Source organism: Leptospiraceae bacterium (assembly GCA_025059995.1).
Lineage (GTDB): Bacteria > Spirochaetota > Leptospiria > Leptospirales > Leptonemataceae > SKYB61.
Window position 1 is genome coordinate 57,672 of sequence record JANXCF010000002.1, and the last position, 56,360, is coordinate 114,031.

Below are 56,360 nucleotides of genomic sequence, written 5' to 3' on the forward strand. Positions count from 1 at the left end.
TAAATCCTCCATCATATCTTTTAAAGTATGAGTGGATGACCTGGGAGAGTTTCCATGATTTCTTGCATCAATAGCAAAAACCTCAAATTCTTGAGAAAGTTCTTTCGAAATACTCATCCAGTTTTTGGACGAACCAAATAAACCATGTAGAATAACTATCGGCACCGTATGTTTTGAACTCGAAGTCGTTGGATAATGCAAAAAGTGGAGTTCCATGAAAGCAAAGAAAGCAAAAATGAAACAAAGTTCAAATTGGCAACGCCTTATTTAAAAAAGTTTTGCTCTTAATTGAAATTAAGTCTCAATATCATTGAAATAAAAAAGAAATCAGTTTTTTTCATACATTACATCTTGGATGAAAAGAAAAGTTGGTATGAAGAAATCCTAAAGTTTTTTTATTTGATCCGAAATCACTACATCGAGGAAGAATTTGAAGTCGATTATCAAGCCAAAAAAGAAAGAGGAAAAATTCAGTTTTATTGGGTGAATAAAAATTTTTATACTTACCAAATCCTATTTGTTTTTTTTACTTTGGTTTTTGCAAGCTTTTATTTTTACCAACAATCCCACAAACACAAAAAAGAAATCATCAAGAACTTAAATGAAATCCAGCGACTAAAACTACAACAAGATGGAGATTATTTTTTGACTTCACTACTTACACGTTCAATTCAAGTGATCGAAATCAATTCAGAGCTCTATGATATTAAGTATTACGTAAAACAAAAGAAGTCTTTTTTCTACAAGAAAAGACATTACGAAATAGGTGGTGATTATGTTCTGATTAAACCTCTTGTTATTCAACAGAAAAGTTTCATTGCTATTTGAAGCGAGATAAAAAATCCGAAGCCTTACAACTTTTAGAACTTTACGAAAAAAAGAAGCAGAATTTGACTCCCCCCGTTTAGAAAAAATAAAAAATAAAATCACTAATTGAGATTGATTAAGGCAGATTGAGTAGGATGATCCTACTCAACCTATTTTAAAGTAAAAAAGAACCAATTTGATAAACAACCAAAGAGACAAGATAAGCCAGAGCTGTCATATACAAGAAAGTAAAAACAGAATACTTCCAAGCTCCTAATTCTTTTTTGATGATGGCTAAGGTGCTCATGCATTGAGCACATAAGGCAAAAAAGATCATCAAGCTAATGGCAGTGAGGGGCGTATACACAGGAGTTCCATCAGGATGTTTTTCATCAGAGAGTTTAAAACGAAGTGTTTCGGATTCCTCATCAGCATCGCCCCCCACGTTGTAAATAATTCCCAGCGTTGCGATGATGACTTCTCGTGCAGGAAAAGAAGCAAGCACACCCACACTTAATTTCCAATCAAACCCCAAAGGACGGAAAATGGGTTCCACAAACTTCCCCAACCTTCCAATGTAGCTATTACTTAGATGGAAACTTTCTATTTGGTTTTCGATTTCTTGTTCGAGTTCTGCGATTTTTGCCTGTAACTCTTCATCGTCAGGATTTACTTCACTTTGTTTTTTTAGTTGATTTAGCTCTTGGACCAAGGGTTGGACTTGTTTTTGTGCTGCTTCTTCATCTCGGGGGAAATACGTCAAAGCCCAAATCACAACAGAAACGTAAAAAATAATGGTTCCTGCTCGAATCAAGAAAGCTTTTACGGCATCATACACCCGAAAGAAAACATTTCTGAATGATGGGAAGTGATATTCAGGCAATTCCATGATAAAAGGAATAGAAGGGGTTTTTAGAATGCCTCGACTCAAAATTAAAGAAACTAAGATTGCTAAAATAGGTCCGATACTATACATAATAAATAATGTCAAACCAGCCATCAGAGGACCGTAGTAAGGTTCAATAAAAACTCCAATGAAAAGAACATAAACGGGAAGTCGTGCAGAACACGGCATTAGGGGAGAAACTAAAATCGTAGCTGTGCGAACTTTATCATCACTGATTACCCTTGTTGCCATGATGCCAGGAATAGAACAAGCAAAACTTGAAATCAAAGGGATAAAAGAACGACCATTCAAACCGGTCCACGAGAGAATCTTATCCATTAAAAACGAAGCTCTCGCCAGGTAGCCTGTGTCTTCCAAGATAGCAATGAAGAAAAACAAAATGGCTATTTGAGGTATAAATACAACGACAGAACCAATGCCAGCGATCACGCCATCATTGATGAAAGACTCCAACATGGGGGGTAAAATTCCCAACTCTGATACTTTCTCCGACAAGAATGCAAAGAATTCTTCGATGTAGCCCATTAAAGGTTCAGCCCATGCATAGATGGATTGGAACATGATAGCCATGATGATTACAAAAATTAGCAGACCGAAGATTTTGTGGGTAAAAATCGAATCCAAAAACTCTGTTAGAGTTTGTTTTTCGTAGACTTCTCTTTGTAATACGTCCTTTAACAAAAAATCAATGACTTTGTATCTTGTTTGAACCAATTGCGAGTTCGAAAAAATATGATAATTTTTTGCTTCTTGTTTGATTTGAGTTATCAATTCTTGAAGTTCCTTTATGAACTGATTTTGTTTTTCTTCTTTGAGGGAGTTTGAGATTGAGCTTTTCATGTAGCGTAAGAACTCATCAGAATTGTAATAACTCATCGAAACATCGGCAAAGGAAACACTATACGGAATCCCATGACTTTGAAAGAATTCTTCTATTTGGTTTTTGGAACGTTCAAAATATTGAGAAAAATTTGTAGGATAAAGTTTTCTTATGTCTATTGAGGGATGTTCTAATGCCGATTGGATTGCTTTGGGAAGTTCTCTTTTGAGTTTTTGGATATCTTTTCTTTCTTTTGCGTTGATTCCAATAATGGGGATGGATAGCTTTTTTTGGAGGAGATCTACATCAATTTTATAACCTTTTTTTTGTGCTACATCCATCATTGTCAGAATTCCCACAACGGGGATTTGTAATTCAAGGACCTGCAAGAGCAAATATAGATTTCGTCTTAAGTTCGAAGCATCAATGATATACAATACAACATCGGGTTTTTTGTTGTCTTCCAATGCCTTACCTGATAATACCTCGAAGGCAATTCGTTCATCCATCGAAGTAACATGAAGACTATACAACCCAGGTAAATCATAGATTTCTAATGACATTTCTTGAAGTGTTAAAAATCCGACTCGCTTTTCTACTGTTACGCCTGGGTAGTTTCCCGTTCGTTGTCTTGTACCACACAAAGCATTAAAAACCGTTGTTTTTCCTGTATTTGGATTACCAACTAAAGCGGCTGTGATCATCTTAGTCATTGTGATTTGCATATTCTACCTCAAAATAAGAAACCTCTTTTTTTCTTACACAAAGTTTATATCCCATTACTTCAATTTCGATGGGATCTCCTAAAGGAGCTTCTTGAAGGATTTTTACGATTTCGTCTTGAATGAGTCCCATTTCCATTAGTCTGTTGACAATGGGATTTTCTTCTTTGACAGAAAGTAAGATTAATTCCTCGTGTTTGGGAGCTTTGCTTAACGTGTTTCTAACTTTGTAAATTTTATCGTTTTGATTTTGATTACTCATAATGACTCCTACTTAGAATTGTAATTTGTAAGTTACACATTGATCAATTTTTTTGATTTCTTTTTCGTTGAATCACATTTTTCACAACCCGTCTCATTTTTGAAGAAAATCTTATAAAATCTACAAAAGAGAAGGAAAACAGCAGCTACAATAAAAAAAGAAACTATGATCATTTCTACAACTGCAGTTTCCATAGGGTGCATACTTTAGTAAAATATATTTATTTTCATACTCAATCTCGATCAGAAAGCAAAAGTAGTTATAATATTTCCTAAAAATTCTTTATTGACGTTGCTTCCGGCTATGGTCTCTCCTATAAGAAACGAAATCGAAGCCGTAGGAGCAAAGTTATAAATGATTCCATAATACAAGGTATTAGAGATTTCATAGTAATTATTTTTTATATTCGCAAAATGAATATGTTCATCAATTACAGTGTCAAGTTTCAAATGGATATGAGGAAGTCCGAGTAATTCGTCGATGTGGGGATTTTGAAACTCAAAATCGGGGTTTTCTAATTTTTGTAAAAAAGTGAGGGGTCGGATTCTTTCTTCATCCTCTCTGTTGAAAAGGACGCTTCTTATTGTTTTTGTTTGTGCTTGTTCAAAATGGTATTCTACGGACAATTGAACTTTCCCAATCGTATAACCTAAACCGATTCCAACGTGGGGTCCGTGATACCAACTTGCTTGTTCGAGATATTCTTCTTCATAAACTATGATTCTTGATGTTGTAAAGTAATGAAGATCCAAGTCGATAGAAAAATTTTCCCAATCTTTTGTAAAGATCAAGCCGACTTCATACAAAGGCACATATTTTTGAACATCAAAAGAAAGCCCAACTTGTGTAGAAGCTTTGAAAGGTCCATCTAAAAAAAGATATTTATACCCTAATTTTATATCATCAACGTATGAGTAAAAAAAGTCTTGGGTTCTTTTTTCTGTTTGATTCCCAAAACCAGTTTCGAAGCCAAGCTCAGACTGATTCCCTAAACCATAAGTCAATCTAAAAGTGAAGTTATTATCGAAAACGGGGTTGTTTACACAAACGAGTCCTGTTTCTCCACATTCTTGTAGTTTTTTCGCTTTCCCATTGCTTTGGAAAATTTCGTTAGAGCGAAGCCAGTAAAAATTAACGTCAAACTCATATTTTTCAGGCGATAAAACATTAGCTGTTGGAAGAATGAGTTTTGTAGAGGAAATACCACTAACACCCCAAAGCTGTGATGCAATTAGAAAAAAATTTAAAACTAAAATTTTTTGTTTTTTCATTTTTTCCTCCAAACTTGATTTCATAGTTTTAAAAATTCATTAATAATGAGACACAATATCAATAACTAAATTTATGTCAATCCAAAAAAAGAATTTTAAACAAAAAGCTGGTGGTTATTATCATCAAACTTTTGTATAGAGAAATGGATTATCGTAATGTGTGATTGATCGTTTTTGGGAACTCAAAGAATTATTTTGATGTATGGGTGATTGTTTCAAAATACATTCATTATCAAATGAGTTTCGATGTTTTTGTGAGTTCATTATAAGCAATACCTAAAGTCATCATGTTGACTCAAGTTCATCATAAAAATCAATACCTACGAATCATCAAGCAACCCGCAAATACCCACTCATCATAATTATGACGAATGAGATTTTCGGCGTGGGAGTTTGCTTCCCGTGTTCCCGTTCTCTCCGGTATTCACTTTGATTCTAATGATAGCTCACAGAGTACTCTAAAAACGTAAATGAAAAGTTTATCTCACATCAGCAAGAAAAACCCAAATTATTCGTTTTGAGTTGGTATTTTGTTGTGGGGTTCTTTTTTGGGTGATTTATGATTTCAATCGAGTTTGTTTTGATATTTTTGGTTTTTAATTGTTCGTGGTTTGTGAAATTGTTTTTAATAGCAGATATAATGAATGATTGGTCCTTGGGTTTCTACATCATGATTAAAATGAAGAACTAGATCAGATTTAGTTCATCGTGAACTTATCTTTGAGTTCAATCATGATTACAAAGTTTTGGGATTTTGTAGGTGCGATCAAACCAAACTAAAAGAAAAAAAATACCACGAAATTTGTGAGGGAATGCGACAAAATCGGTAGCAAAAGGTTTTCTGTGTAGAGCTTCAAAAAAGAAAAAAACATCCCACTGAAAAAATATAAAATCCCCTGTTCCCATTGAGCTGGAAGGTGTAAAATCGAAAAAATAAAATTCGAAATCATGTGCCCCATTATGTTTCTAAAGAAGTCTGAGCCAAAGGCTTCTGGGATTTTGTGTCGAAAAAGAATTTCTTCTGTAATGGGAGCTGAAATAACTCCAATACCTAAAATCCACTTTTCGAATTCAGAAAGAAACGTTGGTTGGATGCCTTCAAACTGATTAATGAGTATCAAAATGAAGATTTGGAGATAAACATTCAAAAGAAAAAAAAGAAAGTATGTGATTTTCTTGGGAAAAGAAAAAAGCCTATAAATTTCAAATGAAGTCAAACTACTAAGAAAAACAAACGAGAATATCCCCATCAATGCGGGCCAAAAGAGGGAAAAGATAAAAAACGGTGAAGCATTAGGATAACGAAGAATATAAAAAAAAAGCCCAAAAACAAACAAAACAAGCAAAACAAGAAACACAAGGTAAAACACATTCTTGTAGGGATAACAAAAGATAAAATGGAGTTTGTACTCGAGAGATTTTTTTTCTTCGTAGGGTAGAGTCTGAATTTCTTTGTAGAGATTTCTTAAAAGATCCTTTTCTGATTCTGATAAAAGGGGTTCTATGGTTTTTTGAATACTTCTTGGAAGTAGAAACCACAAAATAGCAGCGATTTTTTTGTTTGAATTCATAAATGTTTTTTTAAAATTTACCATAGGAGTGGGTATGTCAAAAACAATTGCGATAGTGGGTGCCACTGGGGCAGTAGGGATGGAGTTCTTGAAGGTTCTTGAGAAAAGAAACTTCCCTATCAAAGAATTGAAGCTCTATGCGTCAAAACGCAGTGCTGGGAAGAAATTGACATTCAAAGGAGAGGAAATTCCAGTTGAAGTATTGAGTGAAAATTCTTTTCATAACGTTGAGATTGCCCTTTTTAGTGCAGGAGCTTCGGTAAGCAAACAATTTGCTCCAGCGGCAGTGGCTTTGGGCACCGTAGTTGTCGATAATTCCAGTGCTTTTCGTATGGATCCCGAAGTTCCGTTGGTGGTGCCAGAAATTAATGCAGAGGAAATCAAAAATCACAAAGGTATCATAGCCAATCCGAATTGCAGCACCATCATCATGCTGATTGCCATCTATCCTATTCATAAACTATATAACGTAAAAAAAATCATCGTTTCTACTTATCAGGCGGCATCAGGAGCTGGAGCTTCAGCAATGTATGAGTTAGAAGAGCAAGCAAAAGCATTTCTTGAGAAAAAAGAAGTTCCTATAAAAGTTTTACCATATCAGTTAGCGTTTAATTTGTTTAGCCATAACTCAGCTGTGGATTTGGAAAGTGGATACAATCAAGAAGAAATCAAAATGATCAAAGAAACCAAAAAGATTCTCAATCAACCTGATATACAAGTCAGTCCTACATGCATTAGGGTTTCTACCTTTCGTGCACATGCAGAATCCATCACACTTGAGCTCGAGAAACCAGCAGACTTAGAAGAAATCAAAGAAGCATATAGAAACTTCCCAAGTGTTCGACTTGTAGATGATCGACAAAGGAATTATTTTCCCATGCCCCTTGATGCAACAGGAATTGATGAAGTTTTAGTGGGTCGTCTTCGTTATGACTTCGAAGACAAAGAACGAAAGCGTATTCATTTGTTTGCCGTCGGCGATCAGTTATTAAAAGGAGCAGCTCTGAATGCCGTCCAAATCGCAGAATATCTAAAATGAAAAATCAAAAACTTCAAGAAAACGAGCTCGATGTCAAACAATACGAAAGAAAAGGGCAAAGGGCAAGGAAGGCCACTGAAGAAATTTTCTTTCTTAGCAAATTAGCAAAAAGGACTTATATTGCGAAATTATATTGCATGAAAAATACAATTTTTTGAGAGATACAAAACTCAAAAGAAACACATTAGTTAATTTGTTTTGAGAAAAATTTTTTAAAGCATGGCATATGAAAATCAGAACGTTGATTGTTTTGTTTTTTGCGTGGTTTTGGGTATCATGTAAGATCTTTGATGTTCGTAGTAGTTTTGAACCTCCGACAGGTTGGCTTTACCAAGAAACCGTATTCAATCATTCTTACTCACCAAAATCAGAATTAGGAAGTCGGCAAGGAAAAGCTTGTGTGGTATCTTACTTGAGTCTATATACCGTAGGTGATGCCAGTATTCGGACTGCGGCATCAATTGCGGGAATAAAAGAAATTCGTGCGATCGATTATGAAGTTTATCGATTTTTGGGTTTTGTGTATGAAGAATTTTGTTTGATCGTGCATGGAGAATAGAGAACAGCTGGAGTGCATAAGCCGGATTCTGTTTTCTGCTATCATTTCTCTTGACTTATGGATTACTCCATAAGTTCTTTGCTTCCCACCCGCAGCCTCGACCGGGACAGTCTCAATCGGCTGCTTACTCGGAATTGCACCGGATAGGGTTTGCCGTGCCTCCTCGGTTACCCTCGGAGCGGTGAGCTCTTACCTCACCTTTTCACCCTTGCCTGAGCTCTTTCGAGCCATCGGCGGTCTGTTTTCTGTGGCACTTTCCGTCATACCCTGATTGGGTATGCCCGGGATTTCCCCGGTATCCTTCCCTGCGGTGTCCGGACTTTCCTCACCCCTCATCGGAGCGCGATAGCATACACTCCAGCCGATAATTATCGTAATCCAATCTTGATTTTTGTCAATTTCTTTTTAGTATGTGGTTTTCGATAAACTCAGCGGCATCTTTGAGGTTTCTTGCAACATGGATTAAGTTTTTTGGTGAGGTTCCATCAGGCTGCAAAGACGAGTCAATCAAAATCCCTTTGATGGAAAGACTTTCTCCTGTTTTGATGTCTGATATTCTATCTCCTATGATCCAACTTTGCTGCAAATCAATCTCCGGATATAAACTCAAAGCCTGGTGGATGAGCCCGGGTTTGGGTTTTCTACAAGAACAATTGTCTTTCTCAGTATGTGGACAATAAAAAATATTTAAAAAATCAATTCCTTCTTTTGATAATAGGGATAAAAGTTTTTGATTGATTTTGAAGAGAGTTTCTTCAGTGAAATAACCTCTCCCAATCCCCGACTGATTAGTAATGATAATGAATTGAAAATTTAGCTTTTGTAAGATCTTTAAACCTTCTACTACGTAGGGAAGAAGATATACTCCATCAGGATCAGATAAATACCCAGGATCATAATTCAAAGTGTTGTCTCGATCAAAAAAAATCACTTTCATTTAGTTTTCTACCCGTAGAGAAAATCGAAAAACTTTTTGATTTCCTTTTGGAACTATTCCATATCCACCATCAAGAAAGGAATTCGTAATGGCAATCATGGGTTCCATACAAAAGAAGTTTTTCCCTTCTTCTATGAGGGGACTATACAATTGAAGGACTCTATAGTTGGAATCTAAAAGTAGTTGTAGCTTGTACTTTTCTTGAATAAGCTGAATCGAGATTCCTTCGTTTAGTTGTGAGATGCCATCAGAAATCAAAAATCCATGATCAAAAGAAAAGTTTAATGAAAAAATATAGTAATACTCTGTCTTTTGAAATGGGATTTGATGTTGAATCAAGAAATCCTCAAGAGGGATCAACTTTCCCGTAGGTAGGAGTCGAGGATTGAGCTCTATGACCTTGCTTGTGGGTAGGGCAATCTGAAGGTTTTGTTTTTCCTGCCACAAACGAAAATAGGGATGAAAACCAAAAGAAACAGGTGTATCCTCAATCCCAATCACAATCAAGATAAAGCGAACTTCTTTTTCAAAAAGTTGGATAAGATACTTTAAGCAATGAGAAAAAGGGAAAACTTCTTTCCATTTTCCGACAAAACAAAACTCTGCTTCAACTCCACTTGGACCTTGATAAATTATTTTCCATTCATTGGATTTTAAAATCAATCCGTGGATCGGAAGGTTGTTGGAGTCTGAAAGAACTTGGTTTTTCGATAAATGGACTGATTGATTTAACAAAGAAAAACTCCAAGAAGAAAGTCGGTTTGCAAAAGGATACATCAACGGAATCCCCGCCAAACTTTGGTTGATAGAATATTCTTTTTCTGAGAAAGGAAAATAAAGTAAGGGTATTCCTTGATAGTAAATCTGAGACACGGTCATCCCTATGTTTTCTAAAATTTCTACACGCCACAGAGAATTTTGAAGGACGATCATTCTAAATCTTTGCTTTGAATAAACTTTACGTTATGCTTTTGGAGTTCTTCTTTGATGTTTTGGAATTGTTTTTCATCAATGGCACGTGTAGCATCTTCAATCAAAACACAGTCAAACCCCAATTGAACCGCATCCTTTATGCTATAGTAAACACAATAATCTGCTGCAAGTCCTGCGAAGTAAAGTTCTTTGGCTTCTTTTTCTCTTAGAAATCCTGCAAGTCCAGTGGATTTTTTATGAAGATTATCAAAAAAGCCACTATAACTATCGATATTCGGATTGGTTCCTTTTCGAAAGATGGTTTCTATGGGTTTGGTATTTAGTGCTGGATGGAAATCAGCTCCTTTGGTTTCTTGAACGCAGTGATCGGGCCACAAGGTCTGTGGATATCCATCAAGATCAATTACATCGAAAGGTTTTTTCCCAGCGTGATTGCTTGCAAAGCTAATGTGATTTTTGGGATGCCAATCTTGGGTAGCCACTACCAACGAAAATTTTTCAATAATACGATTGATGACGGGAACAATTTCATCACCTTTTGGAACAGGTAAAGCTCCATAGGGCATAAAATCATTTTGAACATCAATCAAAATCAACGCTTTCATGAGAATAAGAATTGTGTTTTTCTTTAGTAATCAAGAATTTTTGTATTTACGGATGAGTTCTTCTCGTAGTTGATATAGTTTTGAGCTGAGTCCCACTTTGTAGATATGAGGATTGATAAAGCGTTTGTATTCTTCTGGCAGGGATTTTAGCTTCGCTTTCACTGAGTTCGAGATTTCTTTGATTTCTCTTTTGGGATTGACTCGCTTTCCGTTTTCCATGACTTTTTTCATTAAAGATTGTTTTTGGTATTCTTTGATGGACATTTTTTTTAGGGGTTCAAAAGGATGGCGCATTTCTTCTATTTCTGAAGGGTTTTCTTCTCGAAGACAAACCACATCTCCAATCCAGACTTGATTTTGATCCAACAAGCGATAGATTTGTTTCTTCCCCGGAATGGTGATTTTGCTTAGCGAGTCAGAAACTTTGATTTTGGGTTTTCCATCAAAAACAGTAAGCTTATAAACTCCATCTAATGCGGCATCTGGTTTTCCAACTATTAGTTTAGTTCCTACTCCGAAAACATCAATAGGAGCATTTTGTTCCAAAAGACTTTTGATGATCCATTCGTCTAACTGATTGGATACAATGATTTTAACGTAATCCAACTTTTCTTGATCCAAAATCCTTCTGCATTCCTTCGCTAAATAGGCCAGATCTCCACTATCAATTCGAATCCCTTTGAGTTGATAACCCTGTTGTTCGAGTTCTTTTGCTACAATAATAGCATTACGCAATCCACTGTTCAAAGTATCATAGGTATCAATAAGTAAGACACAATTCTGGGGATTATACTTAGCAAACGTTCGAAAAGCCGTCAATTCATCTTCAAACGCTTGGATAAAAGAATGAGCCATGGTTCCCACAACGGGGATTTTAAAGTCTTTTCCAGCTTGGACGTTACTTGTAGAGTCAAAACCTCCAATCATGATTGCCCTTGTAGCAAAATAACCTCCGGTTCCTTGGGCTCTTCTCAAACCAAAATCCGAAAGGATTCTATCACCTGCTACTAATCGAATTCTACTTGCTTTGGTAGCAATCAAAGACTCAAAGTTTAAAATATTCAAAAGTAAGGTTTCGATGATTTGTAGTTCTGCAAAATTCCCTTCGACTTGTAGGATCGTTTCATAGGGGAAAACTACTTCTCCCTCATCAAAAGAATAAATGCTTCCTTGAAACCGAAAGTCTTTTAAATATGCTAAGAATTCTTTTCGAAATCCAATCGAAGCTAAGTACTCGATATCATCTTCACGAAATCTTAAAGTTTCTAAAATATCTAAAACATCTTCTAAACCAGCGAAGATTGCATATCCACCTTCGTAAGGAAGATGCCGAAAAAAATAGTCAAAGCAAACTTGTTTTTGGTGAAGGTTTTCATAAAACAAAACTTGTGCCATCGAAAGTTGATAAAGATCAGTATAGATGCCAGAGAAAGAGATCACACTTTCGAAATAGTTTATCATAAACACAGAGTCAATCGTAATTATAATCAAGCAAATTTAGTTTTTCGAAGGACTTTCTAAAAAATCTTGGATTCTATGAATCTTCCGTTTTCGATCGTTATTCTTGGACTTGTGTTTTTTTTCATTATGTTTCGTAGATTTGGGAACATTCGCTTTCAAATTTGGCAAATCATGACCATCGGTGCTATTTTAAACCTTGCTACATTTCAGATTTCTCTTTTGGAAGCGATAAAAGCCATCAATTATGAAATCATTTTCTTTTTGATTGGAATGTTTATTGTTGGGGAAGCCCTCCATCGTAGTGGGTATATACATGTGATTTCTTATCATTTTTTCTCGAGAGCTGATACTTTTGATAAACTTCTTCTTTATGTGATTTTCATCATGGGGTTTTTGTCGGCTATTTTGATGAATGACACCATAGCCATCATTGGGACTGCCATAGTTTTACATTTTGCTAAAACCCATAACATTTCATCGAAGATTTTACTTTTGGCTCTCGCTTTTTCTATTACAGTAGGAAGTGTGATGAGTCCTATTGGAAATCCTCAAAATCTCCTTATTGCAAGTAGCAAATCCTTTCCTGAACCTTTTGTGAATTTTTTTAAGTATTTATTTCTTCCTACTATTGTGAATTTGTTTCTTATTTATTTTGTTTTAAAGATATTTTACCGAAAGCAGTTTCCGAGAATTGTTTTGGTTCATGAAGAACCCACTATTCAAAACGAAAAGCTTGCTCGTTTAAGCAAAATGGCACTTGTTTTTATCGTGATTTCAATTGGGGTGAAGGTTGTTTTTTATTTACTGAAGATACCGCTGGAGTTTCCTTTGGTGTTGATTGCTTTGATAAGTGGAGTTCTGATTCTTTTCTTTTCTTCGGATCGGTGGGTGATTTTTCGCTCAATTGACTGGGAAACAATTCTCTTTTTTGTTGCGATGTTTGTTGTAATGCAGAGTGCTTGGAATGCTCAGTTTTTTCAAAAATACATCCATCAATTCAATATTCATGATTTGTTTATAATTTTTAGCTTGAGCATTGTGTTGAGTCAATTCATATCGAATGTTCCTTTGGTGATGTTGTTTTTGGGGTTTTTAGAAATCCAACCGAATGTGAAGGAAATGATTTCCTTAGCTGCAGCAAGCACCATTGCAGGAAACCTAACCGTCTTAGGAGCGGCAAGCAATGTGATTATCATTCAAAATGCCGAAAAACAAAATCAGCACATTTCTTCGTGGGAGTTTAGTCGTGTGGGGTTAGTATTAACCCTTCTCAACGGGATTGTTTATTATTTCTTTCTTTTGCTATTTTGAGTTGTTTTTCCAAAATTCAAAGAGGGTTCTTTTAAGTTGCTTCAGTTGTTCCGTTGGTGTAGCATGAAACTTAGAACTCACAGTATGCAAAGACAAAACTTTTTGAACCCCCAGAAGGGAAGTAAGCGGATTTTCCTTAGGTGTTTTAGAAAAATAAGATAGCAAAATCCCCACTAATAAATCGCCACTGCCAGCAACTGCCAAATTCGGATTCGGATGATTCCAAATGAACACCAATGACTCTTCATTGGTCCAATGCACTGAAACAAGAAAAAACGAAATACCTCCTTTGATGAGAATAGAAACTTTCAACTTCTTGTGGAATTCTATGATCCTTTTCCAGTTTCCCACTAAATAAGGAAAAGCCCCTCCCATGGCTCGCCATTCTCCCAAATGAGGAGTAATTATCGTAAAGGGTCGGAGTTCCTCAGGATAATCATTCTCCAAGACAAGCTGGGTAGCAAAAGCATCGAGGATGATAAACGGAAATGGAGGATTTTGAGAGAAATATTTAAGAAAATTTATAAAATTTTTCTTATTTTCTAAAAGGTCATTTTTTGAAACTCCAGGTCCTATGGCGATGGCAGAAGGACGCTTGGATGTTGGAAGGTGTTTTTCCCACTCAAAAAAATGAGTATAAATGATGGCAGGTTCTTTATGTAATAGTAATTCTCTTTGATTCGTAAGATGTAGCCAATGTAAAATTCCCCCTCCTGAGGAAAAAAAAGCCTTTGCAGAGAGGATGCCTGCTCCTTCCATATTTTGAGAACCAGCAATCAACCACCCATACCCTGCAGTGTATTTGTGATCCTCAGGCTTTTTTAGAAAAAAAGAAAAATCACTTTGAATCTCCCATTCGGTAAAACGAGGAGACTCAAGTAGAACATTTTTTTGAGCTTGGGGAGAAAATCCAATCGGAAGGGAAAACACTTGAGAACGAGAAACCAACAGGGGATGAATTGCTAAGCATAGTTTTTTAGGACCGAAATTCAAAACCACATCAGGGACAGGATAACCAAAAAGACTCAAAAAGGCATCTTCATGAAAATCTTTATATTCCTCTGAAAGACCGGCAGGCACGTCTAATGCAACACATTTCGTTTCTATCTGTTTTTGTAAAGAGTTGATCATCTGATTGAGATGAGATAAGATTCTATCATAAGGTTGTTTTGGTTGATCCTTTTGTCCAGTTCCCAAAAGAGCTTCAATAAAAAGAACCCTTTTGACTTGAGGAAAAGAAAGTAGTTTAGAGACAATCTCAGAAAAAGTTAAACTCAAAAAAGAATCCAGAGGAAAAATGTTTGGTAGTTGTTTTTTTAAATGTTGATAATAAAATAAAGCAGTTTCACTTTTTATGGGTTCATTGAGGTAAACCCAGATTTGTTCGTTAGAGAGAGAGTTGCTACTCAAAAGTAAATACGCAAGGGCTATTCCATCTCCCCCATTGTTCCCACTTCCGCACAAAAAAACGTAGAAGCTCTGGGAATTGACAAGCCCCAAGTGTTGTAAAGTAGTGAAAGCAGATTGAGCCGCCTGCCCCATAAGAATCCTTTCTGGGATTCCTTCTTCGATGGTGAAAGCATCGATTCTTTTGGCTTGGTCAAAGGTGATGGCTTTCATTTCCACTCGATGATGGAATATTGATGCTCTTCAAGTTTGGAAGAGAAGAACCTTCCTTCTTGGTTAATGAAAAAATCACGCCAATAGTTTTCTTCGAATTGGAATTCAATTTTGTTGTTTTTGATATAGGAATTTTGAGCATCAAAAATTTCAATCAGTAAACTATCTTCTTCGTTCAAACCCAAATAATAACTTTTATCAGGAAAGATATGCAACAAAGATAACTGAGGATTTTCTATTTTTCGAATTAGCTTTTGGTCCAAAACAGAGTAAATTTCCTTGTGTTTTGGGCTCAAGTCTTTCGCATCTCGGATAGAAACTTCTCCCATCACTTCTCTTGATTCTGTTAGAAAAACGTTTTCCCACCAAAGGACCTTATCTTTGTGTTGGTTTTTTAGAAAATCCAGTGTGAGGATGATTTCATTTAAAGTTTTTGTTGTTATGTCATAAATTAACAGATAAAATTCTTTTTCTGATTTTTGTAGAAGAGCTCCAATAAAATCAGAATAACAAAAAAGCTTTAATGGATCCGGCAAGGTTTTTTCTGTAATCGAGACAAAAACCCAGTCTTTGTTTTTTTTCAGCTCATCTTTTGAAAAGAAAAAAAGTTTATAGGGATTGACTTCTTTGGTTTCGGGATATAAAACAGCAGGAAGGCGATTTTCAGGTTCTTCGGGTTCAAGACTTTTGGATGTGTCTTTTGTTTGAAATACTTGAAACACCAAATATTGATTACCAATGCAACTATTTCCAATGATTCCTTCAGGCAGGACATAAACTGGTTGCTTGGGAAATAGTTTTTTTACTTCGTTTACGGATGTTTTCGTTGTAAATATTCCTTCGGGTTCAGACGTGATTTTGGGGAAATACGCAATCAAATTATTCTCAGGCAAAGGTAGTAAAATTTCACTTCCCATGATGGTAGGAGTTTGAGGAAGAAAATAAACTAAATTTTCTTTCACACTAATGGGAATGACAAAAGAATCACCTTCTATTTTTTCTTTTAAGGAGAAGCTTATTAACTCCACCGGAGTCAAATCAAAAACCTGAAACCTTCCGCAATAACTCAAATAACTCAAGACTAAAAACACAAAAGTCAAAAGCCTTTTCATCACTTTAACGATTTCTTTTCAGGTAATGATACGTCAAAAACATTCTGGATTGATGGAATTGATGTATTCAGCTGCATATTTTGGGAAATACTCACTACCTGAGAAATCCAAGTGTTTTTGCATGGCACCTTTTTGGAAATATTCATTCCATTTTTTTTGATAGTTTTTTGCAAGGGGGAAGTAGCTCCAATGCCATTTTTCTACCTCATGTCCTTGATTTCGATTTTCTGAGTAGGGCATGCAAAATCCAAATCTTTTCGCGTTCTGTTTTAACCAATCGAAAAGAATCTTTCCTTCTTGGGTTTCGTAGTATGAGTTTTCTAAAACATTTACATCCACGTCAGTGCCCCAGTGATGACGAGAAGCTCCAGGCATGGACGAAAACCTCAGAATTTCTTTCACTTTTTCTTCCTCAGAACGATTTTGGTTTTTTTGCCATTTTGATTCCCAGATGGTTTTTTGGTGCCAATAACTTCTTGTAGCACTTGTAATCCAAAACGGAATATGTGGGTGTTCTTTTCGGAATGCAAGATACATCTTTTGGAGCTGAAGGGCTGCATCTTTTTGTAAGAAAAGTTCTTTTTGTTTTGTAGGGATGCCTAAACTTTTGAGGCTTACAAATTCTGGGTGTTTTTGTGGTTCAAACTTCCCCATTAGAAAAAATAGTTCTTCTGTCTCGTTAGAATACAAAAAAAAAGAGTAAAAAAGTAAAATCAAAGTCAACATTTGCTTTGGCATTAGGGAGAGAAGATTTTGTTGTCATGTACTCTACAATCAAAAAATGTTTCTATGTTTTTTTATCTTTCGAAAATCTTTGCTACTTTCTTATTTCCTCTGCCCTTAATGTTTTTTTTGGTCTTGATTTTTTTGGTTTTTAAAAGAAGCCGATTTTTACTTTTTTTGTGGATACTTTTTGGAGTATTTTCAACAGAAGCGGGAGCAAGCTTTTTGATGAAAAAGCTCGAGGATCTTTATCCACACATCGAACTCCAAAAAGCAGAATCAGTCGATGCTGTGATTGTATTGGGAGGTTTGAGTAACCCCCTTCGCAAGGTCAGTTCATGGCCTGAGTTTACGGATGGTGTGGATCGCATTATCGTAGCAGAACGATTGTGGGAGATGAAAAAAGCCCAATTCGTGATTGTCAATGGAGCTACCGGATACCTTCGACAAACGATACAACCAGAAGCAGAATCTCTAAAAGAGTATCTACGTTTTCGTATCCCTCCTAAACATCTGATTTTAGAATCAGAATCCCGAAATACGTATGAAAATGCATTATATACCCTAAAAATATGCAAAGAAAAAAACATCAAAAAAGCGTATTTAGTCACCTCTGCTTTTCACATGTATCGAGCATATCAAACTTTTAAAGACGTTCAAAAGATCCATTTTCCAAACTTACAAATAGAAATCATACCTTATCCGACTGATTATCGAAGTTTGAGGGAGCTATCTGGCTTAGAAAGCTACTTCCCAAGTGATACTGGCTTGATGAAGTTTACGATCTTCTATAAAGAAATGATTGGGATTATATCTTACAAAGTAAAGTCTTACTTAGAAAAAAGAAACTCAAAAAGTTCAAACTAATGTTTTTTAAATTTAACTTGGCTTTTTGGGTGAATTTTTTTATTTAATTAGTAGTAATATTTTATCTAATACCGAAAGAACTTGATTTTGTGATTTCGATAAGAATTAATGTAATTATGAGTACAATTAGAGAAAAAAGACAAAAAAAGTTAGTCAACCAAGAAGAGATAAAAGAAAAAGAAAAAGAGATAGAAGATTTTGAACAAGACAGTGATCAAATGAATCTGATCAAAAGAATGAACCGAATTATAGGTCAAGTTCAAGGAGTAAAAAAAATGATCGAAAATGAAAGAGCTTGTGTGGATATTTTAAGCCAAATCACTGCCATCAAATCAGCTCTCGATGGAGTTGCTATGGCAGTTTTAGAAAAAGAAGCAGAACAGTGTTTTCAGAATGTAGTTGAAAAAAATCCCCAAAGCAAAGAGCAAGCCTTGAAGGATTTCATTAGCCTAATACGAAAATACGGGAAATAATCCGTCCCAGAAGTTTCTTGTAAAAATTCTTGACATCAAAAGGAGAAACAATTTCAACGTTATAAACAACTTTTTATATGGACTGGAAACCTCTAAAAGACCATCTTCAAAAAGAGTTAGATCGATTTCATGAATTAGAGTATTTGCTTTCTCAGCCTGAAGTTTTGAATGATGGAGAAAAATTCAAAGAGCTATCTAAAGAACATCGAAGGCTATCATCCTATAAAGATACTATCCAGAATTTCCTTCAAAAGCTCAAGGCTTACGAAGAAGCAAAGCAAATCTTAGAAGACGAAAATTCAGACAAAGAATTAAAAGAATTAGCAAAAATGGAATTGGAGGAAATCGAAAACTACTTAAATGAACATCACTTGGAGATAGAGTCTTTGCTTTTAGAGCCTGATCCCAATGAAGGGAAAAACATTATTATGGAAATACGAGCAGGAACGGGAGGAGAAGAAGCAGCCCTATTTGCCGCTGATTTGTTTCGAATGTATAGCAAGTTTTGTGACAAGCAGGGTTGGAAAATGGAGATCCTTTCTACCTCAGAAACAGGGTTAGGTGGTTATAAAGAAATCGTCTTTAGTGTGCAAGGCGATAAGGCTTATGAACTTTTGCATCAAGAAGCGGGAGCACATCGGGTACAGAGGATTCCCATCACAGAAGCCAATGGTAGAATCCACACCAGTGCTGTGACAGTTGCCGTCATTCCCGAAGTAGAAGAAACTGAATTCGAAATCGATGAAAAAGAACTTCGTATTGATGTGTTTCGTGCGAGTGGGGCTGGCGGACAACATGTCAACAAAACTGAATCTGCTGTGAGGATAACTCACATCCCAACGGGGATTGTCGTGAGTTGTCAAGATGAACGTTCGCAGCATAAGAACAAAGCAAAAGCCATGAAAATCTTAAGAGCTCGTCTCAAACAACTCCATGATGAACAACAACACAAAGAGATTGCAGATCTCAAGAAAAGCCAAGTCAAAACAGGAGACCGCTCCGAACGAATACGCACCTACAATTTCCCTCAAGGAAGAGTTACTGACCATCGTATCAACTTCACCATGTATAATTTAGAAGAATTCATGAATGGCGAAATGCTCGAATTACTAAAAGAACTCGTAAAGCATGAAAAATTACAAAAATTAGAAGAACTCCGAAAAAACCAAACCATCCAAGCAAAGACTTAGATTTTTTCGTATTAGAAAATTTGCCGACTTAAAAAAATCACAAATCAGTTTTTAGGGGTGGGATTTTGTATTTCCAAGGTAGTTCAAAGGGATTTCCGATTTGCTTTAAAAATCCCTGAAATTCTTTATGAAGGAAATGCACACCACTTTTTGGGGGGATCACGTATTCGTAGTTTTTATCTTCGAAAGTGAACTTCATACCATATGAGTGTAAATAGGTTCGATCTTCCCGTCGAGCTAAACTGGGTTTCCCATATAGAGGATCTCCCACGATAGGAGAACCCAAACTCTTCAGCACAACACGAACCTGATGGGTTTTTCCTGTGATTGGCATTACAAGAAAAATGCGAAAGTATTTTGCATCTTCTCGAATAAAGGGAAACGATTTAAAAAAAGTATAAGTTGGATTTTCCCTTGTGCGAAGAAGTTTCCATCGACTACGTCGATCTTTTTGGATATCCCCTACAATCGCGCCTTGTTTTTTTTTGGGAATTCGATAAGACAATGCCAGATAAATTTTTTTGATTCGGTGAAAGCGAAAATGATTTCCTAGAATGTTCGAGGCTTTCCTCCCTCTTGCGAAAATGATCACTCCTGACGTAATTTTATCCAATCGATGGACCGGGAAAAGACGTTCTCCTTCTGGTATTATTTTTTCTTGTTCCATGACTCGAACAATACGAAGAAGGCTAGGAGCTGGGCTTTCTTCATAAAAAGCTAAACCTTCTGGCTTGTATAGAACCAAAAAATTAGGATTGTGATCGATAATTTCGATCTTGGAAATCCATTCTTCTATGGCTTTGGAATTCATATCTTTCCTTCTTTTAGTCTGTCTTTGTGGATCTTTACGCTATACTTTTGGAATAAAGTTTGTTTGATTTCTTGAATCTTTTTTTGTCGTTTTTCAGTCAGAAGATTTTGTTTGATTCTTTCTTTTACTGCATTTAGGGGTAAAATCATCTCTTGATTGTTATTTATGACCTTGAATTCGTTGTTTTTTCTCAGATTATAGTATTGTATGATTTCTTCTTGAGAAACTTGAAGGTTGGCATACTCACTCTGGATCAAAAAGTTCGTATAGGTTTGTTTTAGCATCAAATCTTTGAAGTTTTGCTTAAATGTTTCGGATTCGTTTTTATAAGGAGATGCCTGCAAAACAACAAAAGACGAATAGACTTGATTCAACAAATTCGCAACTTCAGTAGGAGATAATGCTTCAATCGAAACCTCATATTTTCGAATCAGATCAAAAAAATCTTTGATTTTATAAGGCTTTTTTTGGTATTCGAAAAGGATTAAATTTTCATCCCAATTTTGAATAGGTGTGGTATTAAGGTGTTGGATTGTATTTTCGTTCAATCGAAATTCATTTTGTTTTTGGAGCTCAACAAGGTGATTGGTGTAGCTATTTTGTTTTAATAACTTTGCTTGGTGTTTTGCTTGTTGTTCTGAAATTTCTTCGATCTTTTTTTCGTCGAAAAGTAGTTGCTGTTTTAGATTATTGATTTCTTGTTCTTTGAATTCTTTGGTATAGTTAGGGTTGTTGAAGAACTTTCTTGCTACGAATTGGCTTTTGCGATGATAATCCTCGTAAAGGTTTTTCAAGGATATTTCTTTTACTTCTTTGATTTGGATCTTTCGAATAAGCCAATAGCCATTACTATCTTCAATCAGATGGAATTTTTTTTCATCTTCTTTTTCTTTTAAAAGTGGATCGATGAAATGGGATATAGGAGAATCACCACAATTCACACAAATGGGATCAACGAGACCTCCTAAGATTTTATAGCGTAGGTTCTCGTTTTTTTCAAAAATGAGTTTTTCAATCTCGTCATCATTTTGTGTTTTGTTGAGGGTTTCTAAAAGATCTTTTGCTTCCTGCGAGCGATCAAGATTGGGAAGTTTTTTCAAAAACAATAGTTGGATTGTGATCATTTTATATGGATGTTCTGATGCTTTTTCTTGTAAAAGAAAATTCATGGCGTTCAAAAATGCTTTTTCTTCTAAGAAAATCAGTGAACGTTTGAGGGAGTTTTCCCATTTTTGTTTTTCTTCTGAGGGTAAATTCTCAAAAGCAAGTTTGCCTACACTCAAGAAAGCGAGTTCTTCTAAAATCTGGTTTTGTGTTGCCACGGAAACTTCATTTTTGCGAAAACCATTCAGTTCCACGATGAATTGTAAATCTTTTCGTTTGATGGTTTCTATCTGATTTTGATTTTGGTATTCCACTAAAACTTCGTTCCGATTAGAACAAAAAGAGAGAAGAAAAGCTATGACAAACAACCAAGTTCGAAAACTTTTTACTTTCATTGTATTTCTCCTGTTAGTCTAATTTAAAAATAAAGTTTGAACGTTTGATGGTTTTATCATCTTTTCGAGCTTTTTTCTCTTTGATTTCTTTGTCATCTTTATTTTTTGTGTTTTCTTTTGGCTCTTGCAGCTCTTGGTTTTGAGCTTGTTTTGCTTGATGGTCGGGTTGTGGATGTGTTTTTGGTGTTTCTTGTTGGTTCTGAGATGTTGAAACTTCAAATGTAATCTCGATACTTTGTTGAGGTTGTTTTTCTTCTTCTGGGAATAAATTTACAAGGAATTCTCTGTGGGTTTCGGGAATATACACTGTTTGTTTGTAAATTTCCTTTTTAAGTTGATTTAAGCGATGGTATTCATCTAAAAGGGAGTCTTTGAGTTTTGGGAAATATTCTCTATCAGATGGTAGGGTGTTTAACATATTTTGAATTTCTTCTATATCTCGTTCGATTCTTTCTAGTTTTCTTATGAGATGTATGACCTTTAGATTCAAGATGGGCTCCTTATGGATTTTTTTTTCATACAAAAAATCGAAAAAATGAGAATGCAATACTTTTTTAAGAAATAGAAAATTTGTTTTAATTCAGATAGAAATTCGACTAATCGTGTAATGAAATATAAATTGTTTTAAAATTTTATAAAAAGTTTTATAAATTTTTTTACATAAAAAACTATTATAATTTTGGATTTTGTTCTTTAAATAGGAGAATAACATTTTTGTTTTAGTTATTAGTTATTAGAAAAAAATTTTACGATTTTCTTAGAAAAAAGTAAAAAAGTGATTGCAAAAAAGATAAAGCCGACTTATTTTTCCTCTAAAATAAATTTAGAAAAAAATAGAAAACAACCATAAATTGAGTGAAACTTAAGTAAAGGTAGGAAGAGTTTTTGATAAGTGTTATTGAATTTTTTCTGTTGTCCTTATTTAATTCATATGGCTAAAGGAGAGAGAGTATGAAGCTGAAACTCAAAAAATTGTTAGGATTAGCATTCGCTATCGCGGCTATCCCTTTGTATTCCCAAGAAGAGGGGATTAAGTGGGGTGGATACGTCAAGGTTGATTGGTTTCAGGATTCACGAGCTGTAGTGGCTTCACGTGACGATATGTATATTTTCTATCCAGCGCCAAGAAGGCAAGTAACGGAAGCGCCTGCAGTGATAACAGATCCACAAGCTAAAGAACTCTACATTCTAAGTAACAATCAGGATCTTAATGCGGTTCCTCAAGCCCATATCACAACAGTTCAATCTCGTGTGAATTTAACGGCCACAGGACCTACAGCATTTGGAGCGAAAACATCTGGTTTTATCGAAATAGACTTCTTCGGAACGGCAAACCATGAAGCATGGATGACACGTCTACGTCATGCACATATAACTCTAGACTGGGGTGCTACCAAACTAAATGCAGGTATGAACTGGCATCCTTTGTTCGTAGCTGGGTATAATCCAGATACTGTACAATTTTCACCATCACCATTTCACGTTTTGAACCGATCTCCATTAGTGCGTTTGACTCAAGATTTAGGAGGTGGACTAAACTTACATCTATTTGCTGTATATCGAGCTTATCATAGTGAATTCGCCGCACCGGCTACAAGTATTCCAGGAGCCGATGGAACCATTACACAAACATGTACTGTCACGGGAGCACCAGGAGCGACTTGTTCTGTTTCACCAATACCTGTTTATTTAACCAGACCCAAACGTTTTGCAAGCCGACCTGATATTGATATTCAGTTAGAATACAAATCTGACCTTTTCTCAGGGGGTATCACATTAGATTTCAACGAAATCAGACTTTATCCAACTGTAGTTTCATATGATGGCGTAACGAGAGATGTTCAAATTGGTAATAACAAAAACAAAGTAAACGGTTTTACATGGCAAATCTTTGGACGTATCAACTTCGATAAAGAAAACAATGGTCAAATTCGTTTTGCTTATTTAAACGGAGAAAATACTTCACACCTTCTCATGATTGGTGGATATGCAGAAAAAAGAAATTTTCTTTTAGATAATTTGGGAGCATTAGGAGTATCACCTAGTGATGCAGCATTGTTAAGAGCATTTACCCTAAAAGAATACACACCTGTTAAAATTGATGCTTATTGGATACAACCCATTTGGGGGAAAAGTATCGAATACAGTATTATCCTAGGAAAAACTGACAACAAAGGAACAAAGGATGACTCAGTAGGGGTAACAATAACGACTACGGGAACTCCGCCAACACTAACAGCTAGTTTAGCAACTCCTTATTTCGCGAGAGGAACACCCACTCTAAAATCTGCAACATCTATCATACCACAAGTTCGATTCCGTTCAGGAAAAACATGGATTGGAGTTATGTATGGTATCTTTGAAGCAGAATACTTAGAAGATGACAAAGGATTTAGAACTATATATCAGCAAATCAAGAGAGATGCTGGTATTGCGACAGGTGATTATAGAGTGTTGAAATTAGATCAATTCTTTATCCCTGATCCTACAATCATTTCTACCAAAGGAGTTCCTCAAAGAACATACAAAGTGACAGATCGTAGAATCCAGGTATCGATACAGCATAATATTTAAAGTTAACGGGGGGGATCATCCCCCGCTTTTACTATGTACTAATTTAACTCAAGCTTTATCAATAGGAGGATCCAAAAATGGCAGTAAGTAAGGAAACAATTGATCAATATTGGAAAGAAAATGTGGTCCAGATGTGGATAGTGATGATCATCTGGTTTTTGGTTTCTTATGGCGCAGCGTTTTTTGCACCATCTTTGAATAAAATAACGTTTTTGGGCTTTCCATTGGGATATTATATGGGAGCTCAAGGTGCAATCACGACTTTTGTGATCTTAAATTGGTATTACGCAACTAAAATGAGTAAGATTGAAGAAAAGTATGGATTAAGTGAGGAGGGCTAAGATGACAGTAAAAGATCCATTTTATGAAAAACTGAAAAAAGTTTATGGAATATTTACGTTAGGCTTTCTAGGATTCATTATAGTCCTAGGAATAGCCGAATATTTTGGGTTAAAGAAAGAGTATATTGGTTACACTTACTTGTTCGGAACAATTTTGTTGTATGCCGTGATTGGAGTCATCTCTCGAACTAAAAAAGTAACTGAGTATTATGTAGCAGGACGAAGGGTTCCCGGAATTTTCAATGGAATGGCTACTGCGTCTGACTGGATGTCCGCTGCTTCTTTTATTGGGATGGCAGGGACTGTTTATGCTATGGGATATGATGGTTTAGCCTTCATCATGGGTTGGACTGGTGGGTATGTTCTATTAGCTGTAATGATAGCACCATATTTGAGAAAATTCGGTGCTTATACCATTCCAGATTTCTTGGATAGCCGATATGGGGGAAAAATTCCAAGACTCATAGGTATCATTTCCGCATTGATTGTATCTTTTACTTATTTAGTAGCACAAGTAACTGGAGTAGGAATCATTACATCTCGTTTCTTGGGATTCCCATTTGAGATTGGAGTATTTTTAGGTTTAGTAGGAATTTTAGTATGTTCTTTCTTGGGTGGAATGAGGGCTGTAACATGGACCCAAGTTGCCCAATATATCATTTTGATCATCGCTTATTTGATACCTGCGATCTTCATGTCCTATAAACAAACAGGCATACCTATACCACAATTAACATATGGTCAAGCTCTACAAAATATTGAACAAGCTCGTGCAAAATACCGTGAAGATGAAACTGAAAAACAGGTTCGAGAAATCCTCAAGCAAAGAGCCGCTGACTTAGAAGCGAAAATCAAAGCATTACCAACTTCTTGGGAAGAAGGGAAAAAAGAACTCGAAGCTAAGTTGGCTGCTGCAACCGACGAACAAGAAAAAGCGAAAATCCAAGAACAATTAAATAAATACCCCAAATCACCTGAGGAAGCAAAGACCAAGTGGGAAGAAGCAATGAAAGACGCTCGTGCGAGATCTGCACCGCCCAAATCTTACGTATCTCCACCTGCAAAAACAGTGGATTATGCTAACTTTATCATATTGACATTTGTATTGATGGTAGGAACAGCAGGATTACCTCATATCTTGATGAGATTTTATACAACTCCCACAGTTAGAGAAGCAAGATCCTCAGCAGGATGGGCATTGTTCTTCATATTCTTGCTTTACTTTACAGCTCCAGCGTACGCAGCATTCTATGGAAGTGAGTTGGTTTTGAGTATCGTTGGACAAGCAGTTAATGCTTTACCTGGTTGGGTACAAAGCTGGGGTAAAGTAGGATTGATCACTATTGCAGACGTAAATGGTGATGGAATCGTTCAATTTGCCGAAATACGAGTGCACCCTGACGCTATTGTATTAGCTACACCAGAGATTGCCGGTTTGCCTTATGTAATCGCAGGTTTAGTAGCAGCTGGTGGATTGGCAGCAGCGTTATCAACAGCTGATGGATTGTTGATCACAATGTCTAATGCGATAGCACATGACCTATACTACAAAATTATCAATCCAAATGTTTCTCCAGATACAAGGGTAAAAATCGGAAAATCCTTGCTATTAGTGATAGCTGTTATTGGTGCTTATGTGGCAAGCTTCCGATTAGCAATTATCGTTGAGTTGGTTGCATGGGCATTCTCCTTGGCAGCTTCAACGTTCTTCCCACAAGTTCTACTGGGTGTCTGGGATAGAAGAAATAACAAACAAGGTGCTATTGCCGGTATGATCGTTGGATTGTTAGTTTGTGGTTTCTACTTGATAGGAAGTAGGTTCTACGGATTAGATTGGTTTGGTATAAGAACCATTAACTCTGGTATTTTTGGAATGATTGCTAACTTTGTGGTTTCCATTGTAGTATCTCGTTTAACACCACCACCACCACAAGAAATCCAAGATTTCATCTATCATATCCGACATCCAAAAGGTGAAATTGCTTACAAAGACGTTGAAAATTAATTAATTCATGGAATATATAAAACTATTACTTAATTACACCCTATCTTTTTATATGTGGCTCGTGGTAGCACGAGCCATTATTTCTTTATTTACTGAAAATCCTCAAAACGTGCTACTCAAAATGTTTTTTACAGTAACAGAACCTGTTTATAAACTATTTCAATTCTTACCATGCTGTAGAACATTCGTTATCATCATCACAATTTTGATGTTAAGGCTAATTGTTATACTTTTTTTATAAATAAAATTATATAACATACTTTGGTTCGAACTATGGAGACGAAGCAAAATGTTTTTTTGAACATGAATTGGTTTTATAAGTTCATTGCTATTCTACATGATATAATTTTTATCTCTGTGGTATATATTTTTTATAGAAAAAATCCTGATTTGTCATTAATAAATCTGTCGATAATCTTTTTTTCAGTAATTATAATGCTAATACTGAATTTATTCTTATGGGAGAAAACAAATTTCTTTCAAAAAGCGAAATACTTTGTATCTCCTATTTTTGCTGTCTTTTTGTATTATTATGCAAATCCATTAGTATTGTATGGTTATATTTTTTTGAGCTTTTTTTTCTTAATTACTTTTGTAAAATCTAAGCTATTTTTTTTAAATGTTTTTTTAAGTTTATCAATATTTGTGTTTAGTGCGTATACAACTGGAGAAGTTTATGCTAAGGATTTTGTCTTTTTTTGGGACATTGCAATATTACTCTTAGCAGCTGTGATAGGATACTTTTTGAATAACTTTTTTCAAAACTTAACATCGCAAAATAAAAAAAATGAAGAACTAATCGAAATCTTAAAGCAGGATTACAACAAATCACTTTTAGAATATAAAAATCTGAGTTCTGCTTCCGAACAGAATATGTTATACTATCAAAACGTCTCGAAGGATATTTCAAAAAATACGGATGACATATATAAAAATATCACTGAAATAAAAGACCGTTTGTTAGATCAATCGAAGAACATACAAAATCTAAATCAAACTATCAAAGAATTATCAACTAGTATTAACAATACAACATATGAGATCTCAAAGATAGTTGAGTTCTCTGAAAAGTCAACAATAGCAGCTGAGAAAGGAAAAGAAGAAATAAAAAAGACAGCAAATTATTTAAGGAACTTATCCGAAATTGTCACGAAGACTTTAGATGCGACAAACCGATTAGTTCAGTCCATTCAGAAAATAAATAAAATATTACGAACCATAGAGGAAATTGCAGACAAAACAAACTTATTATCATTGAATGCAGCAATCGAAGCGGCACGTTCAGGGGAAGCAGGGAAGGGTTTTGCTGTAGTTGCTGATGAAGTATCAAAACTAGCGGATAAAACACGAAGTGCAGTAAAAGAGATAAGTAATATGATCTATGAATTACATGAATTAAGTGATGAAACACTTAAGATAATATCAAGTGGTGGAAAGTTAGCAAACGAAGGAATCTTTATATCCATTAATTCTGAAAAACAAATAAACTTTATCATTGAACAAATACGTTTGGTAAATGAAAAAATACAAGGTATATCTGCAATTACAGAAGAACAAGCACAAAATATAGAAACTTTTGCAGTAAATCTAAACTATATTAGTAACTATATTCAAGGTAATGAACAGAATGTAGAAGACATCTTGAAGACTTTAAAATATCTAAGGCAAGATGCGAAAGGGTTAAAAAAGACAGCTTCTGAATTTGAATTAACAGATGAAACTAAGCATGAAATTGAAAAGATTGGAGAAATTGTCAAGGAGTTCGCACAAGCATGTGCTAAAGTATTAGAAGACGGTGTGAACAAAAAACTGATTTCTTTAGAAGACTTATTTGATCGAACTTATATTCCAATCCCTAATACGAACCCTCAGAAATTTCATACTAAATTTGATGCTTTCACAGATAAATATATTCAACCTGTGCAAGAAGAATTCTTACAGAGGCATCCTGCTTTTGTGTTTGCGATTCTCAATGATGATCATGGTTACGTTCCTACCCATAATTTAAAATACTCAAAACCATTAACAGGTAATTATGAAATTGATTTAGTTAACAATCGAACCAAAAGGATTTTTGATGACACGACGGGACTCAAAGCAGTGACGAACAAATCCAATCAATATCTTTTGCAATCCTATAGACGAGATACTGGAGAAATCATGCATGATATATCTTACCCAGTATATGTCTTTGGAAAACATTGGGGAGCTGTTCGAATAGGTTTTAAAATAGATTTGTTGAGAAAATAGTATAAAACTCTTTTAATCAATATTCGTTTTTAGGTGCAAAAAAGGATTGAGATTTTTCGAAAAAAGCAAAAATTAGAAACATGAATATTAAAAACTTTGGTATCATTACATCTGGTGGTGATGCAGGTGGTTTAAATGCTGTCATCAAAGGTGCAGCTCTGACCGCGTTGAAGTACGGTATCAAAACTTTTATCATCCCTAATGGATATGCGGGTTTGTATAATTTGGATAAATTCAATGAATTAGTAGAACTCACACCCGAACGATTGGAATTAGTGGATATAACTCTTGCGGGAAGTGAAGCTGGGAACTCTCGAGTCCAGATCAAAAAAATCAAAGATGATCAAAAATACGAAAAAATCAAAGAAAACTTAAGGCGTTTTAATATCGATGCATTGCTAATCGCAGGTGGAGATGACACAGGTAGTGTCGTTGCAGACTTGGCGGATAAAGGGATTCCCTGTGTTCATATTCCCAAAACCATGGATCTTGATTTGATGACTTATAGTGTGGGAGGTGATAGCACCATCCATCGTATTGCTGAGTTTGCACGGGATTTGAGAACTACGGGAAGAACTCATAACCGTATCATTGTGATTGAGGTTTTTGGACGCTATGCAGGTCATACAGCATTTCGTGGGGGAATTGCTGGTGGAGCCGATGCAATCTTAATCCCAGAAATTCCTGTTGATTTTGACTATTTGTATGAATTCGTAAAAAAACGATTCATTGAACGAATTGAAAAAAGTGATGTAAAGGCAGGAACAGTGATTATTGTAGTTGCTGAAGGGCTCAAGGATGCTTCTGGGAAAGAGCTTGTGGATGAAAGTGCACCACCCGATTCTTTTGGACATAAAAAGCTCATGGGAGCTGGAAAATACGTAGTGAAGCAGATCGAAGACCGTATCAAAAAGGATCCCGAAATCAAAGAGTTTATGATTCGAACAGGTCAGTATGTAGAAGGAGTTTACGACATTCCAGAAGTTCGAGAAATCCGACCAAGCCATTTGGTCCGCTGTGGTTTTACGACTCCAATTGATGCAAATTTTGGACTCGAGGTTGGAGCTTCTGCTGTTCATCTCGCTTTAAATGGAATCTTCGGCGTGACTGTTGCTGGTTATTTGAATGGCAAGATTCAATACATGGATATCAAAGAATCCATCAAACAAAGACTTGTAGACGAAGAATCAGTGTTGATTTACGAGCAAATGGGATTTAACTTTGGACGAAAACCAAAAGAAAAAATCGAATTTACTTTCGAAAAAATTTCAGGTAAACCCATCCGCCCCTATTAGTTTTTTTGTATTCCAATCCCGTAATGCCGCAGAGATTATATCTGCGGCTATGTATCCCTTTCAATTAAAATTTTCAATGGATGGCATTTTATAAAGAAATTGGATTGGAATGGAAATCAACAGAATTGATTTTGAAGCTGCATACGAAAGATTGCTTAGAGAAAAAGCCATTCAAAATACCTAATATGCGTTAGAAATCCTCAAAAAGCTGGATGATAAAAGTGTTAATATTTTCGGATACACCTTGTAATCTCTCTGGGGAAAAATATTTAACCTGCAGGCGTGGAAAAATTATCTGAATGTTATAAGGTTCATGGGATCAAATACAAGATATTCATGAATTCAATCGAGCTTGGATGTAGAGTGCGTAAGGGTTTTAAAAGACACGGTATCTGGATTTCGGGAACATTGCATAATCATCCTTCTGTGGGTGTAATATGAGAGAATTGAAACTCTGGATTATCAATGATATTATTTGGTTTGAGCCAAATGCTCCCTTTGTTGCAAAAAAATCGATTTGTCCCTCAACTGAGTTGATATGGGTAGCTAGGAAATCGAAGAAATACTACTTTAATTATGACTTGTAGGGATTAACCTTCGAATGCATTGAAAAAGCGATAATATAGTGCAAGAAATCTCAAAATAGAATTTCGAATCAAGGGAATGGACCTTATGAAACTTTATCAAAAAGTTGAAGGAATTTTGTTATAATTTAGAAGTTTAATTTCGAAAAATCAAAGTTCGTTATTTTTGTGAAAATTATTGAGTATTGTAGCATGATGTAATTTAACACAATCAAAAAAAATCAACGTTTGCATAAAAAAAGTGTGGAACTTCATAATAATTTTCGTTTTCTTAATAGAAACTAAAAAAAATTTGGAAAAATATTTTTATGTTTAGATAGAATAAAATGGAGGGGTTGAATGATAATAACGAAAATCCATGAAAGAGAGTATGAAACGAAATGGGAAGAAGAAATCCATGATGGTTTTTCTGCGGAAGAAATTTTTAGTAATTTTGAAGGTATCACCTATAAAGATTTGATCATTTTGCCCGGTTATATTGATTTTAGTCCCAATGAAGTCAGTTTAGAAACTCAGTTGACAAGAAACATTAAAATCCAAAGACCTCTGATTTCATCACCTATGGATACAGTGACAGAAGACAAGATGGCTATTGCCTTAGCCCTTTTAGGTGGTATCGGAATCATCCATTACAATAATACTCCTGAAGAACAAGCGGAATTGGTGCAAAAAGTCAAGCGTTTCAAAAATGGATTTATTACAGATCCGATTGTGCTTTCGCCGGAGCATACCATCGCAGATGTTTACGCCATTAAGCAAAAATACGGATTTTCAGGGATTCCCATCACTGAAGATGGAACCAGAAATGGGAAGCTCATAGGGATTGTAACAAATCGGGATATTGATTTGGAAAAAGATACCTCCATCAAGCTCAAAGAAGTCATGACCACTGATCTCATTGTTGCAAAAGAAGGCTTGTCTTTAGCAGAGGCAAACGAAATCCTCAAACGCTCCAAAAAAGGAAAGCTTCCGATTGTTAACGAAAATGGTCAGTTAGTAGCTTTAATTTGTCGAAGTGATATTAAAAAACATCGAGAGTTCCCCTTTGCCTCAAAAGATGCAAACAAACGTTTGATGGTAGGAGCGGCTATTTCCACAAGACCCGAGTCTAAGGAGCGGTTGCGACTTCTTGTGGAAGCAGGTGTGGACGTTGTTGTGATTGATTCTGCTCAAGGAAATTCTGTGTATCAAGTAGAGATGATCAAATATATCAAGAAAAGATATCCTGATTTAGATGTGATTGCAGGGAATGTGGTAACTCAAGAACAAAGTTATAATTTAATCCAAGCAGGTGCTGATGCTTTACGAGTGGGAATGGGACCAGGTTCTATTTGTATAACTCAAGATACTATGGCTGTGGGGAGAGCTCAAGCAACAGCTGTTTACAAAACCGCTAAGTTTGCTCGTAAATATGGAATCCCCGTGATTGCTGATGGAGGAATTACGAACATAGGAGATATAGCGATTGCTTTGGCAATCGGAGCTTCTACAACAATGATGGGTTCATTATTTGCAGGAACTCACGAAGCACCAGGGGAGTATTTCTACGAAAATGGAGTAAAGGTAAAAAAATATCGAGGCATGGCTTCTTTTGAGGCAATGAAGGCGGGTGGTGCAAAACGCTATTTTTCGGATGATCAAGAAATCAAAGTCGCACAAGGGGTCTCTGGAACTGTAGTAGATAAAGGTTCTATGTTTGAGTTTGTTCCTTATTTAGTGCAGGGGCTCAAATTGAGTTTTCAAGACATGGGAGTGCGATCCATCCCTGAACTTCATGAAAAAATGTATGCAGGAAAAATCCGATTTGAACGACGAACTCTCAGTGCTCAAGTTCAAGGAAGCGTTCACGGCTTATTTAGTTATCAATATCCCGTTTTTGGAACTTCAGAAAGTAAAAAATGATGAATTTTGAAAAATTCAAAAAAATCAATGATGAACGCCCCAACTATGGGGAGATAGAAAATGCTTCTGTGGTTTCTTTTTATCGAAATCAAGGATGTGGCGATGGATATCGCATTTTTCTAAAAATTGCTGATGTAGATGGTAAAAAGATTATTGAGGATGCCAAATATACAACTACGGGTTGTTCTTTCAGTATAGCTGCGCTTTCTATGGGTTTAGAAGTGATAAAAGGCAAAACGATTGAACAAGCAGAACAAATTACACAAAGTGATATCGAAACTCTTTTTGAATTTCCTGAAAGAAGAAAAAATTATCCTCAATCCGCTGTAGAAGCCATCAAAAAAGCCATACGTGACTATCGCAATGGCAATACGAAATACGTAATTACCAAATCCGAAGTTTTACGAAAGTTAAAAGAGCAAGGACATCTACGAGGTGAGGATTTATCTCAAGTAGTTTTAGAAAAAGAAAACTTAGCTAATGTTGATTTTTCTTATGCTAAATTACAAAATACTATTTTGCAATTTGCAAATTTGGAAAATGCAAATTTTGAAGGTGCAAACCTTCGTGGTGCCTATTTAAACGGGGCAAATTTAAAGAATGCAAACTTTCGGAATGCGGATCTTCGATTTACGAAGCTTGTTGGAGCCAACTTGGAAGGAGCTGTTTTTGATGGTGCTATCTATGATATTGGAACTCGAGTTGATCCCAAACAAATTTGGATTTTTCAGGTAATGAGAAAAAAAGGTCCTGAAATTTACAAAGAAGACTAAAGATGATACAAATAGGTGAACAAAAAAAGCTTATCAAACCGACATTTTTATACAAAGGTGTAATTATATTTCAAAATTCATTAGTCATTGTAAAAGACATACGAAAAAATGATGATGAAATCACATATGTGGTCGAATATATCGACAGAGAAGGGAATCCCATCTTAGTAGAAGGAATAAAGGAAAGCGAATTAGCATGATCAATAAAATATTTTCGAACAAAAAGAATGTTTATTTTGTGATTGAAAATGATCTAAAAATGGAAAATGTTCATTTTTTCTATGAGGATTTCATACGAGAAGATGATTTTGTAAGAAAAAGTGTTTTTGTGGATTTGTCAAAAACAAGGTTTATTGATAGTTCTGGTGTTGGTGCTTTGATACAAATTTCTGAGTTCTTAAAGCAAAAGTCTTCAAAACTCCTGATCATAGGTATTAACAAATCCATCAATACTATGTTCCATTTATCAGGCTTAAATCAGGTTTTTACTATTATTGATAAAGAAAAATTAAAAAGTTATTTATCCGAAGAAGAAATTTCACTTATTTCTGAACGATAATCGTTATTATGAAAGTCAAGCTTGTGGCTATCTTAGTTTTCGTTTTTTTTGTTTCGTGTGCCAGTGGTTTTTACAAAAAAAAGAAGATCTATACCTCAGATGACTTGGTGATTTATTTTTTAGATCAAAGCGATTACCCAGATGAAAAAGAAATTCGAGCTCAGCTGCCACCATTGTTGCCAATCCCAGAAAATAGCATAGAAATTCTTTCTTTTGCCTTGTCAGAGTTAAAAATTGAAAAAAAAGAAATCTTTGGAAAAAACGAATATCCATTGTTTTATCCAGAACAGCTCTACGAAATCTTGGCTGTGTTTAAGGACATTTTGCCAAATGTACCAGAAGGAAAGCGATTATTGGTTGTTCAAAAATATGATCCCTTCAAAACCCTTTTTAGTAAGGAAAAACGAACCACCTTTATGTTTTGGTACGATGAGTTTGGCTATAACTTGGTAGTAGGTGAATCCCATGAGGATCTACTCATGGATAGTTTTTCTACAAAAAAAGATTGGCTGGATTTTTATCCCGTATCTTTCAAAAGAAACAACCCAAAATTGAAAATCATAAAGACAGATTTTTTTGAATACAAACAAGTAGGAGATTTTACTCACTACACATGGATAACCTTTCAGAAAGATGTAGTTTCTCAATTAATCCCTAAACAAAAAGAAACAAGTGCTCTGGATTTTCCTCAAGTCGAAGAGAAACTAAAAAGACTGAAGGAACTCTATGACAAAAAACTCATAACCAAAGAAGAATACGACTCCAAAAGAAAAGAAATATTAAAAAATTTTTAGCAAATTCATTAATAATCATTGAGTTCTCAAAAACTAAAAAAACTAAGTTGACTTTGTTTGATTAAAGGAATTTTGAACATGTAATTATGAATGGCGTATATCAAAAAATTATAAAAATTTTTGTTCAATTTTTTTTATTCCTTTGTATGTTGTAATGGTATTTCTTTCAATTGGATTGTTTTTGCTCGTTCATAAACAACAGGAAGAAATTAATCTTTCTCATGTATTAGATGTGAAAAGCATATTAATCAAAGATATGGAAGAATTTTCTTTACTTATTAGCTTGGAGTGATTGGCGGGAAAGCACTTTGTATTTTCAAAATAAATATCCTGACTATTGATCGTATTTTGTTGATTTTACGAAAAGGTATGATATACAACTTTTCGTTTCTATCAATCCTGATAATTCTATTAGAGATATTTTATTTTTTGATAATCATGGAAGTTCAATTCAAGTTCCTGAAAGCATAAAAGTATTTTTTCAAAGTGGAAGTTTGAAGCACATAGAAAAATCAAACATAAAAAAAGAAGGATTTATCAAAATTCAAGACTACATATTCATGGTTGTTGCAAGACCCGTTTCTTTGCTTGAAGAAGATTATAAAAACGTTTATGGAACTTTAGTTTTTGGAAGATTGATGGATAACCAAGAGATAAAAATTTTGAGTGATTATTTTGATTTAGAAATCTCCATTCATTCAATCGAAGAACTACGTGTTATACCAGAAAAAGATATTTTTTTGAGATCAAATAGCCTAACATCAGGAGAAGGTATTTTAATATTAAGGTATCTTGACAATCAACTGGTGGCTTTTCTTTCGCTAAAATTTGATCAGAGATTATTGAAACTCTTTACAAAAGTTATGGTTATCGTTTTTATTTTAGTCGTTATCATGTTTCTTTTAGCCTTTTATTTTATGAGGAAAGCGATACAAAAGCAAATAACGAATCGAGTCTCTTCGATGGAAAAACAGATCCAACAAATCCAAAATGAACCTCAAAGAATCAATCAATTTCCCATAGATCAAGAAAAGGATGAGATAAATGATTTGCAAAGGAGCTTCAAAGATTTATTCTTGAAGTTAATTGAGTATGAGGCTTTAAATCGAAATCTCATCGAATCTATTATCAAATTTATTTACGAACATATTAAAGATTTAAATGGATTTATGGAAAGATTAATTTCTAATACTAACCAAAGAGCAACTTCTTTTCAAGAAGTAGCTTCGATGGTGGAAGAATTCAATAGCTCAATCCAGTGGGTATTTAATTTGCTGAATGACCTTAATAAAAGAATCAGCGAGGTTAATGAATTGAAAGAACGTTTGAATCACGTATTACAAAACATCAAAAATTCTATTGACTAAGTGAAGTTGCAGATATCAAAAACAGAATCTGAATCCAAAGAAGCACAAGACTCTATTAATACAATGAGTGAGAATCTCCAAGAAATTCATGATTCTTTTAAAAATATAGGTCAATCCACGGAAATGATAAAAGACATCGCAGATCGCACCAATCTTTTGTCTTTGAATGCTTCAATTGAAGCGGCAAGAGCAGGAGAATACGGAAAAGGTTTTGCTGTGGTGGCTCAAGAAATCAATAAACTCGCAGAAAGTAGCCAAGAAAATGCAAAAACCATCAATAAAGTCATTCAAACCAACAATCAAAAAATTGACAAGATAATACAAAGAATGAACAAGGCAAAAGAACTTTTCCATCATCAAATCATGCAACTGACAAATATGATTTATTTTTTCAAAGGACTTCATCAAGAATTTGAATCTCTCATTGCATTCAATAATAACTTAACAAATGTGATTGAAAAAAGCTATGATAGGATCAATGAAATATCCAAACTTTTCCATGAACAAAAAAAGAATTTTGAATTTATAAATAGCGCCATCACGGAAAACGGAAAAGGAATCACAAATATCAATGCTGAGATAAGCCATTTAAGAGAATCTATCTCGAAGATAGAACATATAATAGAGAAAAGTCATGTTTCTTTTTATTAAAGTGACCAAGTGATTTATTTAGAAAAATTTAGTATCCTTCGAAACAAAATCCATTTAAACATCCCATTAGTTAAGATTTGTGGGAATAAGTATTTAGACGAGGCTTATAAAGTAGCAAAATTCCACCCGGATTTCATGGGGTGGATTTTTGCGAAGCAAAGTCCTCGGAAGGTAAATACAGATGAAGCAAAATCAATCATTAAACAAATCAAAAGAGATTTTCCTGAGATTTTTCATGTTGCTGTTTTTGCGGATAATTCACTTTTCGAAATCATAACCATCACAAAAGAAATTAATCAAAACGAAGATTTGATTGATTTTCTTCAAGTGGTAGAGGGGGCGGACTTCATTGATGAACTAAGCAAACAGCTCATAGAAAAACAGCTAATGATTCCAATCATTCCTGTGATACGACCCACTTCTGTTTTGACTGATCAGAGTTTTTTTTCTTCACCCATGACGTTTTTATGGATTGTGGATCGATATGATCCTAAATTGAAAGGTGGAACAGGAAAAGTAATCCCAAAGGAGCTATTTAGCGAACAAGTTTCAAAACCATTTTTGATTGCAGGAGGTATTCAACATACAAATGCAAAAGAAATGTTAAAAGTATCTGGTGCAAAAGGGATTGACGTCAGTTCAGGGATTGAAGATGCACCTGGGGTTAAAAACGAAAAGAAGTTAGAACTACTTTTCCAAGAAATCAAGAATCTTTAATTTATACTTGATGACGAATGTCTTTGGCTTCTAAGTAATAAATGACATTTTCAGCTATGTTAGCGCTTAGATCCCCAATTCGTTCCATAGCTCTGATAATGAGTCCACTGGGAAGAATAGGGTCTTTACTGAGGATTTTTTCTTCCAACTCATCAACATTTAACTCTAATTGTAAACAATCATTAGCAAATTTTAAATCTTCGTAAGTTAGGGCTTGGATTGCCTTTTGTAGCGCTTCTGTGGTATAATTCACTAAAGACTGAAAATCAGAGTTTCTGTCAATTTCTAAATCGGATTTAAAGCTCCATTTTCCAATCGTTTTCGATTCATCTCCTATCCTTTCTAAATCTCGAGTAGATTTCATTACACTAATGATATAGCGAAAATCAACGGCATAAGGGTCTTTTAGGGCTAATAGATTAAGACAAGCATTATCAACATCAACTTCCATTTTGTTCAGATCTTTGTCCATTTCTAAGAGTTCGTTTAGAAGTTTTCGATCTTTTTTTCGTAGAACCTCGAGTGAAGTGAAATACATCGTCTCTGTTTTTCTGCACATGAGATGTATCATTTCTTTGAGTTTTTCGATCTCTTTTCTTATCATAAGGTCAAAATACACATTAACTTTTTGTTTACCATTATTTTTTTAAAAATGAGAAATCTTTGGAAATAAGCAGAAAAGTATTTTACCTCACAATTTCAGTTAAAAAGATTATTTGATATCAAGTATAGAAAAAAGAATATTTTTTGTGGTAGAAATATATGTTTTATACTTTTTAATTTTAAATAAAAAAATTCGATTAAAAAAAATTGCAAAAAATTGAAGAAGATATTGTTTATATGATAGCTAAAAGTATCCATTGAATCGGAGGTGTTAATGAAAACTTTTTATCTGAAGTTTCTTGTAGCATTGATTGCTGCAAGTGTATTTCAATTTGGTTGTTCCCAATTCAATTTAGATATTTTCAAAAAAAACGATGAAGATAAGAAAAGAGCTCAACAAATCACAATTTTAAGCATTCTTCTACTAAGTCAGCAGGCGGCTCAAGAAGTTTTGAAGCAGAATTATAGGGCAACCATAGCACCTTCTCAAGCGGCGAATGAAGCTGTAAGGGAAGCCGCTTTAGCGCAAGGAGGGATTACCTATAGGGATCTACAAAAGCCTGAGAAACTCTTGGCTTATGCAAAAGAATCCATCAAGCAAAAATACCCTTTCTTGAAAATGACAAATTTGGATGCTACCTTGGGAAGTTGTACTTTTAATTTATCGAACTTTTCTTATACATGTGATGCTACAATCTCAGGAACGAGAAATTGTGTTTTTGGTGGAACGATAAGGTTTAATAATGTGAGAGTAAGAATGAACGGTAGATTTGTATCGTTAGGTGGAGGGGTTCCACAATCATCAAGCTCAGGTAGTTCTGGTTCAGGAAGTGGTTTAACAGCAAATTTTTCATCAAAAATAGAAGGAAATGTTTCTTTCACTGAATGTAAAACTTACATCATTGATTGGTTTAGCCAAGATGCGAGTAATCAAGTAACTTTACAAGGAGAAGCTAACTTAGACTCTAAATGGGATCAAACGGGAACATTATCTTCAGAAACAACAGGTTCAGGAACTACAGGAACAACTATATTAACCTACAACGGAACCAATGTGGAAAGATACACAGTAGAAGTTCGGAATTTTTCTATCGATGGGAATCCTATTCCTAATCAAACCAATACTTCAGAAACTAACCTAAGGACTGAAAGTAGAACCGAAGTTTCTTCTACAAGGTGGAAATTTTCTAATACAATTAATGGATTTATAAAACTAAATGATATTGTGATCAAAGAATTCAACAATCAAAAAATAGAAGAGGAGGTTAATTTTTCTTCTTTTCCATTTCCATTTGGTTTTTAGTCGTGGTGGTCGATTGCAAATTTCAAAAAAGTGGGGGTTACTCCCCACTTTTGTATGGATAAAAAATTTTTCGTTTTATTATTTCTTATATTCTCGTTTTGCCATGATGGAAAAAGTCAGATAATCGATTATGAAGACTTCAAAAAATACGTAGTTTCAATTCATTATACGAATGCAGGAAAACCCAATGGGACGGGCTTTTTATTATCCGATGGTAAGACCATATTAACTTGTGAGCATGTCATCAAAAACTGGGAGAACTCGCTTTTTGTTTCTTACTTTAATGAAGACTCGAAATTTTATCCTGCGAAAGTTCTTGGAAAGGACGAAAAAAAAGACTTAGCTTTGCTACAAGTGGTTCATAGTTTGAAAACCCAGCGAATTCCATTCAAAGAAAAACTGAAAGTGGGTGAGGAGGTGTTTGCTTTTGGCTCGATGTATGGATTTTCTTACACACTCTTAAAAGGGTATGTGTCCCATCCTTTACGAGAAGAAGTAGATTATACGAGATTACCTCATATTCACGTTTTTGGTTTGGCATATAGTGGGATGTCAGGTGCTCCTGTGTTTTCACAGGATGGTTATTTTATTGGTTTGATTCGGGGTGTTTTTGGTTTTGGCATTGACAATGGGAATTCTATGGTAATTCCTATTAGCACGATTCGGGATTTTTTAAGAGAACATAAAATTGAATATTAAGAGTCAATTTTTTTGGCTTCATTGAGAAAATTAAAAAATTTGTTAATTTTTACATATTCATAATTGTATGACAATCACTAAGCTTTAGAAGAAAAAATCATCAAGATTGTAAGAAAGCAGGTTCCTTTGATTATTGCGAAAAGCCCTCAAATCCGAAACTTCATAAACAAATCAGCGAAAACGTCATCGTCAAAAAAGCAGAAGAATTGAAGTTCGAACTTTAAGCTCACAAACAACTTCGAGAAGAACAGAACCAACGATGGGAGGAGACGGAAAGAAATGGGAAGAAAGTGGAGTTCTTTGAGAGGGTGAATGATGTGAGGGTAAAAAGGCGGGTTATCATTTCCCCGATGATTGAGCCAAAAGCTGAAGAAGTGATACAAACCTATAGCATCGAAGCTTATACGTATCCTAAAAAGATTTAATCTAGGACGTTTTTTTCTTCTTATCAAAAAAATTACTTCTTAAGAGCTACGATAACTACTTTATCCTCATTACAAAGAAGTCATACCCACTTGAAGAAGTAAGAACATAACCAGCAACTAAAATATTTCCGTTTGGTAGTATAGCTACGGAGTTGATAACTTCTTCTTCATAATCTTGAAGTTCAGGGATTAAATCAATCACTAATTTACCGTTGTTTCCAAAAGTATTGTCTAAACTTCCATCCGGATTCAATCGAATTATGAAGATTTTCTCATTGAATCTGTTGTTAAAGATTTTCTCTGTATATCCAACTACGATGATTTTTCCGTTGGGTTGTAAGGCGACTTTCATGGCAAAATCTTTATCGTAATCACCATAAATATTCGAGTTGGTTTCATCCATATCTATGATCACCTCTCCACCGTTTCCAAAACTTGTATCCAATGAACCATCAGAATTTAACCTTATGATACCTACATCTCTACCTGGACCTACACCTTCTGTTGTATTACCAACTACAATAATTTGATTGTTGGGTTGAATTGCTATATCGTAAGCATCATCAACGAAATTGATATCCACATACGAAATACCATCACTATCAAATTCTGTATCAGGAATGCCCGATGCATTATACCTCAAAACAAAAAACTCATAATTTGGCAAGCTATTCACTTCACTATCACCAACCACTAAGATTTTATCTCCGGGTTGTTGTATTTTGACACTTCTAATATAATCACTACTTCCGAAATCTTCAATAAGATATCCATTTCCATTAAAACTTGTGTCTAAATTCCCATTAGGCAGAAATCGAAATAAAGCAAAATCATACCCTCTACCTATATAAGAGGCTTTTCCACCTAAAATTATTCTTCCTGCTGAGTCAATAGCCATTGAAAAAGCTTCATCATACATTGAATAGTTTGACCTAGCTATGCCATTGGTTCCAAACTGTGTATCAATGTTTCCATCTGGATGATACCTTACTACCGCAGAATCTTGATCTGAAAGTCCTGCTACAAGAATTTTTCCATCAGGTTGTAATACCATTGCTCGTCCTTCTTCAGTACTTCCTGCTCCACTTACATCTGTTGTTACTTTTCCGTTTAGGCTCGGACCGAAGGAAGTATCGAGGGATCCATCAGGATTCAAACGAACCAAAGCAAAGTCAGAGGAAATAAACACTATAGCGGTACCAGCTAAAAGAATTTTTCCATTTGGTTGTATAGCAATAGCATAGGCCTTATCGTTATTATTGTCAAAATCAATAATCACTTTTCCTAGCGTTCCAAATGAGGTATCAATCTCGCCTCTCGGTTCAGTATATGTGTTATTATTGTTGTCGTTATTGTTTGAGTTATTGTTATTACTGGAGTTATTAAAGTTATCTGTGTTAGAGTTGGGATTAGTATTTTCATTTTCAGGATTTGGATTTATATTGTCTTCCGTTTGCTCATTTTGCTCATTTAATAGATTTTGTCTAAGCAAAGTTCTGAATAATCCAGTTGGAGTAGTAGGATCTGAAGGTAATTCTTTAAATTGTATACAACTGAATACATATAAAATTAAGCCACCTACCAAGACTAACTTTTTTAAACTCATAGATACTCCTTTCGGAATTGCTTGTATAGTTTTAGACAAAAAAAGCTTTTGACTTTTGCTTAAGAAAACAAGTTTTCACAGTTGGATACACAAAAAGTTGGAATTAAGTACTCTTAAGAATAAAATTTAGGGTGTGCAGAAATTTTTACTTATTTTAAGTCTTTCAGTTATGTCATGCTTGTATATCTATCTTTTTTATGATTTTGGAGTTTTCGTCTTTTATACCCCCTTGTATGCTGAGAGATTTTTGCTTTTTTTGTATAATAAGAAAACCATAGTTTGGTTTTAAGTAAGCTTCAAAAAGACGATACTGGTTCTTTTCTTGAAGAACTTCCTGTTGAAAGCTTTTAGGGAGCTCTTGGTTTAGGCTACTTGCGGTAATTTCATAGAGTGAGAAAGGTTTTCCATTTGTCAAGATGTCTTTTTTCGAGATTTCGGCAAAATGCCGATCTCCGCTGATAAAGATAAGATTTTTGATTTTGAGTTTTTGGATAATTTGTAAGAGTTTTTGTTTTTCATGGGGAAAATTATGCCATTTTTCGAATCGATGTTCTTCAGGTATGACTTGTATGCTACTTGCGATGATATAAAAATCTGCTTTTCTTCGGAGTTCTTTTTCTAACCAGTTCCATTGGGTATCTCCGAGAAGAGTTTTTTGGATATCTTCATGTGGCAGATAATGTATTACCAAAGGATCTTTTCTTTTTAATGGATCACGAAACCAGCGAGTATCTAATAAAATGACTAAAACTTTGAGTCCTTTCTGATTTATCAAGAAAGAATGATATAAGCCTTCTCGTTTTAGCAGCTCTTGATATAGAGAAGGTTGTTTTTGTTTATACCAATAATCTAAGAAGAGCTGTTTTGTGTAGGTTTTTTGATCAAACTCTTTCCCGGCATCATTTTTTCCAAAGTCGTGGTCGTCCCAAATCGATAAGATGTTGGTTTTTTCAAAAAACGAACGAAAGGCTTGATTCTGAAATAACTTCTGATAAGCAGTTTCGAATTGCTGTTCATTATCTGTATATACATTATCTCCTAAAAAAATAAAATAATCAAAGTTTTCTTTTTGAAGGGTATCCCAGATTTCGTAGGATCGATTCTGATCGAAACATGATCCAAAGCCAATCCGAACCTCTTGAGCAAGTAGAACAAAAGGCAAAAAAATTAAAGCCGCTACAAAAAAGTAGTTCTTCATAATAACTCCTTTCAATGGTTGATGAAGATTGTTTCGTAATGGTGGATTTTATCTTGCATTTTTATTTTACATTTTTGTATCAAGTTTATTATTATAGCTTTGTTTCATAGAAAATAAAATTTGTTAAAAAAACATCCTAAAATTTGTTTAGATAATCTTAATTTTTATTTGACATGTTCTAATAAAAAAAGATGTCAAACAATAATTTTGAAATTTTTTGGATTTTATGATTGTTATCAAGGAAAAGGATTTCAAAGTTCCATTAAAAATTTGGACGGATTTGGAGGAAATCGAAGAAGAAGCAAGACAACAACTTTATAACATTGCACGATTACCTTGGGTTTTTCATCATGTGAGTGTAATGCCTGATGTGCATTTTGGCAAAGGAGCAACTGTGGGTTCTGTCATAGCCATGAAGGATGCAATATCTCCTGCGGCTGTGGGGGTGGATATCGGATGTGGGATGGCTGCCATCAAAACAAACATCAAAGCCAAAGAACTTCCTGATTCATTACGTCCCATTCGTTTAGATATTGAAAAAGCGATACCCGTTGGCTTTGATGAACACAAAATCCCTGTTTATCAAGAATACTTACCTGAGTCATTACTCAAAGAAACGAAGGAGTTATTTAAGAACTTTTATCGATTAACAGAAAAGGTTCACAATTTAAGGTCCAAAGCCGAGATACAATTAGGAACCTTAGGCGGTGGAAACCACTTTATCGAACTTTGTTTGGACACAGAAGAAAATGTGTGGTTAATGCTACATTCGGGCTCTCGTCACATCGGACATGAACTGGCAAATTATCACATAGAAAGGGCAAAAAAATTAGCTCACAATCAGAATCTACCTGATCCTGACTTAGCAGTATATTTGGAAGGAACCAAAGAAATGGAAGAGTATAAGCATGATTTATATTGGGCACAACGATATGCTTACTTAAATAGAAATGTCATGTTGGAAATTTACAAAAAAGTATTGCAAAAATACTTCCCTCACTTGAAGGAAGTCGAACGAATTGTTTGTCATCATAATTATGTGGCAGAAGAAATCCACTTTGGGGAAAAAGTGTACATAACAAGAAAAGGAGCCATACGTGCAAAAAAAGGAGAAATGGGAATCATTCCTGGTTCAATGGGAGCAAAAAGTTACATCGTTCGTGGGTTAGGAAATCCCGAGTCTTATGAAAGTGCCTCTCATGGAGCTGGAAGAAGAATCAGTAGAAACAAAGCAAAGAAACTCTACACAGAAAAGGACCTGATCGAACAAACTCGCGGTGTCGAATCAAGAAAAGACAAAGGGATTTTGGATGAAATCCCCGCAGCCTATAAAGATATTGATAAGGTCATGGAACAACAAAAAGACTTGGTAGAAATTGTGTATGAGTTAAAACAGGTCCTTTGTGTAAAGGGATAAGAAATCGTCAAGTTACGTCTTTCCAATCCTCTCCATAATGAAAGGTGATCTCACAACCAGGATGGATAGTTTTGATGGCATATAACTTATTCCCGCGAAATTCTGCATTGGGATTGGAAGAATGATTCAAATATCGGAGTTCGTTCTTCCCATCAATGAGTTTCCAACCACCATGCTCTTGTTGCACCCAAAGCACGTAGGTATCATTCTCTAATACAATCACCCCTTCGTAAGTTCCAATATATTCGTTTTTGCGTATCTTTCTTTTGGCAAATACTCCAAGACCATGGATAGGACTTTTATCCACGTAGACTTTTTTCTTTAGTGATGCTTCAGATCTCTTTGACGGTCGAAATTCTTCTTCTCGATAGTATTCTTTTTTTTTCGATTTGTTTTTCATTTTTCGTGTTATCTTCTTAAGCCTAATTTTTCTTTTGTGGAGATGATTTCAGCAATTCTCACACCGAAGTTTTCATCAATGATTACTACCTCGCCTCGAGCTATTAACTTTCCATTCACTAAAACATCGACATGCTCGCCCGCTTGCTTATCCAACTCGATGACGGTTCCTTCACCCATTTCTAAAATCTCTTTGATGTATTTTTTGGTTCTCCCTAATTCTACCGTCACAGTCATTTGAACATCCAATAAAAGTTCAATGTTGGGAGACGTTAAACCTTGTGTTGTCGTGCTTATAGCCGGAAATTCAACGTCTTTAACGGGTATGGTGGGCTCTTCTTCTTTTGTTTCTTCAAGTGTGGTTTCTACTTTTGCTTTTTTTTGTAATAGAGAAAGGACCGATCTTGCCATTGAGAAAGGGAAAATTAACAGAAGCCTGGTACTAAAATAGCCTGAGATTTCAAAATTATATTGAATTCTAATAAGATACTCTTCACTCAAATCAGATACGAATTCATTTCCATTCACTACTTGTATTCCTAAGAGTGAAAACGTTTCTCCTGTCCTGGCAGAGAAATAAGAAATCAGCGAATAAATAATTGGATTGAAGGCATCTTTAATAGTTGCCATTTCCGCCGCATCTAATGGGGTGCTTAAATCCTCATCGCCGTTTCCTCCCATGATGATATTGACGATTTTGTGAGCTTCTTTGAGGGGGAAGATTAAATATGCTTCGCCGTTTACACCACCCGAAACTTTTATGATAAAAACCACATTGGAACCCTTTAGATCCTTTTGAACTTCTTTCCTTGTTCGAACTTCAGCATAGGGTTCAGTGATGAGGACATTAGCATTTAAGACAATCTGAAGACCAGATAAACCTTTTGATAGACCTTTCAAAATCTCATCAGCAATTCTATCTCTTTCTAAAGGTGATAGGTCTACTCCTTTTTGAGTGGTAGTTGTAGTTTGGAAGGTAGATTCTCCCGTTTCTAATAATTCCACATTATTTAGTAGGGCATCAATTTCTTCTTGAGACATTCCTGCATCCACCATGATTAACCTCCTAATTCATTGTATTCATAACTCCATTTTTATGAAAAGTAAATCAAAAAATCGAGAATTTCACTACATAATTACACATAATATCGAACAAATGGGTAATTGAGAATAAAGCTTTTTAGTTGACTTATAAATCAATTTTGAAATCCTTTGTTTATGCAATTAAGCAAAGAGCTGATTGGAAGAAAGCTCAAGAGCTACACAATCACCGTTGAAAAAGGAAAGATACGTGAATTTTGTATGGCAATTGGGGAAAAGAACCCCATCTTTTTTGATGAAGACGAGGCAAGAAAAGCAGGTTATGAAGGAATACCTATTCCTCCTACGTTTCAGACCACGTTTCAGTTTTGGGGCTATCCTGAGATTTTCGAAGACATGAGAAGCATGGGAATTGATACAGATCGGCTTCTTCATATGAAAGAAGAGTACACTTATCTACGTCCCATTTATGCCAATATGACCATCAAAGCCGAGGGAGAAGTAGTGGACGTAAAAACAGGAAAAATGGAAATCGTCACCTTTCGAACTACTTATAAAAATGAAAATGATGAGCCTTGTATCATTGCTGAAATGGGAATCATCCTTCGACCCAAAGAATCTTAATCAGGAGTTCCTATGAAAACTTTTGAAGACTTCCAAGTAAATCAAGAACTTGAACCTTTACGTATAGGACCCATCACCCATATGGATTTGGTGAGATATGCAGGAGCTTCAGGAGATTTCAATCCCATTCATACCGATCCAGAGTTTGCAAAAAAAGTGGGATTAAATGGAACGATAGCTCATGGAATGTTTGTGATGGCACAATTGGGAAGGTTATTAACTAACCATTTTCATCTTCATAAAATTAAATCCTTCGGTGTAAAATTTCGTGGCATGACTAAGTTGGGAGAAACCTTAATCTGCACTGGAGTAGTAAAAAAGAAAAATGAAGAACAACGAACCATGATTGTGTCATTACAAGCAGCATCCGAGTCTGGAGATATAAAAGCTTCTGGGGAAGCAGAAATTCAGTTTTAGGAATGTTATTTCTGATAGATGACGAAACAGCTACTATGACTTTTGAGGGTCTTTTTCTTCTCATCGCAAGTAGGAGAAGAGTAGATAATTTTCGAACATTCTCCATAATGAAGCAAAAAAACCTTTTGTTGGTCATTAAAATACTGAGCTATATCTAATAGACTTAATGGGAATCCTTGTTGATATATTTTTGAGAGCGTTTCGACTTGTTGTTGATTGGGCTTAAGTAATGACTCGAGAGTTTGAGCTTGTTCGTGTTGGCAGTTTTTTAAAGTCGCTTTTGATAAAAGATAGTGTTTTTGTTGAGGGTGGTTTTGGAATGCCTTTTCAATTTCCTCATGAATACAAGGTATCATTTGGCTACAGAATTGCGTAATCTCACTGGTCTTTTCTAAGTATTTTGTTATTGACTTTTCATCCTTACAAAACAAGAAAAATACAAAAACTACGATTCTGAGTTTTTTCATATAAAATTTTCAATCCAGAATTTTAATTGCAAATCCACAAAAAAGTAATTTCTTTATTTTTATGCGAGAGGTTTACGTCCCACCATCAGGACCACCAAAAAAAGCACCTCCAGAACTTTATTCCATCTTAAAGGAAGACGGGATCAGAAAGCTCTTGTGGCTTCATTATAAGAATTTATCCCAATCGAAGATAAGTTTCCTATTTCCACGGAATGAGCAAGAACTCCTCAAGTCGGCTGAGAAAAATGCAGATTTTTTTATTCAAGTCTTAGGAGGACCTCCCCTATTCACTCAAAAGTATGGTCCGCCCATGATGAGGGCACGACACATGAAATTCCCCATCACCTACGAACACCGTAATGTTTGGCTTGAGTGCTTTTTCTTAGCCATTGAGGAAATCAAAAAAGAAATCCCATTAGAAGAAAACCAAGAAAAAGAATTCAAAGAGTTTTTGGAAGACTTCTCCGAATGGATGGTCAACACAAAAGACTGACACCACCAAAATCAGTTTACCTCAAAAACCTCAAAAGTAGTTAAAAAATCGAAATGGTGAGGTAAAATACAAGAAACACAAACTTTAAAAATAGCTTTAAAACCGTATTGACAAAGAGTTTGAATTCATGTTTCAGTTTGATATTTCATAAAAATTGAGGATTGGTTTAGCAATACCTATCTGATAGCACAAAATAAAAAAAGCCTAATTTTCAAAAAAGACCCTTTTATGCTGAAATCGGTAAGCATTCATGTCGAGTTGGAAGTCGTCAGTCTTCCATCGATTTTCGATAACCCATTGGTAAAGTTTTCTTTACATTCGTTCCTGCCAAAGGAAAAGCATCAAAAAACCAAAAAGCAAATAAAGGGATAAATGAGATAAAGGTTTCAGTAAGTCAATAAGAGGGTTAAAATAACAAAAATGATGGTCCGACCTTTGATGAGGAAGGAATTAAAAGCCATTCGTTTAATGATGTCTTGGACGATTTTGATTTCTTCTAAGAAGAACTTTGCTTTTTGTTCTTTTTTTAGCATGGAGGGAGCTCCCTATTTTATTTAATGATAAGACTTTTTTGTTTAGTCAATAAGTTTGAAATTCTTTACTTCAACTTTTATCTGAAATTGGGTGAGTGCTTGGTTCTATTAATAGGGCTTTTTGAATATTGTTTTTCTCATGGAAATTGGGCAGGGGAGGATTCGAACCTCCGTAACCCTTTCGGGTGCCAGATTTACAGTCTGGTGCCATTAACCACTCGGCCACCTACCCAATTGCTGCCTGTAGGCTTCGAACCCACGACCTGCTGATTACAAGTCAGCCGCTCTACCAACTGAGCTAAGGCAGCTTATGTGGTATCCATAACAATCAAGCCAAATCCTTCGTCAACAAGAAAATCCCAAAAATTTCCATCACTTTGGGAATTTGTTTTTTCCAAAAAATATAGTTCATCTTCAAAAATCCATTCTCCCCTCTCCCCTTTGGAAGGATCCTGACAAAGATAAAAGCCCAGAGCTGGATGGATTTTATCGAAGGCACAACAACGCCAAGCGATGGGAGTTCTTCTTCTGCTTTGTGTTTTCTTTCTTCTTGTTTTCGGTGGAGTTCTTCGAGACGTTTGATTTTCTTTTCTCTTCGGCTCTGGCTTCTTCACCGTTCCTCAAGAGGTTTCGGATTTGTTCTTCACTTAGTAAAGTCTTTGGGGCGTGGGATTCTTCTTTGAGTTTTTGTTTTCTTTTTCGAGCTCTCGTATGAGCTTTTCTGTTTCTTCTTTGTGCTCAGTGCTTTGGGTAAAAAAGAGATATTTTTTGAGCGGAAAAGTAGGCACGTGCCTTTTGCGAGTTTGTGAATTCCTTATCCATGCTCCACACGACTCACAAACATCAGCAGAAGGAGACGAAATCGGATTTCCACATCTAAAGTTTTAGTGTTTTTTTTTAATGCATGTCCACACTCACCACACAATACGCAATCAAGCTCCTCAAGAGTATGACAATTTGGACAAACCAGTAAGGTTTTTTCTTTTTTGGCTTTTTGATATTGTTGGTATTAAGTTTGGAATTTGAGATCATCATTCATTGTCAACTCCTTTAATACGGAAAAAAACGCAACTTACATTATCACTCGAGAGAGGAAGAATTTGCTTCATGAGTTCTTTCCCCAGAGCTTGCATATCAAGGCGAAAATCAAAGTCCTCAGGTAGATATTCCCAAAAACCATCACTACACAATAAGAAAACGTCATCATTGAAGATTCTTCTTGAGAGCTGATTCATTTCGAAGTAGATTTCGTTCTTGGTTCCCAAGGAGTTCGCTAAAATATTCGATGGAATGAAATCATTTTTGGTGAGGTTTCTCAAAGTGTGGTCTTCTGTGATTAAGAGCAGATTCCCGTCTCGAATTCGATATAAACGAGTATCACCAACATGCACATAGAAAAACTCACCATAGTAGTTTAAAACCCCCGTGAAGGTGGTTCCCATGTTTTCATATTCCGGGTTTTCTTTGCCTTTTTGGAGGAGGATTTCGTTGGTTTCTTTCATGATCTTTTTCACTTGTTCCTCGAGTTGAGGGATACTCATCCCCTTGGGTAGATGGGTGGTTTTTTCCGCAATCACCTTTCCGGCGAGTTCACTGGCAACATCTCCAGCTCTGTGTCCACCGATCCCGTCCAAAACAGAAATCATAAATACTTTTTCGTGGATGTCTTCGATGACAAAAAACCTTTCTTCATCGCGAATGAACTCTTGGTTTACGAAAATGGCATCTTCGTTTCGCCATCGGATAAAGCCTTTATGGGAGTTAGCATAAATTTCGATTTTCATTTTTAGGACCTTAAAGTAGCATTGAGATTCTGAATTTTTACTACAAATTTTATGTCAGCAATTTCTAAGACTCCCTGGTTTTCAAGGACTTGGATTTCATTAGGATTAAGTTTTTTCTCGTTATACTTTATACTTATACTTGGTGCCAAATGATAACAATAAACTTTCCTCGATCGTCCTCCATACGCTTAAGAAGGGTATCCACTGCTTCTCCAAAAGAATCCGACCTATTCCACCTATCAGGAAGTTCATACTTGCTTCTTTTTTTTTCATAAACAAAAACACGAACATCAGTTTTACATATTTACATTAAAGAGAGCTATCATCAAGTTTACTTATTGAAACTTGCATTGACATTTTCATATAGTCAAGCTTAAGCTCAGTTTGATGATTTTGTTTAGAGTTCTGATTTTTTTTAAAACACACACTTAGCTCAAAAGACCAACGAAACCGAAACGAAAAGAACGTAGCTCAAACCCAAAGCCCAATCGAGATTTTCGACATCACGGGGTTATGAAGACGATTTGATTTACAACCCTTCATCGCTATCCACGCAGAAAAAACGTTATGGGGGGATAACCAACATCATCAATCACAGTTCATGATTGGGGTTTATTGTTGATTTTTTCGATATTTTAAGTAATACTTACCATAATCTGTCCATTTGAGTTCCACTCCTTCGGCTTAGGTTAGGTGTTATCGGGCGTAGTCTTTTCGTAGTTAAGGTGTTGAATCTCAGCCAAAATATTGTTTCTAATGCTATCTAAGGTGTTCTTATCTAATTTTTTAATGAATGATATGATCTTCAAAATGGAATAATATAAAGAAATAAAAATAAGTCCGACACCGTCAATTATCAAACCCAAGGGAAGAACAACTTTCAAAAAAAGCACGAGGATTCATCCTGTCAAATATCCTGCGATTGGACCACCTGAGAAAGCTAACAAAATTAATCGCCAATTTCGTAAAAAAATCCTGCTACGATCAGTCCTGTAAATGACACCATGATGCTAACAACTACAACAAATTAATAGGATTATTAGGATCAAGTTTGAAGATTTGATCTCTTCAAGGAGTTTCATTCAAAAAATGAGATACAATCGAGATCGCTAAGACATATAGCATAATTCTAAAATACTTTTTCACATTGGATTTTGAATAAATGAATTTCTCATTAGTTTTTTCTTTGACTTCTTGCTTGTATCTTTCAAGATTTGTTCTTCTAATGTTTTTCTCTGAAGTCGTTCCTTAGGGATGGAATGGTTCGCAAGAACTGCCGCTAAGCGGTCTCGATGGGGGAAGTTTTCAATTTTATGAAAGCGTTGAATCCAAGTTTCAATCCCATCTTTTGCTTTTCGGACATCGTAATTATCTTCTTCGAAAATTTCTATGATTTGGGTTTGAAATCTTTTTTTCTCGTTTATGCATTATGCAAAATTAAATCCTACCATTCCTTAATGGGTTTGATGAGGAAGGTATCAGGCTTTAGTTCTGAAAATTGCTGATTTAGAATCAGATTTCGAATGTAGCTTTTTATATCACTTGTTTTTTTCAAAACGAGACCATTGCAATAAAATTCATGCTCAGGGGACAACGTGTAGTGGAGGTTATAGTAGTATTTGATGTTAAAACGAAATCTCATACTATCGAATTGCAAGATGATCAAATTCAAGGCTACTTTGGGTGAATATGCTTTAAAGCAACCATAAAAGATACCAGCAATTTCTTTGACGAGCTTCTAAGTAGAGATAAAAATCATCTTTCGGATGGTAAGGAGCTTCATGTAAGTTTGAAATTCTTTTTCTAACAGTCGAGCGAATTCTTCGGAGTTTATTCCTTCTTCTCTTTTTTCGTGGGAGCTACGGGTAGTTTCTTTTGAGATCGGGATAATAAATAGCAAACTTCAGACTGGTATCTTGATCCTTGGGAAATCGATTTCCACTATCTTTTCGATCTCAACAAACAAAGGATCGTTGGCTTCTTTTAGCCATCTATAGTTACCATCGAGTAGAGGTGTCTTTCCCCTGGGTCTGGGTATTCTTCCATTAGGGCGGCTAATTCTTCGGGATTGTTGGCGTACTTTCTTTCATCTTTAAGCATACCGAAAGGTAAGCGTCTATACTTTATGTGGTTTCGTAGTCAGCTTCATAATGAACTTGGACAGGTTTTCCTTTGAACCAATTCTAGATTTCTTCGTAACCTCATCGCTTGTCGGGATTTTTTGTCAAGAGTCCTTTGATTAGGTTTTTGAGTTCGTTGGGGATTGAGTCATCGATATGGATATTTCCATCGAGTTTTTTTTCATGACGGCATAATCAGATAACCCTCGAAGGGATTTTTCCCAGTATAGAGATATGGCAACGTTATTCCCGAGGCATAATAATCCATTTTTTCGGTGATGATGGTTTTCCCTTGTTGGCTAATGTAAAGTTCTGGAACTGCGTAAATTTCTGTTCTTGGTATGCCTGTGAGCACTTTGGATTTGTCTTCTTCTACAATCGAGGATATCCCATAATCTCCAATCTTGATGTCTTTTTGGGATCTGTCTTTGAAAAAGATGTTTTCTAACTTGATGTCCCTGTGAATGATTTTCTTTTTATGACAGTAATTTAGAGTTTCTACGGTTTCAAACAAAATTCGTTTGATTTTCTCTAAATCTGTAAGGGGGATGATGTCCTTTAGACTTCCTCCTTTTGTTTATTCTAAGATTTCGAAAAATCTACGTTGATAGTTTCCATAATCAATGAGCTTGATGATGTCAGGATGTTGGATGTTTTTCAAAAACTCGGCGATGTTTTTTTCGGTTGGAAGTTTTAAAAGTAGAGCTTCGAAACGAATTTTTCTTTTTTAAGATTTTCAATCAAGTAATCTCGCTTTCCCCACTCACAAAAAAAGTTGAAGGAACGTATAATCTTGGGAATTTAAAGTGATTGTCTGTCCATCATACAAAGTAGAATCATGACTCGCAACCCTGATGGTACTGTCGGATGTTTTGGTATCAACCCTTTTGGTTCCTGCGGAATGATCCTGAGGCTCTTTCCTTTTGGTTTCATCTGACATACTTCCTCTCCACGTTGTTTTATATTGTTTTCTCAAAAAAAGTATCAGAATCGATGATTTATTCGGCTTTGATTCATTTTCTTGTAAGTTTTTTTTGCGTGAGCCAGTTCTGACTTTGTGAACAAAATTCAACCCATGGTTTCTTCATAATTATGAGCAAGGAATTTTTTGAAAACGTTTCTGTTTTTGACTTCTCTTAAGTGGTTTTGATTTTTGATGCTTGATTGAAAAAAAGTCCAAAATTTTTTTGTAAGATTTCAAAGAAAATGAGATTTTATATCGTGTATGAGAAACCAAGTGGAATTCTTGGCAAAAGAGCTCCATGTCGTGTGTGTAAATCTTAGCCCAATGCATTTTCTTTATTTACAGTATCTTGCTCAGAGCAAATTTCAGGGTGATTTTGCAAGGACCGTAGAATCTCTACTCAAAAGGAACTTGGGAAAAATCTATCCTAAATCCATATCCCACATCAAACGAACCCTCACCGCAAAATATCAACCAAGAACGAAAAAATACCAACGCTTTTGGATTTCCGTTTCTCCCGTGATGTGGGGAAGATTATTTCAACTACGTCTATACATGGGCTATTCCGTGAGTTACCTCATACGAATATTGCTGGAACTCGAGATGATGGGGGAAACAACAAGAAACAGACACACCGAGATCCCCAGAAGCTCCACAACCGACCACCTCCTCTATCATAATTATGAGGACAGGATCATGGTGGATTGTCTTACGGGGAGTGTGGTGTTTGACTTCTATGATGGTGTTGTTGCAGTGGGTTGATAGGATGAAAAAAAACGCCCTATGGGCGTTTTTAGTGCCGTAAGTAAATTTTGCAGTGATAGTCTTTGGCTTTGAAGAAGTTTTTTGAATATTCTATCACTTCTTTTGGATCATAGTAGGCACAACTGAAGATGTCTAAGTATACGCGGTTTGTTAGGTTTGCGAAGTGTCCAGAGACTAGGGACGTTTCAATCAATTGAACTAGCGAATACCCAGCGACTCGTTCGTCTTCTCCAAAGTGAACTATGATGGGTTCACCAAATCTTTTGACTTTGATTTTCTCACATAACTCTATTGTGTATTGATAGATGGCATCTCTATCCCGAATGAGCTCAGGATCACAATCATGAAGATCCAACGCTGTCACTAACCCCCAGGCTCCTGTTTGTTCAAATTGGAGTTTGCTGGCTATGGTCTCTGGCTTGATGTTCAATTTTCTTTTGATCCAGCTACTGATGTGGTTTTCATATTTTTTTTGAATTTCAGGTAAGAAAATGTCTGTTCCATGAATTACTTTCCTACATGTTGGAGATTTGCATTCACAGACAAAACTTTGTTCATTCAAAAAGATGGTGGCGTAGTCGATCGTTATCTCTTCATCGGGTAAAATATCTCGCAATGCAACGATGGTAAGGTCTCCATCTATTCCTGCATTTGGCTCACAAGAGTGGTTAATGTAAAAAAGAGCTGGGATTTCGTAGAAGCTTTCCGGACCAATTAAGATTTCTTCATCAATGGGAATCAAAAAAGATTGTTCTTCTTTGCTGAGATTTTGAACCTCCTGCTGAGAATAAAATCTGCCGGTAAGAACGCCAATGGTTGTGCCCTTCTTGATGTAGCTATTCGAAAACAAACCCGTCTTGTGTATGGGTGAAGGACGTAGATCCACATCGACAAAAGTATATTTCAAAGAAGTCATAGTGCGAGTCATTTCTTCCCTCCTAACATGAGTTCTTTCTCGAATTCGTAATCTTTTACTTCGAGATACTTTCTTTTCGCTGGATTCATGATTCCTCTTTCCATGTATTTAACGATCATTTCCTTGGGTAAGAACACATTTTTTATATGTTCCAGCGCTCTATCTATGTCCATGTTCAGATTGCAAGTGTATAAATCCAAAGCCGCATAACCCAGCTCAGGCCATGTATGGATGCTAAGATGAGACTCTGCAATCACCACCACTCCTGAGACACCTTGCGGGGAAAATTTGTGGAACTTGCTACTAATGATGGTTGCGCCTGCGATGTCAGCTGAGTAATTTAAGGCATTCTCGATCTCGGGAAGGTTATCCAATACGGAACTGTTACACCCATACAACTCAATGATGTAGTGGATACCTAGGGGATCTTCCATTCATTGTACCTCCTTATTGTTTTTTTGGGATTTCAATAATAGTTGCTTAAAAAAAAATTTAATTTCACATCGACAACAAAATTTTGAATTTTTATGTTAAATTTGTATTTTTTTTGAATTTTGGTGAAAATGGTTGAAAAAATTTATAAAAACGATTTAGGAAGAAATGGGAAATCAATCTTTGATTTCCCATTTCTCACCACTGTAAAGTATCTGATGTAGGTCGGGTTCTCCTTTTTTTTGTCGACTAGTTTGGATTAGATTTTCTAAATCCTCATCAAACCGATTTCTGTTTTGTTTGTAGAGCACACCAACTGCTACAGGGAAGTTCGGATTGTTTTCATGCTTGATGAAGTTCAAAATGAAATTATCATCTTGGGGGTCATAGATGGCTACTTTTTCTGGTTCATCCACTGCAGAGATCACTCGTAGTTCATGATTGACTAGCTCCAATCCTTTTTCTTGATCCTTTCCAAAAAGAAGTTTCTTTCCCTCTTCGACGTAGATCATTCTTTCAATGCGATTTTGCTTCTCTGTGATTTCATCATAAACACCATCGTTAAAGATGACACAATTTTGCAAAACTTCAATAAAGGCTGTTCCTTTGTGTTGATGAGCCAATTTGAATACTTCTTCCATATGGGGAATGTCTTTGTCATGAGTTCTTGCTATGAAGGTAGCACCAGAACCAAATGCCAATTTCACAGGAGAAAAGGGGTTATCTATGGAACCTTCAGGTGTAGTTTTTGATATGGTTCCAATCTTTGAAGTAGGAGAATACTGTCCTTTCGTTAATCCATAGATTTGGTTGTTAAATAGTATGATTTTCATGTTGATGTT

General features: G+C 35.4%; 63 protein-coding genes, 2 tRNA genes, 1 other RNA gene and 1 pseudogene (2 of these 67 cut by a window edge). 29 read left to right on the forward strand and 38 right to left on the reverse strand.

Translation table 11 applies throughout. The features are described from left to right. Positions 1-216 carry the beginning of an alpha/beta fold hydrolase gene (locus tag NZ853_02525; protein ID MCS7204552.1) on the reverse strand. Its footprint begins 564 nt before the window's first position, so the window shows 216 of its 780 coding nt (coding positions 1-216); its start codon is at positions 214-216; its stop codon lies beyond the left edge, outside the window. A gap of 135 nt (positions 217-351) precedes the next feature. Here NZ853_02525 and NZ853_02530 point away from each other — a divergent pair, with 135 nt between their 5' ends. Then, positions 352-828, forward strand: a complete 477-nt coding sequence (locus NZ853_02530; GenBank protein MCS7204553.1) for a hypothetical protein — start codon at positions 352-354, stop codon at positions 826-828. A 154-nt stretch (positions 829-982) separates the two neighbouring features. Here the strand turns inward: NZ853_02530 and feoB are convergent, their stop codons facing one another. The 4 genes from feoB to NZ853_02550 form a co-directional block, all read right to left on the reverse strand. Next, positions 983-3,259, reverse strand: coding sequence for a ferrous iron transport protein B (gene feoB, locus NZ853_02535; protein MCS7204554.1), 2,277 nt, complete (start codon positions 3,257-3,259; stop codon positions 983-985). Further along, on the reverse strand, positions 3,240-3,518 hold the full coding sequence (locus tag NZ853_02540; GenBank protein ID MCS7204555.1) for a ferrous iron transport protein A: 279 nt from the start codon (positions 3,516-3,518) through the stop codon (positions 3,240-3,242). The genes feoB and NZ853_02540 overlap by 20 nt, the downstream gene beginning before the upstream one ends. A 242-nt stretch (positions 3,519-3,760) precedes the next feature. Next, positions 3,761-4,789: a hypothetical protein gene (locus NZ853_02545; GenBank protein ID MCS7204556.1), complete on the reverse strand. Its 1,029-nt coding sequence runs from the start codon at positions 4,787-4,789 to the stop codon at positions 3,761-3,763. Between the two features lie 776 nt (positions 4,790-5,565). Continuing rightward, the gene (locus tag NZ853_02550; GenBank protein ID MCS7204557.1) at positions 5,566-6,360 is read right to left on the reverse strand and encodes a CPBP family intramembrane metalloprotease; all 795 of its coding nucleotides are present in this window, start codon (positions 6,358-6,360) and stop codon (positions 5,566-5,568) included. A gap of 34 nt (positions 6,361-6,394) precedes the next feature. Here NZ853_02550 and NZ853_02555 point away from each other — a divergent pair, with 34 nt between their 5' ends. Together NZ853_02555 and NZ853_02560 are read left to right on the forward strand one after the other, a co-directional pair. After that, the gene (locus NZ853_02555; GenBank protein ID MCS7204558.1) at positions 6,395-7,399 is read left to right on the forward strand and encodes an aspartate-semialdehyde dehydrogenase; all 1,005 of its coding nucleotides are present in this window, start codon (positions 6,395-6,397) and stop codon (positions 7,397-7,399) included. Between the two features lie 226 nt (positions 7,400-7,625). Then, positions 7,626-7,958, forward strand: coding sequence for a TRL-like family protein (locus NZ853_02560; protein MCS7204559.1), 333 nt, complete (start codon positions 7,626-7,628; stop codon positions 7,956-7,958). A 2-nt stretch (positions 7,959-7,960) separates the two neighbouring features. On the opposite strand, the gene rnpB is transcribed toward NZ853_02560, so the two are convergent. The 5 genes from rnpB to NZ853_02585 form a co-directional block, all read right to left on the reverse strand. Then, positions 7,961-8,320: RNase P RNA component class A (gene rnpB, locus NZ853_02565), an RNA gene on the reverse strand. Positions 8,321-8,352: 32 nt separating this feature from the next. Next, positions 8,353-8,895, reverse strand: a complete 543-nt coding sequence (locus tag NZ853_02570; protein ID MCS7204560.1) for an HAD family hydrolase — start codon at positions 8,893-8,895, stop codon at positions 8,353-8,355. Continuing rightward, positions 8,896-9,828, reverse strand: a complete 933-nt coding sequence (locus NZ853_02575) for an aldose 1-epimerase (GenBank protein ID MCS7204561.1) — start codon at positions 9,826-9,828, stop codon at positions 8,896-8,898. Further along, positions 9,825-10,433, reverse strand: coding sequence for a bifunctional nicotinamidase/pyrazinamidase (pncA, locus tag NZ853_02580; protein MCS7204562.1), 609 nt, complete (start codon positions 10,431-10,433; stop codon positions 9,825-9,827). The genes NZ853_02575 and pncA overlap by 4 nt, the downstream gene beginning before the upstream one ends. A 30-nt stretch (positions 10,434-10,463) precedes the next feature. Next, positions 10,464-11,894, reverse strand: a complete 1,431-nt coding sequence (locus tag NZ853_02585; protein ID MCS7204563.1) for a nicotinate phosphoribosyltransferase — start codon at positions 11,892-11,894, stop codon at positions 10,464-10,466. A gap of 75 nt (positions 11,895-11,969) precedes the next feature. Between NZ853_02585 and NZ853_02590 the strand changes: the two genes are divergently transcribed. Continuing rightward, a complete protein-coding gene (locus NZ853_02590) occupies positions 11,970-13,205 on the forward strand; it encodes an SLC13 family permease (GenBank protein MCS7204564.1) in 1,236 nt (411 codons plus the stop codon). Here the strand turns inward: NZ853_02590 and NZ853_02595 are convergent. Genes NZ853_02595 through NZ853_02605 form a run of 3 tightly spaced genes read right to left on the reverse strand, consistent with a single transcriptional unit; the run spans position 13,197 to position 16,675 of the window. After that, on the reverse strand, positions 13,197-14,825 hold the full coding sequence (locus tag NZ853_02595) for a bifunctional ADP-dependent NAD(P)H-hydrate dehydratase/NAD(P)H-hydrate epimerase (GenBank protein MCS7204565.1): 1,629 nt from the start codon (positions 14,823-14,825) through the stop codon (positions 13,197-13,199). The genes NZ853_02590 and NZ853_02595 overlap by 9 nt on opposite strands. Then, positions 14,822-15,937: a hypothetical protein gene (locus NZ853_02600; GenBank protein ID MCS7204566.1), complete on the reverse strand. Its 1,116-nt coding sequence runs from the start codon at positions 15,935-15,937 to the stop codon at positions 14,822-14,824. The genes NZ853_02595 and NZ853_02600 overlap by 4 nt, the downstream gene beginning before the upstream one ends. A gap of 33 nt (positions 15,938-15,970) precedes the next feature. Next, positions 15,971-16,675, reverse strand: coding sequence for a M15 family metallopeptidase (locus NZ853_02605; protein ID MCS7204567.1), 705 nt, complete (start codon positions 16,673-16,675; stop codon positions 15,971-15,973). A 51-nt stretch (positions 16,676-16,726) separates the two neighbouring features. Between NZ853_02605 and NZ853_02610 the strand changes: the two genes are divergently transcribed. The 3 genes from NZ853_02610 to prfA all read left to right on the forward strand — a co-directional run bounded on the left by NZ853_02610 (position 16,727) and on the right by prfA (position 19,190). Then, complete coding sequence (locus NZ853_02610; protein MCS7204568.1) at positions 16,727-17,527, forward strand: YdcF family protein; 801 nt, start codon at positions 16,727-16,729, stop codon at positions 17,525-17,527. 116 nt (positions 17,528-17,643) lie between these two features. After that, the gene (locus tag NZ853_02615; GenBank protein ID MCS7204569.1) at positions 17,644-18,000 is read left to right on the forward strand and encodes a metal-sensitive transcriptional regulator; all 357 of its coding nucleotides are present in this window, start codon (positions 17,644-17,646) and stop codon (positions 17,998-18,000) included. Positions 18,001-18,077: 77 nt separating this feature from the next. After that, positions 18,078-19,190: a peptide chain release factor 1 gene (gene prfA, locus NZ853_02620; GenBank protein MCS7204570.1), complete on the forward strand. Its 1,113-nt coding sequence runs from the start codon at positions 18,078-18,080 to the stop codon at positions 19,188-19,190. A 37-nt stretch (positions 19,191-19,227) separates the two neighbouring features. On the opposite strand, the gene NZ853_02625 is transcribed toward prfA, so the two are convergent. Genes NZ853_02625 through NZ853_02635 form a run of 3 tightly spaced genes read right to left on the reverse strand, consistent with a single transcriptional unit; the run spans position 19,228 to position 22,023 of the window. Next, the gene (locus tag NZ853_02625) at positions 19,228-20,001 is read right to left on the reverse strand and encodes a pseudouridine synthase (GenBank protein ID MCS7204571.1); all 774 of its coding nucleotides are present in this window, start codon (positions 19,999-20,001) and stop codon (positions 19,228-19,230) included. After that, on the reverse strand, positions 19,998-21,500 hold the full coding sequence (locus tag NZ853_02630; protein MCS7204572.1) for a hypothetical protein: 1,503 nt from the start codon (positions 21,498-21,500) through the stop codon (positions 19,998-20,000). The genes NZ853_02625 and NZ853_02630 overlap by 4 nt, the downstream gene beginning before the upstream one ends. 13 nt (positions 21,501-21,513) lie before the next feature. After that, positions 21,514-22,023, reverse strand: a complete 510-nt coding sequence (locus NZ853_02635) for a hypothetical protein (protein ID MCS7204573.1) — start codon at positions 22,021-22,023, stop codon at positions 21,514-21,516. A 428-nt stretch (positions 22,024-22,451) separates the two neighbouring features. On the opposite strand from NZ853_02635, the gene NZ853_02640 reads away from it, so the two are divergent. The 14 genes from NZ853_02640 to NZ853_02705 all read left to right on the forward strand — a co-directional run bounded on the left by NZ853_02640 (position 22,452) and on the right by NZ853_02705 (position 37,312). Beyond that, complete coding sequence (locus tag NZ853_02640; GenBank protein MCS7204574.1) at positions 22,452-24,074, forward strand: hypothetical protein; 1,623 nt, start codon at positions 22,452-22,454, stop codon at positions 24,072-24,074. Positions 24,075-24,151: 77 nt separating this feature from the next. Continuing rightward, complete coding sequence (locus tag NZ853_02645; GenBank protein MCS7204575.1) at positions 24,152-24,415, forward strand: DUF4212 domain-containing protein; 264 nt, start codon at positions 24,152-24,154, stop codon at positions 24,413-24,415. A gap of 1 nt (position 24,416) precedes the next feature. Beyond that, a complete protein-coding gene (locus NZ853_02650; protein MCS7204576.1) occupies positions 24,417-26,420 on the forward strand; it encodes a VC_2705 family sodium/solute symporter in 2,004 nt (667 codons plus the stop codon). Positions 26,421-26,427: 7 nt separating this feature from the next. Next, positions 26,428-26,661, forward strand: a complete 234-nt coding sequence (locus NZ853_02655; protein ID MCS7204577.1) for a YggT family protein — start codon at positions 26,428-26,430, stop codon at positions 26,659-26,661. Between the two features lie 404 nt (positions 26,662-27,065). After that, the gene (locus tag NZ853_02660) at positions 27,066-28,670 is read left to right on the forward strand and encodes a methyl-accepting chemotaxis protein (protein MCS7204578.1); all 1,605 of its coding nucleotides are present in this window, start codon (positions 27,066-27,068) and stop codon (positions 28,668-28,670) included. An 80-nt stretch (positions 28,671-28,750) separates the two neighbouring features. Next, on the forward strand, positions 28,751-29,965 hold the full coding sequence (locus tag NZ853_02665) for a 6-phosphofructokinase (GenBank protein ID MCS7204579.1): 1,215 nt from the start codon (positions 28,751-28,753) through the stop codon (positions 29,963-29,965). Positions 29,966-30,888: 923 nt separating this feature from the next. Next, positions 30,889-32,451 (forward strand): IMP dehydrogenase, encoded by a 1,563-nt coding sequence (gene guaB, locus NZ853_02670; protein ID MCS7204580.1) that lies wholly within the window; start codon positions 30,889-30,891, stop codon positions 32,449-32,451. Next, positions 32,448-33,224: an iron-sulfur cluster assembly scaffold protein gene (locus tag NZ853_02675; GenBank protein MCS7204581.1), complete on the forward strand. Its 777-nt coding sequence runs from the start codon at positions 32,448-32,450 to the stop codon at positions 33,222-33,224. The genes guaB and NZ853_02675 overlap by 4 nt, the downstream gene beginning before the upstream one ends. 2 nt (positions 33,225-33,226) lie before the next feature. Further along, the gene (locus tag NZ853_02680; protein MCS7204582.1) at positions 33,227-33,424 is read left to right on the forward strand and encodes a hypothetical protein; all 198 of its coding nucleotides are present in this window, start codon (positions 33,227-33,229) and stop codon (positions 33,422-33,424) included. Continuing rightward, positions 33,421-33,783, forward strand: coding sequence for an STAS domain-containing protein (locus NZ853_02685; GenBank protein MCS7204583.1), 363 nt, complete (start codon positions 33,421-33,423; stop codon positions 33,781-33,783). Before NZ853_02680 ends, NZ853_02685 begins: the two co-directional genes overlap by 4 nt. Positions 33,784-33,791: 8 nt before the next feature. Continuing rightward, a complete protein-coding gene (locus NZ853_02690; protein MCS7204584.1) occupies positions 33,792-34,577 on the forward strand; it encodes an SHOCT domain-containing protein in 786 nt (261 codons plus the stop codon). Positions 34,578-34,951: 374 nt separating this feature from the next. Then, positions 34,952-35,944 (forward strand): hypothetical protein, encoded by a 993-nt coding sequence (locus NZ853_02695; GenBank protein MCS7204585.1) that lies wholly within the window; start codon positions 34,952-34,954, stop codon positions 35,942-35,944. Next, a complete protein-coding gene (locus NZ853_02700) occupies positions 35,945-36,595 on the forward strand; it encodes a methyl-accepting chemotaxis protein (protein ID MCS7204586.1) in 651 nt (216 codons plus the stop codon). A 9-nt stretch (positions 36,596-36,604) separates the two neighbouring features. Beyond that, complete coding sequence (locus NZ853_02705; protein ID MCS7204587.1) at positions 36,605-37,312, forward strand: phosphoribosylanthranilate isomerase; 708 nt, start codon at positions 36,605-36,607, stop codon at positions 37,310-37,312. 1 nt (position 37,313) lies between these two features. On the opposite strand, the gene phoU is transcribed toward NZ853_02705, so the two are convergent. After that, a complete protein-coding gene (gene phoU / locus NZ853_02710; GenBank protein MCS7204588.1) occupies positions 37,314-37,916 on the reverse strand; it encodes a phosphate signaling complex protein PhoU in 603 nt (200 codons plus the stop codon). 273 nt (positions 37,917-38,189) lie between these two features. Here phoU and NZ853_02715 point away from each other — a divergent pair, with 273 nt between their 5' ends. The 3 genes from NZ853_02715 to NZ853_02725 all read left to right on the forward strand — a co-directional run bounded on the left by NZ853_02715 (position 38,190) and on the right by NZ853_02725 (position 40,342). Further along, positions 38,190-39,218, forward strand: a complete 1,029-nt coding sequence (locus NZ853_02715) for a hypothetical protein (GenBank protein ID MCS7204589.1) — start codon at positions 38,190-38,192, stop codon at positions 39,216-39,218. A gap of 54 nt (positions 39,219-39,272) precedes the next feature. After that, positions 39,273-39,917 (forward strand): serine protease, encoded by a 645-nt coding sequence (locus tag NZ853_02720; protein ID MCS7204590.1) that lies wholly within the window; start codon positions 39,273-39,275, stop codon positions 39,915-39,917. Between the two features lie 290 nt (positions 39,918-40,207). Continuing rightward, entirely contained in the window at positions 40,208-40,342 is a 135-nt protein-coding gene (locus tag NZ853_02725) for a hypothetical protein (protein MCS7204591.1), read from the forward strand. Between the two features lie 55 nt (positions 40,343-40,397). Here the strand turns inward: NZ853_02725 and NZ853_02730 are convergent, their stop codons facing one another. Together NZ853_02730 and NZ853_02735 are read right to left on the reverse strand one after the other, a co-directional pair. Beyond that, a complete protein-coding gene (locus NZ853_02730) occupies positions 40,398-41,948 on the reverse strand; it encodes a delta-60 repeat domain-containing protein (GenBank protein ID MCS7204592.1) in 1,551 nt (516 codons plus the stop codon). Between the two features lie 172 nt (positions 41,949-42,120). After that, complete coding sequence (locus NZ853_02735; GenBank protein ID MCS7204593.1) at positions 42,121-43,146, reverse strand: alkaline phosphatase family protein; 1,026 nt, start codon at positions 43,144-43,146, stop codon at positions 42,121-42,123. Positions 43,147-43,372: 226 nt separating this feature from the next. Here NZ853_02735 and NZ853_02740 point away from each other — a divergent pair, with 226 nt between their 5' ends. After that, positions 43,373-44,563, forward strand: coding sequence for an RtcB family protein (locus tag NZ853_02740; protein ID MCS7204594.1), 1,191 nt, complete (start codon positions 43,373-43,375; stop codon positions 44,561-44,563). 7 nt (positions 44,564-44,570) lie between these two features. On the opposite strand, the gene NZ853_02745 is transcribed toward NZ853_02740, so the two are convergent. Both NZ853_02745 and fliN read right to left on the reverse strand, forming a co-directional pair. Next, positions 44,571-44,963, reverse strand: a complete 393-nt coding sequence (locus NZ853_02745) for an SET domain-containing protein-lysine N-methyltransferase (GenBank protein ID MCS7204595.1) — start codon at positions 44,961-44,963, stop codon at positions 44,571-44,573. Positions 44,964-44,971: 8 nt separating this feature from the next. After that, entirely contained in the window at positions 44,972-46,018 is a 1,047-nt protein-coding gene (gene fliN / locus NZ853_02750; protein MCS7204596.1) for a flagellar motor switch protein FliN, read from the reverse strand. A 162-nt stretch (positions 46,019-46,180) separates the two neighbouring features. Between fliN and NZ853_02755 the strand changes: the two genes are divergently transcribed. Together NZ853_02755 and NZ853_02760 are read left to right on the forward strand one after the other, a co-directional pair. After that, complete coding sequence (locus NZ853_02755; GenBank protein ID MCS7204597.1) at positions 46,181-46,627, forward strand: MaoC family dehydratase N-terminal domain-containing protein; 447 nt, start codon at positions 46,181-46,183, stop codon at positions 46,625-46,627. A 12-nt stretch (positions 46,628-46,639) separates the two neighbouring features. Next, entirely contained in the window at positions 46,640-47,044 is a 405-nt protein-coding gene (locus NZ853_02760; protein MCS7204598.1) for a MaoC/PaaZ C-terminal domain-containing protein, read from the forward strand. A gap of 5 nt (positions 47,045-47,049) precedes the next feature. On the opposite strand, the gene NZ853_02765 is transcribed toward NZ853_02760, so the two are convergent. Continuing rightward, positions 47,050-47,511, reverse strand: coding sequence for a hypothetical protein (locus tag NZ853_02765; protein ID MCS7204599.1), 462 nt, complete (start codon positions 47,509-47,511; stop codon positions 47,050-47,052). A gap of 61 nt (positions 47,512-47,572) precedes the next feature. On the opposite strand from NZ853_02765, the gene NZ853_02770 reads away from it, so the two are divergent. After that, positions 47,573-48,004: a bacitracin resistance protein BacA gene (locus NZ853_02770; GenBank protein MCS7204600.1), complete on the forward strand. Its 432-nt coding sequence runs from the start codon at positions 47,573-47,575 to the stop codon at positions 48,002-48,004. Positions 48,005-48,390: 386 nt separating this feature from the next. Here NZ853_02770 and NZ853_02775 read toward each other — a convergent pair whose 3' ends face one another. From NZ853_02775 to NZ853_02835, 13 genes and pseudogenes are all read right to left on the reverse strand, one after another. Further along, positions 48,391-48,537, reverse strand: coding sequence for a hypothetical protein (locus tag NZ853_02775; protein MCS7204601.1), 147 nt, complete (start codon positions 48,535-48,537; stop codon positions 48,391-48,393). Between the two features lie 147 nt (positions 48,538-48,684). After that, positions 48,685-48,769: transfer RNA gene (locus NZ853_02780), tRNA-Tyr, on the reverse strand. Positions 48,770-48,772: 3 nt separating this feature from the next. After that, a tRNA-Thr gene (locus NZ853_02785) sits at positions 48,773-48,845 on the reverse strand. Next, positions 48,846-49,151 (reverse strand): hypothetical protein, encoded by a 306-nt coding sequence (locus tag NZ853_02790; GenBank protein ID MCS7204602.1) that lies wholly within the window; start codon positions 49,149-49,151, stop codon positions 48,846-48,848. It abuts the tRNA gene before it with no gap. Between the two features lie 33 nt (positions 49,152-49,184). Then, complete coding sequence (locus NZ853_02795) at positions 49,185-49,325, reverse strand: hypothetical protein (GenBank protein ID MCS7204603.1); 141 nt, start codon at positions 49,323-49,325, stop codon at positions 49,185-49,187. Positions 49,326-49,434: 109 nt separating this feature from the next. Continuing rightward, the gene (locus tag NZ853_02800; protein MCS7204604.1) at positions 49,435-49,572 is read right to left on the reverse strand and encodes a hypothetical protein; all 138 of its coding nucleotides are present in this window, start codon (positions 49,570-49,572) and stop codon (positions 49,435-49,437) included. After that, on the reverse strand, positions 49,569-50,321 hold the full coding sequence (locus NZ853_02805) for a serine/threonine-protein phosphatase (GenBank protein MCS7204605.1): 753 nt from the start codon (positions 50,319-50,321) through the stop codon (positions 49,569-49,571). Before NZ853_02805 ends, NZ853_02800 begins: the two co-directional genes overlap by 4 nt. 120 nt (positions 50,322-50,441) lie before the next feature. Continuing rightward, positions 50,442-50,573 (reverse strand): hypothetical protein, encoded by a 132-nt coding sequence (locus tag NZ853_02810; protein MCS7204606.1) that lies wholly within the window; start codon positions 50,571-50,573, stop codon positions 50,442-50,444. A gap of 437 nt (positions 50,574-51,010) precedes the next feature. Further along, entirely contained in the window at positions 51,011-51,214 is a 204-nt protein-coding gene (locus NZ853_02815) for a hypothetical protein (GenBank protein MCS7204607.1), read from the reverse strand. Between the two features lie 551 nt (positions 51,215-51,765). After that, on the reverse strand, positions 51,766-51,963 hold the full coding sequence (locus NZ853_02820) for a hypothetical protein (GenBank protein MCS7204608.1): 198 nt from the start codon (positions 51,961-51,963) through the stop codon (positions 51,766-51,768). 96 nt (positions 51,964-52,059) lie between these two features. Continuing rightward, positions 52,060-52,221 carry a hypothetical protein gene (locus tag NZ853_02825; GenBank protein ID MCS7204609.1) on the reverse strand — a complete coding sequence of 54 codons (162 nt, stop codon included), beginning with the start codon at positions 52,219-52,221 and terminating at the stop codon, positions 52,060-52,062. A 401-nt stretch (positions 52,222-52,622) separates the two neighbouring features. Next, a pseudogene (locus NZ853_02830) lies at positions 52,623-53,000 on the reverse strand (protein kinase). Between the two features lie 204 nt (positions 53,001-53,204). Beyond that, the gene (locus NZ853_02835; GenBank protein ID MCS7204610.1) at positions 53,205-53,381 is read right to left on the reverse strand and encodes a hypothetical protein; all 177 of its coding nucleotides are present in this window, start codon (positions 53,379-53,381) and stop codon (positions 53,205-53,207) included. Positions 53,382-53,666: 285 nt separating this feature from the next. Here NZ853_02835 and NZ853_02840 point away from each other — a divergent pair, with 285 nt between their 5' ends. After that, entirely contained in the window at positions 53,667-54,167 is a 501-nt protein-coding gene (locus NZ853_02840) for a hypothetical protein (protein ID MCS7204611.1), read from the forward strand. A gap of 31 nt (positions 54,168-54,198) precedes the next feature. Here the strand turns inward: NZ853_02840 and NZ853_02845 are convergent, their stop codons facing one another. The 3 genes from NZ853_02845 to NZ853_02855 form a co-directional block, all read right to left on the reverse strand. Beyond that, positions 54,199-55,098 carry an S-adenosylmethionine decarboxylase gene (locus tag NZ853_02845; protein MCS7204612.1) on the reverse strand — a complete coding sequence of 300 codons (900 nt, stop codon included), beginning with the start codon at positions 55,096-55,098 and terminating at the stop codon, positions 54,199-54,201. Next, entirely contained in the window at positions 55,095-55,520 is a 426-nt protein-coding gene (gene speD, locus NZ853_02850) for an adenosylmethionine decarboxylase (protein MCS7204613.1), read from the reverse strand. The genes NZ853_02845 and speD overlap by 4 nt, the downstream gene beginning before the upstream one ends. A gap of 174 nt (positions 55,521-55,694) precedes the next feature. Further along, a protein-coding gene (locus NZ853_02855) for a 2-oxoacid:ferredoxin oxidoreductase subunit beta (GenBank protein ID MCS7204614.1) crosses the window boundary here: on the reverse strand, positions 55,695-56,360 show its 3' portion. 333 nt of this gene lie beyond the right edge of the window; only the last 666 of its 999 coding nucleotides appear in the window; the start codon falls outside the window, past its right edge — the gene reads right to left on this strand; it ends in the stop codon at positions 55,695-55,697.

What these genes read in the sequence shown, in the direction of transcription:
- feoB (MCS7204554.1), bottom strand. Translation starts at nt 3,259, where the DNA reads ATGCAAATCACAATGACTAAGATGATCACAGCCGCTTTAGTTGGTAAT.
- NZ853_02540 (MCS7204555.1), bottom strand. Translation starts at nt 3,518, where the DNA reads ATGAGTAATCAAAATCAAAACGATAAAATTTACAAAGTTAGAAACACG.
- NZ853_02545 (MCS7204556.1), bottom strand. Translation starts at nt 4,789, where the DNA reads ATGAAAAAACAAAAAATTTTAGTTTTAAATTTTTTTCTAATTGCATCA.
- NZ853_02550 (MCS7204557.1), bottom strand. Translation starts at nt 6,360, where the DNA reads ATGAATTCAAACAAAAAAATCGCTGCTATTTTGTGGTTTCTACTTCCA.
- NZ853_02555 (MCS7204558.1), top strand. Translation starts at nt 6,395, where the DNA reads ATGTCAAAAACAATTGCGATAGTGGGTGCCACTGGGGCAGTAGGGATG.
- NZ853_02560 (MCS7204559.1), top strand. Translation starts at nt 7,626, where the DNA reads ATGAAAATCAGAACGTTGATTGTTTTGTTTTTTGCGTGGTTTTGGGTA.
- NZ853_02570 (MCS7204560.1), bottom strand. Translation starts at nt 8,895, where the DNA reads ATGAAAGTGATTTTTTTTGATCGAGACAACACTTTGAATTATGATCCT.
- NZ853_02575 (MCS7204561.1), bottom strand. Translation starts at nt 9,828, where the DNA reads ATGATCGTCCTTCAAAATTCTCTGTGGCGTGTAGAAATTTTAGAAAAC.
- pncA (MCS7204562.1), bottom strand. Translation starts at nt 10,433, where the DNA reads ATGAAAGCGTTGATTTTGATTGATGTTCAAAATGATTTTATGCCCTAT.
- NZ853_02585 (MCS7204563.1), bottom strand. Translation starts at nt 11,894, where the DNA reads ATGATAAACTATTTCGAAAGTGTGATCTCTTTCTCTGGCATCTATACT.
- NZ853_02590 (MCS7204564.1), top strand. Translation starts at nt 11,970, where the DNA reads ATGAATCTTCCGTTTTCGATCGTTATTCTTGGACTTGTGTTTTTTTTC.
- NZ853_02595 (MCS7204565.1), bottom strand. Translation starts at nt 14,825, where the DNA reads ATGAAAGCCATCACCTTTGACCAAGCCAAAAGAATCGATGCTTTCACC.
- NZ853_02600 (MCS7204566.1), bottom strand. Translation starts at nt 15,937, where the DNA reads ATGAAAAGGCTTTTGACTTTTGTGTTTTTAGTCTTGAGTTATTTGAGT.
- NZ853_02605 (MCS7204567.1), bottom strand. Translation starts at nt 16,675, where the DNA reads ATGCCAAAGCAAATGTTGACTTTGATTTTACTTTTTTACTCTTTTTTT.
- NZ853_02610 (MCS7204568.1), top strand. Translation starts at nt 16,727, where the DNA reads ATGTTTTTTTATCTTTCGAAAATCTTTGCTACTTTCTTATTTCCTCTG.
- NZ853_02615 (MCS7204569.1), top strand. Translation starts at nt 17,644, where the DNA reads ATGAGTACAATTAGAGAAAAAAGACAAAAAAAGTTAGTCAACCAAGAA.
- prfA (MCS7204570.1), top strand. Translation starts at nt 18,078, where the DNA reads ATGGACTGGAAACCTCTAAAAGACCATCTTCAAAAAGAGTTAGATCGA.
- NZ853_02625 (MCS7204571.1), bottom strand. Translation starts at nt 20,001, where the DNA reads ATGAATTCCAAAGCCATAGAAGAATGGATTTCCAAGATCGAAATTATC.
- NZ853_02630 (MCS7204572.1), bottom strand. Translation starts at nt 21,500, where the DNA reads ATGAAAGTAAAAAGTTTTCGAACTTGGTTGTTTGTCATAGCTTTTCTT.
- NZ853_02640 (MCS7204574.1), top strand. Translation starts at nt 22,452, where the DNA reads ATGAAGCTGAAACTCAAAAAATTGTTAGGATTAGCATTCGCTATCGCG.
- NZ853_02645 (MCS7204575.1), top strand. Translation starts at nt 24,152, where the DNA reads ATGGCAGTAAGTAAGGAAACAATTGATCAATATTGGAAAGAAAATGTG.
- NZ853_02650 (MCS7204576.1), top strand. Translation starts at nt 24,417, where the DNA reads ATGACAGTAAAAGATCCATTTTATGAAAAACTGAAAAAAGTTTATGGA.
- NZ853_02655 (MCS7204577.1), top strand. Translation starts at nt 26,428, where the DNA reads ATGGAATATATAAAACTATTACTTAATTACACCCTATCTTTTTATATG.
- NZ853_02665 (MCS7204579.1), top strand. Translation starts at nt 28,751, where the DNA reads ATGAATATTAAAAACTTTGGTATCATTACATCTGGTGGTGATGCAGGT.
- guaB (MCS7204580.1), top strand. Translation starts at nt 30,889, where the DNA reads ATGATAATAACGAAAATCCATGAAAGAGAGTATGAAACGAAATGGGAA.
- NZ853_02675 (MCS7204581.1), top strand. Translation starts at nt 32,448, where the DNA reads ATGATGAATTTTGAAAAATTCAAAAAAATCAATGATGAACGCCCCAAC.
- NZ853_02680 (MCS7204582.1), top strand. Translation starts at nt 33,227, where the DNA reads ATGATACAAATAGGTGAACAAAAAAAGCTTATCAAACCGACATTTTTA.
- NZ853_02685 (MCS7204583.1), top strand. Translation starts at nt 33,421, where the DNA reads ATGATCAATAAAATATTTTCGAACAAAAAGAATGTTTATTTTGTGATT.
- NZ853_02690 (MCS7204584.1), top strand. Translation starts at nt 33,792, where the DNA reads ATGAAAGTCAAGCTTGTGGCTATCTTAGTTTTCGTTTTTTTTGTTTCG.
- phoU (MCS7204588.1), bottom strand. Translation starts at nt 37,916, where the DNA reads ATGATAAGAAAAGAGATCGAAAAACTCAAAGAAATGATACATCTCATG.
- NZ853_02715 (MCS7204589.1), top strand. Translation starts at nt 38,190, where the DNA reads ATGAAAACTTTTTATCTGAAGTTTCTTGTAGCATTGATTGCTGCAAGT.
- NZ853_02720 (MCS7204590.1), top strand. Translation starts at nt 39,273, where the DNA reads ATGGATAAAAAATTTTTCGTTTTATTATTTCTTATATTCTCGTTTTGC.
- NZ853_02730 (MCS7204592.1), bottom strand. Translation starts at nt 41,948, where the DNA reads ATGAGTTTAAAAAAGTTAGTCTTGGTAGGTGGCTTAATTTTATATGTA.
- NZ853_02735 (MCS7204593.1), bottom strand. Translation starts at nt 43,146, where the DNA reads ATGAAGAACTACTTTTTTGTAGCGGCTTTAATTTTTTTGCCTTTTGTT.
- NZ853_02740 (MCS7204594.1), top strand. Translation starts at nt 43,373, where the DNA reads ATGATTGTTATCAAGGAAAAGGATTTCAAAGTTCCATTAAAAATTTGG.
- NZ853_02745 (MCS7204595.1), bottom strand. Translation starts at nt 44,963, where the DNA reads ATGAAAAACAAATCGAAAAAAAAAGAATACTATCGAGAAGAAGAATTT.
- fliN (MCS7204596.1), bottom strand. Translation starts at nt 46,018, where the DNA reads ATGGTGGATGCAGGAATGTCTCAAGAAGAAATTGATGCCCTACTAAAT.
- NZ853_02755 (MCS7204597.1), top strand. Translation starts at nt 46,181, where the DNA reads ATGCAATTAAGCAAAGAGCTGATTGGAAGAAAGCTCAAGAGCTACACA.
- NZ853_02760 (MCS7204598.1), top strand. Translation starts at nt 46,640, where the DNA reads ATGAAAACTTTTGAAGACTTCCAAGTAAATCAAGAACTTGAACCTTTA.
- NZ853_02765 (MCS7204599.1), bottom strand. Translation starts at nt 47,511, where the DNA reads ATGAAAAAACTCAGAATCGTAGTTTTTGTATTTTTCTTGTTTTGTAAG.
- NZ853_02770 (MCS7204600.1), top strand. Translation starts at nt 47,573, where the DNA reads ATGCGAGAGGTTTACGTCCCACCATCAGGACCACCAAAAAAAGCACCT.
- NZ853_02775 (MCS7204601.1), bottom strand. Translation starts at nt 48,537, where the DNA reads ATGCTAAAAAAAGAACAAAAAGCAAAGTTCTTCTTAGAAGAAATCAAA.
- NZ853_02800 (MCS7204604.1), bottom strand. Translation starts at nt 49,572, where the DNA reads ATGATGATCTCAAATTCCAAACTTAATACCAACAATATCAAAAAGCCA.
- NZ853_02805 (MCS7204605.1), bottom strand. Translation starts at nt 50,321, where the DNA reads ATGAAAATCGAAATTTATGCTAACTCCCATAAAGGCTTTATCCGATGG.
- NZ853_02810 (MCS7204606.1), bottom strand. Translation starts at nt 50,573, where the DNA reads ATGAACTTCCTGATAGGTGGAATAGGTCGGATTCTTTTGGAGAAGCAG.
- NZ853_02820 (MCS7204608.1), bottom strand. Translation starts at nt 51,963, where the DNA reads ATGAGATTTCGTTTTAACATCAAATACTACTATAACCTCCACTACACG.
- NZ853_02835 (MCS7204610.1), bottom strand. Translation starts at nt 53,381, where the DNA reads ATGTCAGATGAAACCAAAAGGAAAGAGCCTCAGGATCATTCCGCAGGA.
- NZ853_02840 (MCS7204611.1), top strand. Translation starts at nt 53,667, where the DNA reads ATGAGAAACCAAGTGGAATTCTTGGCAAAAGAGCTCCATGTCGTGTGT.
- NZ853_02845 (MCS7204612.1), bottom strand. Translation starts at nt 55,098, where the DNA reads ATGACTCGCACTATGACTTCTTTGAAATATACTTTTGTCGATGTGGAT.
- speD (MCS7204613.1), bottom strand. Translation starts at nt 55,520, where the DNA reads ATGGAAGATCCCCTAGGTATCCACTACATCATTGAGTTGTATGGGTGT.